Consider the following 57,671-nt stretch of genomic DNA (forward strand, 5'->3'; position numbering starts at 1 on the left):
CTGAAGTCTGAAGTCTGAAGTCTGAAGTCTGAAGTCTGAAGTCTGAAGTCTGAAGTCTGAAAGGCGGGCAAAAAAAGAGGGGCTAAAATAGCCCCACAATGAAACAAGGAAAGTTCGATAGAACTACAACCTCAAAGAGTCATCCCTTACGAAACGAATTATGAATTCCTCCCGCCTTCGTGTCTGTTAGAGAAGTGTCGCCTTATGTAACAAATGGTAAGCAAAAAGGCCTAACTCCTTATTTTTACATCACCTAAACCCACCCTCTCTAAAACCCAAATTTTTACGCCCTCAAAAATCCTGACCAAGTAGACAAACTAAAGTAAGCCATTAGTCCAACGCCCATTTGCACGATTGAGGCGTCGGCGCCATTTGGCTAAATTTTCGGACCGCCCGGTAAGATCGCTCGTTTATGGATGAATGTGAGCGGAATGTTAACTGTTCTATTCCAAACACAGTCAGAAAGGAACGCAAATGAAGAAGCCACTGATCCTGGGCGCAGCCGGTCTGGTCGCCTTGGCGTCGGTCGTGGGAATACTTCGTTATTCCGACGGCCCCAAGCCAAGCCCCGACACGCCAGCCGCTTCCAATGAAGCACAACCTGGAGGCGCGGCCCCCGCTGCCGCATTCAGCTCTCCGGCGCCGCTTGACGCCCAATCTCAGACCACCACGTCACAGCCGCCCGCCAGCACGGCGACGCAGGCTGATGCGGATTTTTCCGCCGACGGACCTCCACCTGAACCGGTAAATGATGAGCTGGACGCTAACGACTCCAACGAAGTCATGTCCATGTGGAGCGCTCCAGGAGACGCTGAAGATGTTGTTGTGAACGGCATCCCCGCCAAAAGGATGCACGCCAATATGGAAGCGCTGGATAAGCTGCGCGTGGGACGGCAGTTGGAACTGCCTATCCCGCAAAGAAATGAGTCGCTGCTTGCGGAAATCACTTCCACACACAATCAGCTAGACACCATAGAAGTCTGGAAAGGCCCGCTGGTCGGCGGAGCCCCGACAGATAACGTCATCATCACCCGCGGAGAGATGGACACGCATGTGGTCATCGCCACCCGCACCGGCACTTATTCCGCTGTTATTAATAACGACACCGGACAGGTCACCCTCACCGACGAAGGCGAAATAAACAGCCGGATCACCCCAACTGACGACGGCGTGCCGATTCCACCTCTGGATCTGCCAACGCCCGAGCAGCCTCAAAGCAACTCATAAAATATAAATGAAAAAAGGAAAACTATAATGAATTTTAGTAAAGCCGCCGCCCTTATGTTCGCCGCCAGCGTCGGAGCCGGCTCCGCGCATGCGAAGAACACCGTAGACGTACTGGTTCTGTACATTGACCAAGCGACACAGACCTCCAACGGTCGCGATATCGACGCCCGTATTGCGTCTTATATCGAGTACAGCAACCAAGCCTACGAGAACAGTAATGTTGATATGCGTCTGCGCCTTGTAGGCGCGGAAAAGATCAATTCAAACTATGTTTATGTAAACAGCTCCAACCTGGATTCCTTCAGCCGCAACAACACTGTCGCCTCACTGCGCCAGAAGTACGGCGCTGACCTTGTAACCCTGATCAACCTGCGCGAGCCTATGAATGGCGGCTATGTGTGCGGTATCGGTTATGTTCCACCGGGTAACTCCAGCTCAGGTCAGCTTTACAGCAACGCCGCTTCAGCCGGCTTCAGCCTGGTCGGCGTAGATTGCGGATACAGCACTTTCACTCACGAACTCGGCCATAACATGAGTCTTGGCCACTCTGCCGTTCAAAACTCGCAAGGCGGCATCTGGTCTTGGGCCCGCGGCCACGGCGTGTACGGCTCATTCAGCACCATCATGGCCTATCCACAGGCCTACAACACTCGTAACCAGCTGCAAATGATGTCCAACCCGGACCTCAACAAATGTGAAGGCCAGGCTTGTGGCGTCAGCGCGGGACAGAGCAACGGCGCCGATGCGGCGCAGAACCTGCGCAAGATTGGCGACCAAATCGCAGCTTTCTTCCCCACGAAGATCGACGACGGTGGAGATGGCAACGATAACGGAGACGACAACGGCGGCGATGACAATGGTGGAGATGACGGCGGCGATAATGGAGATAACGGCGACGACACCACCGTATGCAGCAAGCCAGAGTTGAACGACAACCTGGTGGAAGACGGCGACTTCAATGAGCTGTCCAGCTGGACCAGCTACAGCAACGCTGGCGACCTGGGGCAGGCTTACTTCAAGAAAGACTGCGGCCGTGATTATATTCTGGAAATCACTAATCGCTCAGCCTACTACGCTGGCGCTTACCAGAAGCTGACCGGCAAACTGAAAGCTGGCGTTGAGTATAAGTTAACCGCCAAACTCGGCCTGGGTGAAAATGGCAGTCGCGAGAATATGCGCGTCGTATTCAAAGTTTCCGACGACAGCGGCACTCACTATCAATACCTCTCCCGCGCGTCTTTCACCAACAGCGAAATGTCCAAGTATGAACGCACCTTTACGCTGGACGCCAAAGGCTCCATCCGTGAGGTAGGCATGTTGATTTACGGCGCCAGCGCTGGCGTAGACATGCTGGTTGACGAAGTGAAGATTGCTCCTCTCAACCGCGACGGAGACGATGGCGATGACAACGGCGGCGACACCAGCAATCCCGGCGGCAAAGAAATCATCAATGAAGGCTTTGAAAATGGGACTCGCGGCTGGAGCAACTACTTCGGAACCAAACTTTACCTGAGCGACACAGCCGCTTCCGGTAAGTACAGCCTGCTCAGCAACTATCGCTACCGCTGGTACTCCGGCCCTGGATTCAACGCACACGGCCTGTTGGAAGCCGGTAAGTCCTATCAGGTCAGCGCCGACGTTTATCTGACCAGCAGCCGTCGCTCATCCGATAAGGCAGAACTGTGGGTCTACTACGTTGATAACTCCGGTGGTCATTGGAAGAAGCTGGGCGGCCAGGATATCGCCACCTCACAATGGCAGAATATCAGCGGTGAGTTGAACCTTTCTCCGAACGGGACCATCTCTCAGCTGCGTCTGCATGTGATTGGCGCACAGCCTTCCACCAGCATGTACATCGACAACCTGAAAGTAATCAGCAAATAAGGGAAGAGAGATAGACTTTAAAAGCGCAGCTCAAGCTGCGCTTTTTTTATGCCCCCTGTTTACGGGGCCAGACCAGACTGAACTTGGCGCCGCCAAGGTTTTCGCTGCGACCGACAAAGGCTTGTCCGCCGTGCCAATATAGAATTCGTCGAACAATGGAAAGCCCCAGACCGTATCCGCCGGAGCTACGGGTGCGACTATCATCGAGCCTTGCGAAGGCCGTAAATACGCGCTCCCAATCCGCCTCAGGAATACCTGGCCCATCATCTTCAACATCAATACGGCAGGTTTCCTGGCCGAAGTTACAATGCACAACCACTTTCGACTTAGCATAGCGCGTTGCATTGCCCACCAAATTCTGCACTGAGCGATGGATGTAGCGGGGCTCGACTTCAGACACTTTCCAGCGATCCGAACCTCGTACGAAGTCCGCGCTGATTTCCAGGTTTGGTTTAACAGAACTCTGCTCTCCCACCACCTGATTGACGATGTCTTTAACGTTCGCTTCCTGGAAGTCCAGGATAGGTCCACCTTGCTCCAAACGAGCGTAGGTGAGGATTTCATCGATCAGCTCGTTGAGTTCCTGTATGTCCGAATCAATCCCTGACAACTGCTTGTGCAGGAATTGGTCTTCCGTGCTGTCCTCAATCATCTGCACGCCAAAACGAATACGGGCGACAGGCGTACGCAATTCGTGTGACACCGCATGAATCATTTCCCGCTGCACCGCAACCAGCCGCTGAATATGCTCCGCCATTCGATTAAATACCGTCCCCAGGCGTCCAACGGCGTCAAAGCGGTTGTCATCCACCCTGGCGTCCAACTCTCCTCGCGCAATACGACTGGCCACGGTTTCCAGCTTACGCAAGCGGCGCTCCAGTTTTTCCAGCAACAGATAAAGTGTGGCGCCGATACATACCAGCCCGGCGACAATCAGCGTCGTCAACACCGGCCAGGCCCAAGGATTAAACGTCGGCACCGGGTCAATCTGCAAGATGAACTGTTTGTCGAACGACACCGCCAGCGCATCGCCTTTACGACCCTGAGACGGCAACGAAGTCCACCCTTCCTTCAGAAAACGTCCCTGAATATTGGCGGGCCACTCCGCAATCACGCTAAGCGGAACCAAGCTCGCTGACAGGTTAAAGGTCTTGCCCAATTCCAGCAGCGTGTCCTCACGGGACTCTTTAGCCACGGCGCGGGTTTGCAGAGAGATCAAACGCGCTGCCCACAGAGCGCTTTCCAATGGCAGGTCGGCGAAATAGGCGCCCAGCATTTTATCTGGACCAGCCTGGGCGAAAGCATGTATGCCGGCGTTATTGGAAAGAACGATGGTTTGCCCGTAGGCCAGGCGCTCCCGCTCCAACCGACTGAACTCAAACTCCGCCGGAGCGAGCAAATCAAATGTCAGATCAGCGGTGGTGATGGATTTGAGGAATTCCAGCCGCTCTTCCGGCTGTTCTATGACCCAGTTGAATAGCGGCGCCACGCGTTGCTCTCGGTACTGCAGGTAGCGCACGGCGTTTATGGAGTGAAAAAGGCCCAGTGCTATAACTGCATATACGAGCAACGATAACGCTACGCCGCTGTATACGCGCAGAAAGACGTTATTCACAGTGAGCCCTGTTGTCCCGGTTAGGCTTCTTTGACGAAGAGATATCCTTTGCTACGCACCGTTTTGATTCGTCTGGGATGCACCGGATCGTCCCCAATCTTGGGTCGGATGCGGGAAACTCTGACGTCGATGGAGCGATCCTGTCCATCATATTCAATACCGCGCAGTGCGGTAAAAATCTCTTCCCGGCTGAGCACTCTGCCGGCGCTGCTGGCCAGCAACCACAACAAATCGAATTCCGCACTGGTCAAGTCGATACTTTGGTCTTCCAACCAGGCTTCGCGCATAGAGCGATCGATCACCAGGTTGTTGAACACCAGACGCACCGGACCGTCTCCAGACTGCTCGGCGACCGGCGATTCTGCGGCCGCTTCGCCCTGCTCCTTCACCCTGCGCAGCAACGCGCGGATTCTCGCCAGCAACACCCGCGGGCGCACCGGCTTACACATATAATCATCCGCACCCATTTCCAAGCCCAATACCTGGTCCAGGTCATCTGTACGCGCGGTCAGCATCAGAATGGGGCCGTTATAACTCGGCCGTACTTTGCGGCAAATGGAAAGACCGTCTTCGCCCGGCAGCATCAAGTCTAATACGACCAGATCGGGTTGCTCATTCTGAATTCGCTCAACAGCCTTACTGCCATTGGGCTCAACGGAGACCATCAAGCCATTCGATTCAAGATACTCTTTGGTAAGATCGGCCAAACGTTCATCATCTTCAACGATCAATATGCGCCAAGCTTCATTAGTATCCACGGTATCCGTATCTCTCACATTATAGATTTTGAGTCCCGTCCCTGCCCCTGTCGCCATCCTTTCCTGAATGGCCCCCAATAAAATTTAGAATTATTCGTGACTTATAGAAAAATAGCACTTTTATCCACATAAGTATAACCAGTCTTACAAAAATTACCCCTTTCTCAGTCAAGTGACTTAGCAAGTACACCAACGCTTACTTAAAAACAATTGTCATAAACCAGTAACTGCAACGTCACCCCCCTGTCACGTAATCGCCATAGTATCCGCCAAAACACTATAAAGAGAATTACTATGCACACATCAGGTCAGCGAGTCGTCTTAGCCAAGGCGGAATCAAAGAAAGCGGAGCTCTTCGTTCGCGTGGCGCAGCGTAGTGAAGAGGTGATCATGGCGCAGCAACTGCGCTACCGGATATTTACGGAAGAGTTCGGCGCCAATCTCCACAGCCCGGTTCCAGGACTGGACTGTGATAGTTTCGATCCTTTTTGCGATCACCTTTTGGTGAAAGACAACATCAGCGGACAAGTGGTCGCCACCACCCGCTTGCTTGCCGATGACAAAGCAAAACTGGCGGGCAGTTTCTATTCTGAAAGCGAGTTCGACCTTAGCGCTATTTGTCAGCTACCGGGGCGAAAACTGGAAATCGGCCGCACCTGCGTGCACCCCGCCTTCCGCAACGGAGCCACCCTGGCGTTGTTATGGTCCGGCATCGCCAAGTACGTCATTGACAATGAATTCGACTACTTATTGGGATGCGGCTCAATCAGCGTCATAGAGGGCACGGCGGAAGCCTGGTCTATCACGCGCCAGTTACAGGAACGCTGCCTTACAGCGGAAAACGCCAGGGTCATTCCCAAGCGGACCTTACCCCAGCCTGTCGGCCCGGTTCCCAGCAAGTCAGCAGTTCCCCCGTTGATCCGCGCTTATATGCGCCTGGGCGCCCAGATCGGCGGTGATCCATGCTGGGACCCTGACTTCCAGTGCGCTGATTTGTTCATCCTGTTGCACATCGACGCACTGGCGGCGCGCTACGCGAAGCATTTCATGAAAGAACCACAAGCCTGATCACTGCGCCTGACGCCCGGAGGAAGGACGCCATGAATTCAGTTCGCCTGTTTCTGAGAGCCTCGATTCTGATCCCTTATCTGATGTGGGGCGCTGTGCTCGCCGCAATTGTGGCGGTTATAGACGCCATCAAGCCCGGCAGGTTGCGGCGCGCGCCAATCGCTCGCTTCTGGCTGGCGGGTTTATGTCGGGTGCTGAACCTGCGCATTCACGCTTCAGGTGAGCTCCATGACGGGCCGGTGATGGTGATCAGTAACCATATTTCCTGGCTGGATATTCCGGTCCTCGGCGCTATCAAGCCATTACACTTTCTGTCTAAAGCGGAGGTCAGAAGCTGGCCTTTCATTGGCTGGCTGGCGGCGCAGGCCGGCACCCTATTCATTACCCGGGGCGGCGGCAAAGCGCGGCAAGTGATGACGGAGCTGGAGTCCAGCATGCGTGACGGAGCCACAACCCTGATTTTCCCAGAAGGCACGACGACAGATGGCCAGCGGGTAAAAAAATTCCATGGCCGCCTATTGAATGCCGCCATTCGGGCGCAAGTTCCGATACAGCCCATTACCCTGCATTACAGACGGGACAATGTGCCAGATGCTTACGCGCCCTTTATCGGTGACGACGAATTCGTGTCGCATTTGGTAAGACTGATGAAAGCCACGCCGACAGATGTCTACGTGGCGATTCACCCGGTCATGGAAGTCGCAATGGATACGCCTGCGGAAAGCGTCGCCAGGACAGCTCAACAGCAGGTGGAGACATCGTTGCAGCAAATGTACTGGAGCAACGACCCCAAACCTGACTGGGCGTTAGCCGACGGCGTAGCCTGATTTGATTTCGTCATCGGTCGCTTCCCGCACCGATCTGACGTGAACTTCGAAGTACAGGGTTAGTCCCGCCAGAGGATGGTTGGCGTCCACAAGCACTTTGTCTCCGTGGATGCTGACCACCTTGATTACTTTGCGCTCGGCTCCGGACTCAGTTTGAAACAGCATGCCCGGCTTTAACTCATCAACGCCTTCAAACTGATTGACCGGCACTAATTGCACCAGCTCTTCCTTCAGAGGGCCATAAGCCAGCTCGGGGGGTATCGTCAGCGACACGACATCGCCTGCGGTATGCTCCGCCAGCCCTTGTTCAAACCCTGGGGTCACCTGCCCCGCGCCTTGCATAAACACCAGAGGCTCACCGCCGAACGAGGTGTCCACCACCTCTCCTTCGGCGTTTTTCAGGTTGTAATCCACGGTAAAAACTTTCGGTCGCATAATTCTGTTCCGCAAAAAGGCGGGATTCTATCACGAAGCGCCTCGCCTGTTTTACGTGAGGCCGCTAATTTATGGCGAGGCGCTGCTTTAAACGCACCTCCCGCTTCAGCCAGCCATTTCCGCAATCAACAGCTTTTGCTCCATGCGCCCTCTGATTTCCTGAGGCTGATCCAGCTTCATACGCTTGAGTATCGGCGCAAGCTCCAATGGCGTCTCCCGCACATGGATGGCCCGCCACAGCGCCTGCGCCAAACCTAGTTTGGTTGAGGTTTTCGCTTTCAATGCTTTCAGCGCTTTGCCTATCTTCAACTCTTCCTCGGTAAACTCACACCCGAACGGAAAAGCGGGGAACAAGCCCTTGGCGCTGTACTTTTGGTGCAATACGCGGAGTTTTTCCGGCGTATTGCTGCGATAGGCCTCCGGCAGAATGTAGTCCGCCGGCACTTTGCCCGCATGCTTCGCCTGCTGTAGCAACTCGTCCTGAAAGCGTGAATCCGCAACTTTGATCAGCTCGATATACACATCTTTATCCGGCTTTCCGCGCACGTCGGCGATACCGTATTCCGTTACGAAAATATCCCGCAAATGACGGGGGATCGTCATATGCCCATAGTTGAAAATAATATTGGAGAGACTGCGTCCGCCGGAGTTGCGAGTGGATTTCAGCTTGATGATGGAGCGCGCCTGTGGGATCTCATGCGCCATAGCGACAAAGTTATATTGCCCGCCAACGCCGCTCACCACCTTCCCGTTGCATAACCCATCCGAGATCACCGCGCCGTTCAGCGTCACCATCATCGCCGAGTTGATAAAACGGGACTCGGCGCGCTGCGCCACCTTCAACGCCTGTACGCCAAACTTATGGTCATAAAGATGGTTAATGAAGTTGACGCTGGTCATGCAAAACTTTTGATGCTCTTCGTCACTGAGTCCATGAAGCATGTCATAAAAGCGCTGTGGGCCAAGGAAAAAGCCGCCATGCATGACGACCCCGCCTTTCAAACTCTCGCCCAGGCAGACCGCTTCGATTTTCGTACGCGCTTCCTGAGAGCTTAAATCCGGTTCGATCGGTTCTCCTTGCCATACCAGCGCGCCGCCTTTGAACTCGACCTGGGGTTTGAAAATGCCGTACTTAATCAAATACTGCACATCCCGGGCGCGCAACTTGGCATGAATGACGTCCGCATCGACCAGCGCATCAAGGATGCGCAAATCCACCCTGGTGGAGATATCCCCCTGATTCAGCAGCTTTTGCAGAACCAGATCATCAAAGACTTCACGAGTGAGAATGCCAGCCTTGTAGAGATACATAAAACCATCGACCATCATCTCACTGCATCCATACAGTCCTTGGGACAAAGAATCATCGCCGCCAATAGCGTCAACGACTGGGAACTTGTCGCGCAAGTCCAGGTCTCGCATTAATTCGCGGTAAACCTGATTCTGCTCCCTGCGCAGGATCGTGCTGTAAACCAGCGCGCTTCCCAATGATCCGATCCCCACCTGCAGCGTGCCGCCGTCACGAATCAGCGTACTGGCGTTGAAACCAATAAAGTGATCGGCGGGGGATATAGCCATGTTAGGCGTCGCAAACAAGGGATGGTCGAAGTCCCGGCTGTCCACCACGAAGTCAACCCGCTCCGGTTCCAGCACCGCATGATTGTGCATGAAAGGCAGACGACGATTGACCATACCTACAATGGCGATTGGCGCCCCCTGGGCGGCGAGTTCGTGCAGCATGGGCTCCAGATCGATGGACAGATCCGGATTACAACTAAAGCTGTAGTAAGGCTTACCATTGATTTCGCGATAAGCCAACATCTGCAGCACCACATTAACGCCGTTAGCAATGAGATCTCTGGCGGCGTGGGTGTAATTGCTGCTCATGTAATTCTGTTGTTGCCGGGCATTGTTCAAATAGCTGCCGGCTTTGAAGAAGAACTCCGCCACCTCTACATTACGAGGCAGACTGTTGTTACGAAGGTCAAGCACGTAGTCCAGGTCCGGGACGCCGGCGAATTGCCGTTCGACGAAAGGCTCCAGGAAGTTGCGTTCTAATTTACTGCGGCCAACCGGCTTCTCCAGAGACAGCGCAGTCACGATCTTTAAACTAAGACTGGCGTCATCTTTGGCCCGCTGGTAGATCGCATTCACCAGAGGAACAGGCTTGCCCAGACCAAGCGGCAGGCCAAGCACGATCTTATTCCCCACTCTTTCAATAATAGCGTCGACGCAATCGGACAACTTCCTGAAGGTCCGTGGACGTTCTTGACTCATAATCGCTGGTTCCTTTTGTTATTTTTCGCCAACCACAGTACGGCCGCATACAATCCAACCCACCCCGCGGTCAGACGTCATAGACTTGACGTAGAAGACTATCGCTCTGGGAACGCTACATGGCGTCAGGGATCGCCGCCGTGACTCACGCGCCCAGTATGTGAATGAACACTAGGAAATGACTTGACGATCGTCAATAGAGAATCAAACCGACCATAGGATAAATCCTAGCGCATAAAAAAAGCGGCGCTGTTGCGCCGCTTAGCGTAGCAATGTCGCATCCATGCGCGGTTATGAAAGTTAAATCTTGAATTGGCGCACCAGGTCGCGCAGACGTTTGGCGTCTGCGGAAGACTTCTTGTTCGCTTCGACGGTTTCTCCCGCCCGGACAACGGAGTCATCCGCCACTTTGGCGATATTGACCACGTTTTCGTTGATCTCTGATACCACCAGACTCTGTTCGTGGGCGGCTTCTGCAATGAACGTACTCATCTCCGTAATCTTGTCCACCGCCCCGGCGATGATCTCAATTGACTTGCCCGCCTCCTGAACCTGGGTGACGCCATGTTGCGCCTGGTCTTTCACCAGTCCCATGCCGGCTTTGACCTCCTCTGTGGAGTGCTGCAATCGCGCGATGATCTGCTGAATCTCGTCGGTGGACTCATGAGTACGTTGCGCCAGGGTGCGCACTTCGTCCGCCACTACGGCGAAGCCCCTTCCCTGTTCGCCAGCCCGCGCCGCCTCGATCGCCGCGTTAAGCGCCAGCAGGTTTGTCTGCTCGGAAACGCTTTTGATAACGTCCAAAACCGTACCGATGTTCTGGCCTTCTACCGCCAGTTTCTCTGTCACGTCCGTCGCATGATCCACTTCTTTGGCCAGGCTTTGAATAACCGTGATGGCCTGCTGCACAACTTTCTCGCCCTGCTGCGCCGTTTCATCCGCCTTCTGCGTAGCCTCTGAAGCCTGCGCCGCGCTCTTGGCGACGCCATCGATCGCGGATGACATTTCCGTACTGGCGGTGGCCACCATATCTATTTGCTGCTGCTGGTTACTCATCTCCCTGGAGATTTCCTCCACCTTGTCGCTGGACTCGGTGAAGCTGTGCAGCAGTTGATCCGATGTCTCCACCACCTGCCCGATAATGCCCTGTAGCTTTTCTATAAATATGTTGAACTGCTCGCCCAACGCTGCAAACTCGTCTTTACGCTTGAACTTCAGACGTTGCGTCAAATCTCCGTCGCCCTGCGCGATATCGCTGATAGCGTGGGTGACATTGCTCAAAGGCGTCAGCACTGTGGTTTTCAGCAGTAAAATCATGACCGCCGCCAAAATAGCGTCGAGCACAATAATCTGCACCACGGTTTTCATAAAGACCCGGTCCAACGCGACTTTCACCGGCGTCTGGTCGATATAAAGCTCCACCTTGCCGACTTTGTTCTCTGCGCCGCTTTCCACGTAAATCAGGTCACGGGTCAGCACCATATCCTGACTCAGGTCAGGCAGATCCGCCCCTTCTTCAACTTTCTGGATTTCGCCTTCGCCACTTTCCTTATATTGGGCGGCCAACCTGTTTTCTTCGTTACTAACGACGATGCCGGCCACAATGGCGTCCTGCATTTCTGATTCGATGTTGCGGTTCAGGAATTCCGTTTCGTAGTTCCATATCGGAGCCGGCAGGCTCAGCGACAACCGTCCAAGTATGTTGTTCGCACTTTTTTCAAGTCTCGCCTGTACTTCGCTTTTCGTCGTCGAGTAATCGAAGTATCCGAAACCGATCAACATAAGCGTCGCCAGACTTAGAAACAGCAACGGCAAACGGACACTGATACTTGATAAATTCATCACACAGCCTCAAACCGGATCACATGACAGAAATTGGAGCGTGCGGAAAGATGTTTCAGGGTTATTCCAAGCTATCTCAGATAACGGCCTGATATATGTTGGGAAAGTTTTCCGCACGTACTTAATGAATAAGTCTATACCATGCTGTGTAATTCGCCATTTTACGCAGGACAAACAAGGCGCAGGCGAAGGAAAAAATTGTAAAAGGTCAAAAAACAGATAAGGAAGGAAAGAGAGTTTACTGAGAAGTCCGCGATGACAAGGATTAACGGAGGGATTTAGCGCCGGATTCGCGCCCTGACAAAGCCAGGAGCGCCCATTCGCAAGCAGTTACTCAGAAGTTCCAGGAAACAGAAACGCTTACGCCTTCTTCGATGGCGTCAAAATTATATTGAGGATGGGAAAGTACTTGACCGAAAGTTTGAGGGCGATGGCCCTGGGGTTCGACGTCTACAGCGCCTTTCAGAAACTGGTTCGCCAGTATCACCAGCGCCCGGCGTACGCAATCGCCAGCTCCGCCTTCACTGACTGCGCCCTGAGCGGTGTAGTTTTGATCCGCTGGCCATACTGCTTGAGCGGGCTCTGCAGCATCTACTCGGGAGACCTGACCGGCAACATTCAGAACCAGAAGGAGGGCGAATAGTCTTAACATCATGGCGCTGGTCTCCGGAAAACTACTTACAACTTACGGGTTCGTTTCTATGGTTCCAATACTACTGTATAAAATTTACCCGCGGCGTGACTAAGTTATCAAAAGCCATACTTTCGTCTGATTTTAGCCATAATTATGACAAAAAGTAGTCTTTGTCACGTTTTTTACGCCTGTGACGCTTTTTCGCCAGACCTTTGCGCCAGCCAGTCGGCGCTTATAGCCCATACGTTTTGAGGCGCTTTCCCCCCTGCGAACACGCCGGCATGGCCGCCGGGAGCAACACAGAACTCCTTGTCTTCCGTAGAAACAATGTCCAGCACTTTATGAGCGGCTTTGATGCTGACCAATTTATCCGCGTCGCCTGCAAACGCCAGAATCGAGCATTTGATAGCGGAGAACTCCGCAGACGTCGCCCCCATCTTCATGCGCCCCTTCGCCATCTGGTTCTGCAGACCCATCTTCACCAGCATCTCTTTGATGGTCTGCCCTGGGTAGTCCACCATATCGTTGAACCACTGGCTCATGGTGGTGTGATTTTTGACGAACTCCCGATCCCACAGGTTCACCAGCAGCTCCAATGAACTGATCAGGCTGCCCATTGGGTTGGTGAGCTTGAACGCCAGGGAGTTCACCCATCCGGGGATATGCAGAAAACGCGCAGGTAAATCCATCAGAGAGAAATTTAATACCCGGGAAATAATATTGGCGGGCCGATAGACCAATGACAGCACCCTTCCCGCCATACCACTCTGATGCATGTCCACCGGGCTCGCCACGGTCACCAGATTGCGAATATTAGGATCTTGGCTCGCCGCTGCGTACATAAGCGTCAGCAGCCCGCCCATGCAGTAGGAGAAAAAGGAGACGTCTTCGCGGCCGCTATGCAGACGGATTTGCCGCAAAGCGTCGGGCATCCACTGCGTTACATAGGTTTCCAGAGACAGGTGAGAATGATCTTCGGTCACTTCACCCCAATCGATCAGATAAACGTCAAAGCCTTTGGCCAAAAAGTAACGGACAATGCTGCGTTGCGGCAAAATATCGAAAATCATCGACGTCGCCGCCAGGGGCGGAACCAGCACCAACGGCGTGTGTTGCTTCACTCTTTCGACAGGGATAGTTTCATCGCCGACCTGAATTTCGTCCTCTTCCAGCGGGAGATAGTGACGCACCGACATAATGCCGTCGCGGTAGATCTCCTCATACGGACTCAGATTCGCAATGAAAAAGTTCTCGGAAAACAGATAGCGCTCAAGGGCGTTAAGAGCGCCCCACATTAGTTTTTCCGACCAGGCTGGGGCTTCCGCCTTTACATCCGCGACCATATTTTAGTGCTCTGTGCTGTTGTTATTGTATTTTCACCCGCTCATTCAGGCGGTTACGCCAACCTGAATGAGCGCAGCATACCTGTTAAGGGCATGGGAAAGTATAACGCTGATGCGCCTCTTCCAGATCCTGCAACACCTCGTTACTGAGCGTCAGGTTAGCGCTGTCGATATTAGAACGCAGCTGGTCCATGCTGGTGGCGCCAATAATGTTGCTGGTGACGAAGGGTCGAGAAGTCACGAACGCCAGCGCCATTTGCGCCGGGTCCAGCCCATGCTTTTCCGCTACTTCCACGTAAGTTTGCGTCGCCAGTTCGGCTTGCGCTCCCAAGTAGCGGCTGAAACGGCTGAATAACGTAATACGCGCATTGGCGGGACGCTGACCGCCCAGATATTTACCACTGAGAATGCCAAAGGCCAGTGGTGAGTACGCCAACAACCCGACGCTCTCGCGGTGCGCCACTTCCGCCAGTCCGACTTCAAAGGTGCGATTCAATAAATTGTAGGGGTTTTGAATGCTCACCGCTCTGGGCAATCCAAGGGATTCAGCATAGTTGAGATACTTCATCGCCCCCCAGGGCGTCTCGTTGGACAGCCCGATGTGCCGAACTTTGCCGCTTTTCACCAGCTCCGCCAGCGCTTCAAGGGTTTCAAGAATGGGGGTGGCGTCCTCTTCTTCCTTGTGCTCATAACCCAGCTTGCCAAAGAAGTTCGTGTTGCGGTCCGGCCAATGCACCTGATACAGATCCACGTAGTCGGTTTGCAAACGTTTAAGGCTGGCGTCGATGGCTTCGCTGATATGGGCGGCGGTCAGGCGCGGCCCGCCGCGCAGATAACTGAATGAGGCCGCGGGACCGGTAACCTTGGTGGCGATAAGCAATTTGTTGCGGTCACTGCGATTTTTCAGCCAGGAACCAAGATAGGCCTCCGTGCGTCCTTGCGTATCCGCCTGAGGCGGCACCGGATACATCTCCGCCGTATCAATGAAGTTAATACCCTGGCCTACAGCGTAATCCAGCTGCTCGTGCGCTTCCGCTTCCGTATTCTGTTGCCCCCAGGTCATCGTACCCAGACAAATGGTGCTGACGTTCAGGTCCGTTTTTCCTAACTGACGGTATTGCATGGCATCCCCTTCTGAGTAATCACATTAGCGGCGAACAGGCTCACAGCCTGCAAAATATGGCGGTTGACCGCAAACCATAACGGTCGACTACAAAAATGGCAATCGTCACAAATCTGCAATCTCCGATTAGTTTTTCTGTAACTTTGCGGGAGGAAGGTAGTCCTAGCCAAGCCATATTTGTGAGATGCATGATTTTAAAGCACAGCTTGCAGGACATTCAGGGACGAGCCGCTGAAGCGGAACGGGAACGTCCGCGCCCCAAAATAGCCATTGTGACCGAAACTTTCTTCCCCGAAATCAATGGCGTCGCCAATACGCTGCGCTACGTCAGCGAAGGATTATCCCGCCAATACCGGGTGCAGGTGGTGCGCCCCAATCAGCCTCTCGGAGAGAGGCGCGAGCTGATTGACGCCATGGAGCATATTCTGGTGCGCGGCCGTCCGATTCCCGGATATGGCGAGCTGAAGTTCGGCCTGCCCTGTCGCCGACGCTTATTGAAAGCCTGGCGTCAGGACACGCCAAGCGCCGTTTATGTAGCGACTCAGGGGCCTTTGGGCTGGAGCGCGGTGAGCGCGGCTACTGAGTTGGGCGTGCCGGTGGTCAGCGGTTTTCACACCAACTTTCACAGCTACAGCGCCTTTTACGGATTCGGCTGGTTAACCAAACTCATCACCCGCTACCTGACCTGGTTTCATCACCGCACGCTGCTGACGCTGACGCCGACCCGGCAAACCGCCGAGGCAGTCTCCCAGATGGGAGTGCGCAACACCCGGGTCTGGAGCCGCGGCGTGGATTGCAGTCAGTTCAATCCCTCGCTTCGCTGTCAGCATCTGCGTGAGGAATGGGGAGTGCGCGAGGAAAGCCCTGTATTCATTTATGTGGGGCGTCTCGCCAGCGAGAAAAATATTCATCTCGCGATCGCCGCCTTCCGACGCGCCCAGCAACAGGTCAGCAAGGCGCGCATGGTGATGGTGGGCGGCGGCCCCTTGCGGGAACGCATCGCCGCCAAACATCCGGACATCATTCTGGCGGGCGTAAAACGCGGCGACGACCTGGCGCGCCACTACGCCAGCGCAGACATTTTTCTGTTTCCCAGCCTCACCGACACCTTCGGCAATGTCGTCCTGGAGGCGATGGCCAGCGGACTGGGAATCGTCAGTTTCGACGACGCCGCCGCCCGAGAACACCTGGAGCACGAAGTCAGCGGCATGTTGGCGCCACAACAGGACTGCGACGCGTTCTGCCGTCACGCCCTGACGTTGGCGCTGCGTCCGAGCCATCTCAAGCGCCTTCGCGCCGCGGCGCGCGGTCGCGCATTACCGTTGGATTGGAGTCAGATTGTCGATCGTTTCGCACACATTCTTTTGTCCGGAGAAGCTAAAGGGGAGCAACAACATGAATCAGCCAAGAGCCTCAGAGCTGTTTCGCCGAGCTGACGAGCTTGAGCAAAGCATCTGCCGCACCGCCATCGCCTGGGCCAGACGCCGTCGTCTTGCGCCGTTTTTCCGCACAGTAAGTCGCCTCGGCGACGGAGTGTTCTGGTACGCCCTGATCGGCGTCGTATGCATGATTGAAGGCTGGGAAACCGGGCGCTTCATGATTGTCACCGCCCTCATCTGCACCGCGATCTATAAGCTACTCAAGCTATGGCTCGTGCGTGAACGTCCCTTCATCACCCATAACGACATTACTTGCGACGCCAAAGTGCTGGACAAATACAGCTTCCCCAGCGGCCACACCCTGCACGCGGTATGCTTCACTCTGCTGACGGCGGAAATCAGTCCCGTTCTGGCGTTGTGCGTGCTGCCTTTTACGCTTTGTGTCGCATTGTCTAGAGTCGTGCTTGGCCTGCATTATCCCAGTGACGTGCTGGTGGGCGCCGCCATCGGCTTTTCCATTGGGGCCACGGCATTGTCCGTATAGGCCTATAGAGCTAGAGAACAGGCTGTACAAAAACAAGCCTAGAGGGCATATGACAAATAATTAACCCGCTCTCCTACGGGAACGCGCTGGAATCGGCTTCCGCACGCGTTTATACCATGGACCCTGAGCGAACGATTAAAGTACAATCCCGGCAACGACAAAAAAACGATAGGGATTAACTTTTATTATGCCGCAGGCGACTGCCGACCTATTTTCGTCACCTTGCTTGCAGTTCAAGGGTAGCATGGTTCCCCTAACCACCCTGGAGCTGTTGTATTTCGAACCGGATAAATTCTCCGAAGAATTACGGGAAAAGGTGAAGCAAGCTCCCAACCTGTTTCATAACCTGCCTATCGTCGTTGGACTCGAAAAACTGGCTGAAGCCCACTCTCCTCTCGATTTCTCCTTGATTCAAACGCTTTGCGAACAAGAAGGCATTCGCCTGATCGGGGTGAGGACAGATGCGCCGGAACAGACTTCCGCCGCACAGACTGCCGGGCTGGCGGTGTTTCAACCGTCCCGAGGAACCCGAAACGCAGAGGCGGAAACGCCTGTGCAGGAGCCAACGCCCAGCGCCGCCACTGAGACCGGGCGAGATGAAGCGCCGCCTCAGCGTGTCGCCAATCGCGTCATCACCACGCCCGTCCGCTCAGGGCAACAGGTGTACGCCCCCGGCGGCGATCTGATCGTGTTGGCGCCGGTCAGCGCCGGCGCAGAAATTCTGGCCGACGGCAATATTCACGTCTACGCTCCATTACGTGGACGCGCGCTGGCTGGAGTGCAAGGGGACGCCAGCGCCCGCATATTCTGCCAGAGCCTGGAGGCTGAGCTTGTATCAGTAGCGGGGCAGTATAAAATCAGTGAAGACTTACAGGGCGAGCATTGGAAACAAGCGGCGCAAATATGCCTGGATGGGGAAAAGCTGACAATAAAGGCCATGTAGCGGCTGCAAAACAGGATCGACGGGTTGCTTTGGGAAAGAGCTTTATAATTTTCAACTTACAGAGATTGAGTGGAAAGGGTTACCAAATTGAGCAAAATTATCGTAATTACCTCAGGTAAAGGCGGTGTAGGCAAAACAACCACCAGCGCGTCGATTGCTTCAGGTTTGTCGAAGCTGGGCCATAAAACGGTAGTCATTGATTTTGATGTAGGCCTGCGCAACCTCGATCTGATTCTCAACTGCGAGCGCCGTGTTGTTTATGACTTCGTCAACGTCATCAACAATGAAGCCAGCCTTAATCAGGCGCTTATCAAAGATAAATACACAGAGAACATGAGCATTCTGCCAGCGTCGCAGACCCGCGATAAAGAAGCCCTCTCGAAGGAAGGGGTGGAGCGGGTGCTGAACGAGCTGTCCGAAACCTTTGAATACATTATCTGCGACTCCCCGGCGGGCATTGAGCACGGCGCCATGATGGCGTTGTATTACGCCGACGAAGCCGTTGTCGTCACCAACCCGGAAGTATCCTCGGTGCGTGACTCCGACCGTATTCTGGGTATCCTGCACAGCAAATCCCGTCGCGCGGAAATGGGCCTCGATCCGGTGAAAGAGCACCTGTTGCTGACTCGCTACAATCCTGAGCGCGTGCAAAACGGTGAAATGCTGAGCGTACAGGACGTAGAAGAAATTCTGGCGGTGCCGTTGCTGGGCGTTATTCCAGAGTCAAAATCCGTTCTGACCGCCTCCAACCAGGGCGTTCCCGTCATTCACGACCAACAGAGCGACGCAGGCCAAGCCTATGCGGACGCTGTCGCCCGTCTTTTGGGTGAAGATCGCGAGCACCGTTTCCTGGACGTACAGAAAAAAGGCTTCTTCCAGCGCGTGTTTGGAGGTAAGGCATGAGCTTCTGGGATTATTTCCGCAGCAACAAACAGGCGACCGCTTCCGTAGCGAAAGAGCGTCTGCAGATCATCGTTGCCCACGAACGATCCCAGCGCAATCAACCGGATTACCTGCCGCAACTGCAACAGGAAATCCTGGAAGTGATCGGTAAGTACGTCAAAATCAACCGGGAAGATATCCAGGTGCAGATTGACCGCAATGATGACTGCGCCGTACTGGAGCTGAACATCACCCTCCCCGAATGAGTTCTCAGCCCGCGCGTCACTCGGCTTGACGCGCGGGCTTGCATCTTGCCTTTCGTTTATACGCTTATTTCCTTTATATATCATTTCCATATATATATCGTTTCCATATCCCGCACCTCACCCGGCGCCCTGAACTCGATTCAGTCGCCACCTGTAAATGGGCGTTTCTTATCATTTTGACGCTGTCTCAAGTGCTAACATAACAGCCCCAAAGCGGCCACCACCGCTCAGGCTTCTTATGGAGAAACAACTATAACAATGCGGCGCTCACACCTGACACACACTTCCCAAAAACATATATTCGTCGGCTTTCTGTTCAGCATCTCTTTATTGTTCACATCGATTTCCACTCAAGCAGAGATCCCAATGGATTCTGAGCAGTGGCGACTTGAGTTTGATAAAAACGGGGTAAAAATCTTCACCATGGATTTTCCCGGGTCCGATTTCAAAGCGTTCAAAGCAGAAACGGTGCTGAATACGCCGTTGCGTTCTATTCTCGCGGTTATGGCTGACCCTACATCCTGTATGAAATGGGTGCATGGCTGCATCGCCTCAGAGGAGGTGGAGCGCGACAACTTCACCAAGCGTTACGCCTATTCCGTGAATGATTTGCCCTGGCCGGTGCGGGATCGGGACTATGTGCTGGAAATCAGCACTCAGCGCGATCCCGCCACTCAGGCAGTGACCATGGATATGTACGCCGTAGACGGTAAAGTGCCGGAAAAAGATAAGTATGTGCGCGTGCATCAACAAGAGACGCACTACCTGTTTCAACCACAGGGGGAATCGCAGACGCGCATGACCTGGCTGCAGCATACCGAACCCGCTGGCGCCATCCCCAGTTGGCTGGTGAACTCGCTGATTGTCGATATCCCCTACAAGTCCATGCGCGCGCTGGAGAAGCTGGCCAATAGCGCCCCCTATCGCAATGCCCACGTGCGCTACGATGACGCAGGAAATGTCGTCGCCGTGGAAACCAAAGCCGAGCAATAACCTTATTCGTTCAGGCTTTCTTTCAACACTTTCAGCATGTCGTAGGTGGTGATGATTCCCACCACCTTTTTATCGCGCATGACGAAAATCCGGTGCAGGTGCTCTTTCATCATCAGCTCAGCCACTTCCGACAAGGGCGTGCTTTCAGTGACATACAGCAGGATGGGAGACATGATGTCGCCCACCTCCACCGGCACTTTCACCATTTCCTCAAAAATGAACTGACGCAGACGGCGAGCTTCTTTTTGCTCCTCCGGCGTCATTTGCGCGTCGTAATTAGTGTCGACATGGTTGAGATGGAAGTCCGCGATATCGGACAACGTGGCGATGCCGACCACTTCATTGCGGTCATTCACCACAGGACTGCCGGAAATGCCATTCTGGGCCAGAAACGCGCCGAACTTTTGCATCGTCCAGCTGGCGGGTACGGATTTAATGTGGGGCGTCATGATGTCGCTTGCGACCAGAGTCATCGTCCAAAATCCTCTTCAGGTCGGCGGAATTATTATCGTTGCGCGAAACATTCTACTCTTCCCCCATAGCCATGCCTAGTTCACAACACTTGAAGAGTGCTTCAATGCTAGAATAACGACGTCTATCGTTTAACGATGTAGTACTAAGCAGGTAAACGTCTCAGTGAAACACCCAACCCGGCGCAGCCGCGCTATTGATGAGCAAGAAAAGGCCGCGCGCCGACTCAGCATACTGGAAGCCGCTCGCGCGCTTTACTTACTGCAGCCCACACAGCTGCCGTCAGTAATCAGCATCGCCCAGCAGGCTGGCCTGGCCAAAGGAACCGTATATCTCTACTTCAAAACCAAAGAAGAAATCTTTCTCGATCTGCTTGGCGCGTTATATCAGCAGCTACTGCAAGAACTGGCGGAGGTCGCTGAGGACAGAGAGAAATCTAACGAAGACCTAATCGGCGGACTGATCGATCAAACGACCCAGTTTGTTCAGGAGCACCCTCATTTTATGCCGCTGGCCTCCATGACCAGCTCCATTCTAGAACGCAATGTGGAAGCAGAGCGCGTCGCCGACTTTAAAGCGGAATTGATGGGACGCATCCAAATACTGGCCGTCGGCTTACGGCGTCATTTACCCCAACTTACCGAAACCCAGTGTCTCAACCTGCTGCTTCACACCAATGCATTGCTGTTGGGACTGTGGCAGATGCAAAGCGTTCCCGCCCAGGTGAAAGAAGTCTTAACGCAACGCAACCTGGACGCACTGGTTCCAGCATTTGAACCCGCGTTGAGAGAATCCATGACCTTGCTATGGCGCGGAGTCCTGCAACCAGCCTAATCCGTTTTTTATTATTCCAAATACTTCCAAAATTACATGCGTAGGTTATTATGCAAGTGAGGGACGTTAAATGACTGCTCGGTTACCGCAGAGAAACCAAGTCCTTTAACGTCGAACAATAACCAGACATCAATGGCAGGGAGTGGGTTGTTGATTCAAACCTACATATTCCTCACACATCCTCGCATTCGACCATCAGGCGCGACCTGCGCCAACCACTCCCAGACACGTTGCTGCTCATCAACCGGCAAAGGAAATAAAGCATGGCGCGATCCCGTTCGCAATTGAAGACCTATGTGCTTGACACCAACGTCCTTATCCACGATCCAAACGCCATTCTCAACTTCGAAGAACACCAAGTCGTTATTCCCATTACTGTGCTGGAGGAGTTAGACCGTCTGAAGACCGGCAAATCATCCATTGCCGCTGACTGCCGTCAGGCGATTCGCCTGATCGATAAATTACTGGGGGACGCCACGCCCAAAGAAATAGAGAAAGGCGTCCCTATCGTACGCGTAGCCAAAGGCCAGCCTCTGGGAACCATTTCCATCCTGATGGACCTGGAAGGCACTCACCAGGTGCAGTTGCCTGAAACGCTGAACGACAACAAGATTATCAACGCCCTGGTGACACTCCAGAGCAAGCACAAATCCCGCCCCACCATTCTGGTGAGCAAAGACATCAACATGCGCCTGAAGGCGAGAGCCTGCGGCGTGGAGGCGGAGGACTATCACACCGACCAGTTGATCGACGATATTGATCTGCTACCCAAAGGCTACCAGGAGTTCAACCACAGCTTCTGGGATAACATCAACAAAGTAGAGACGCTACAGAAAGACGGACTCACCGAGCACGTTATTCCGCGCCTGCCGGAGTTGAAGGATCTGAATCGCAATGATTTCATCATTGACGAGCAAGGGTTCGTGGGACGCGTTTCCGAGTTCCGCGACGATCACATGGTGGTGCGCGACCTGTCTCGCGATAAATTGCTGCAGCAGGAAGCCTGGGGATTAACGCCTCGCGATATCTATCAGGCGGTAGCGCTGCAACTGTTGCTGGACCCGGATATTCATCTGGTCAATCTGACCGGCGCCGCCGGCTCGGGCAAGACCATTCTGGCACTGGCCGCAGCAATCGAAATGACGGTAGCGAGCAAGCGCTACAAGCGCATTATCGTCACTCGCAGCACCCAGGGGCTCGACGAAGACATCGGCTTTCTGCCCGGCACTGAGGCGGAAAAAATGGAGCCCTGGCTGGGCGCCATCACCGATAACCTGGAGGCGCTACATCACGATGATGAAAATATGTCCGCCAGCGTGGAGTATATCCTGCAGAAAGTGCCGATACAGTTCAAATCACTGAACTACATCCGCGGCCGCAGCTTCCAGCACAGTCTGATCGTTATCGACGAGTGCCAGAACCTCACGCCGCATCAAGTAAAAACCATCATCACCCGAGCCGGCAACGGCAGTAAGGTGGTCTGCCTTGGCAACCTGGCGCAGATCGACACCCCTTACTTGAACGCGCCCAGCTCAGGTTTGACGTATATGACCGAACGCTTCCGCGGCTTTAAGCACGGCGCGCATGTTCACCTGCGCGGCGTGCCCAGATCCGCTCTGGCGGAGTTTGCGGAAGCCAACTTATGATCTCTTGATTTTGCCCATCAGATAGGAGGCGGCCGGATTCACTTGTATCCGGCCCGCCATAGCGGTGCGTCCCAGCAGCATACGAAAGCGCATGCTGTCGCGATTGGTAAGCGTCATCTCCACGGGCCAGGCATGGCCGCCCACCTGAAGCAGAGTGCTGATCACAAAACGCATTTCCCGATGGCCGCCGGAATCCGACACCATTCGCTGATCAATGACCGCTGCGTCGCACTCAATCACTTTCTCACTATCCCCCTGAACCGGGTGAATAGCGAAGCGCACACGGGTTCCCGTCGGCGACTCGTAAGACTCCAATTCAAACGCATGCAACGCGGAAGTTCTCGCTCCGGTATCCACCTTCGCCTTGATTCTTGAGATGCCCAACTCCGGCAGCGCCAACCACTCCCGCCAGCCGACCACCAACTGCTCCTGCTCGCTCTGAGGAGCGTTTTTCACCGCCTCTTCAAGCTTGTTCACTGCGCCTTCAGTCATTCTCACATCCACTCAACATGCTTCACAGCCACTCCACTATTATTACGCGCCAGGAATTTTTCTTTCGAGGCGTCCATTCATAAACTTTATGCGTAAATAAAATAACCCGAGATACGCAAATCGCAAACAAATAATCCCTGAAGGAGACCACATGCCGCGAACCCTGCACTGGTTCCGCAATGATCTGCGCACCCGCGACAACCCGGCATTATACGCCGCCGCCCAACGCGCCAGAGAACAAAACTCTGAGCTGATCGCCTGCTTCATGATGAGCCCTGAGCAGTGGCGCGACCATGACATGGCGGACATCAAACTGGACTTCATGCTACGCAATCTCAAAGCGCTGCAAGTTGAGCTGTCCAACATAAATATTCCACTGTTTATTCTAGACGCTTCCCGCTTTGATGAGGCGCCGGACAAACTTATTTCCTTTATGCAACAGCATCAATGCAGCGCATTAACCTTTAATGAAGAGTTCGGCGTCAATGAGAGGCGCAGAGACAAAGCCGTCAAGGCGGCATTGAACGGGGAAGGATTGGAAGCCCTCAAGTTTCGTGATCAAAGCATTCTTCCCGCAGGCTCCATCCGCACCGGCCAGGGAACTCCCTACGCCGTTTTTACCCCCTATAAACGCGCCTGGTTTTCACAATGCCCGGAGCACATTGAACTGTGGCCGACGCCAGAGAAGCAGCCATCGTCAACGCACTCACCCAAAGACGACATACCTGAATCCGTCTCAGGCTTTGACAAAGTTTCCTCAAAAGCTTACACCGCTGGTGAAGACGCAGCCCTGCAGAAGCTGGACGACTTTCTGGAGCAAAAGGTTGACCGTTATCATGAGCAACGGGACTTTCCAGCCATTGACGGCGTCAGCCAACTGTCTCCTTACCTCGCCCTGGGCGTGCTCTCCGGTCGGCAATGTTTTCACGCCGCGCAGCGGCATCGCCATGCATCGCCAAATGCAGGCGAAGGCGTGGGCACCTGGATAAATGAGTTGATCTGGCGGGATTTCTACATTCATATTCTGTATGACTTTCCCCACATCAGCATGACGAAAGCGTTCAAAGAGGAAACGGAAAACCTGCAATGGCGACATTCTGAAAAAGACTTTCTGGCATGGTGCGAAGGGAAAACGGGAATCCCCATCGTCGACGCCGCCATGCGGCAGTTGAATCAAACGGGCTGGATGCACAATCGGCTGCGCATGATCTGCGCCATGTTTCTAAGCAAAAACCTGCTGCTGGATTGGCGCCAGGGCGAGCGCTACTTTATGCGCAAATTGATAGACGGGCACCTCGCAGCTAATAACGGAGGCTGGCAATGGAGCGCCTCCACCGGCGTCGACGCTGCGCCCTACTTCCGCATGTTCAATCCGGTAGCGCAAAGTGAAAGGTTCGATCCAAACGGAGACTTTATTCGTCACTATGTGCCCGAGCTGGCCGAGCTTTCGACCAAACTCATCCACCAGCCCCCGGCGGACGCCAGGAACCGGTTGGGTTACCCTGCTCCAATTGTGGATTTGAAAGCCAGCCGCGAACGGGCGCTGCAGGCGTTTCGGGAGCTTAAAGACTCGGCCTCACCCGCACACAGCGCATGATGGGTCTTTGCGTACCTTGAATTCGCGCCACTGCATGGTTTTTCCGTCGAACAACAACAGTCTGCCGGCGCAGACGTCGCCAAATCCGCTAAGGATTTTTACTGCCTCCAGCGCCTGCAGACTGCCTATGACGCCCACCAGAGGCGCAATGACGCCCGCCTCGGAGCAAGTCAGCTGCTGTTCAGACAACATACCGTAAAGACAGTGATAACAGGGAGTGTCGTCTCTGCGCGGATCAAACACCGCCAGTTGTCCTTCGGAACGAATCGCCGCCCCTGACACCAAAGGCTTGCCGTGGCGTACGCAAGCCTCGTTAACCGCTGACCGGGTAGCGAAGTTATCAGTACAATCCAGCACGACATCCACATCCACAATCGCTGCGGACAATGACTCATCCTGCAGAGGCTGAGTAATGGTCTCTACTCTGACATCCGGATTGATATCAGCAAGCGCGCGTCGCACGGACTCAGCCTTGTTGACGCCAACGTCCTGCTCTCTATGAGCGATCTGGCGCTGTAAATTGGACAGATCCACCGCATCGAAATCCGCAAGCACCATACGTCCACAACCGGCTGCGCCCAGATACATTGCGGCGGGACACCCAAGGCCGCCCAACCCGATAACCAGCGCGGAGCTGTTTCGCAACGCTTCCTGACCCGCGATATCGAAATCCGGCATCATGATTTGCCGGTTGTAGCGCATCAGCAGCGTATCGTTCATTTCATCCCGCATAGCATCCTCCATACCTTGGCGCGCCAGCGCTATACAGGCAAGCGCCCCAGGGTGATTCGGTCATGTCCCGCCAAGTCTTGATGAGTCCGCACGCCAACGTAACCGGCATCGCAAAAAATTTCGCGCACCGCAGCGCCTTGATCGTAGCCATGCTCCACCGCCAGCAAACCGCCCGCCAGCAAGCGTCGCTCGCCGCCAGCGGCGATCACGCGTATATCCGCCAACCCATGATCTGCAGCCACCAGCGCGGAGGCAGGTTCAAAGCGCACATCCCCTTGCTTCAGGTGGACATCCAGAACATCAATGTAGGGAGGGTTACTGACAATGGCATGGAACTGCTCGTCCGCTATTGCCTCGTACCAATTGGAACGCAGGCATTGTACGTTCGCCAGCCCAAGCGACTGAACATTGGCCGTCGCCAATTCAACCGCATCCTGACTCAAATCCACCGCGGTCAAACGCCAGTCAGGACGTTCATGAGCCAGCGCGCAAGCAATAGCGCCGGTCCCAGTTCCTAAATCCAACAGCTTGGCTCCGGCGGGCAAGGCTTCTTCAAGGACCAGCTCAACCAGCAGTTCGGTTTCCGGTCGAGGGATCAGCGTGGCGGGACTGACTTGAAACTCCAGCGACCAAAACTCCCGCGTCCCAATCAGGTGAGCCACCGGTCGGCCTGTTTCACGCTCGGCGATAAGCCGCTGATACGCCTGCAAGGCAGGCTCATCCAACAGGCTGTCGTTATGGCTGATCAAATAAGTCCGGCCTTTCCCCAATACATGAGCAAGCAGCACCTCCGCGTCCAGCTTGGGACTGTCTGTCTCAAGCCGGCTTTTCGCCCAGGCCAGGGCTTCGTCTATGCGCATAAGTCCGGTCCCGGTTTATCGCTTATTCGCTGATGCTGGCCAGCATCTCCGCCTGATACTCTTGCAACAAAGGCTGGATTACCGGATCAAGATCGCCCTGCACCACTTCCTCCAGTTTGTACAAAGTCAGATTGATGCGGTGATCTGTGATGCGCCCTTGTGGATAATTGTAGGTGCGGATACGTTCGGAGCGGTCGCCGCTGCCCACCAGCGATTTACGCGTCTGAGCCTGTTCCTTCGCTTGTTTTTCCTGCGCGGAGGAAAGCAGCTTGGCTTTCAGCAATGACATGGCTTTAGCGCGGTTTTTGTGCTGCGAACGCTCGTCCTGACATTCCACGACAATGCCTGACGGCAAGTGGGTGATACGAATAGCGGAGTCGGTTTTGTTAACGTGCTGACCACCCGCCCCGGAGGCGCGGTAAGTATCTACGCGCAAATCTGCGGGATTAATGTCAACGTCCCCTACTTCCTCAACTTCTGGAAGTATCGCCACCGTGCAGGCGGAAGTGTGAATGCGGCCTTGCGATTCCGTCTCGGGCACCCGCTGCACGCGATGAGCGCCGGATTCGAATTTCAGCAAACTGAAGACATTATCGCCGGCAACGCGACTGATCACTTCTTTATAGCCGCCATGTTCGCCAGGACTTTCGCTGACGATCTCCACTTTCCACTTTTTCAGTTCGGCGTAGCGGGAATACATACGGAACAGATCGCCTGCGAAAATAGCCGCCTCATCGCCGCCGGTGCCTGCGCGAATTTCAAGAAACACGTTGGAGCCATCACGCGGGTCGCGGGGCAACAACAGAATCTGCAGATCTTTCTCTAACTGCTCGCTGGACTCTTCCGCCGCTGCCAGTTCTTCTTTCGCCATTTCCCGCATGTCCGCATCACTGTCGTTAAGCAACAGTTTGGACTCTTCAATGGCGTTTAACGCGTTCTGGTATTCCTGATAGCACTGCACCACCGGCTCCAGCTCCGCGTACTCTTTCGACAATTCTTTAAACTTTTCCTGGACGCTGATGATGTCCGGGTCGGAGAGCAACGCCCCTACTTCCTCATAACGATCTTTCAAAAGATCGAGCTTTAACTTAATCGATTCTTTCATAAACCAATAACCATAGTGAAATTACGCAGTCGACCGAAACGGGGATAGAGGTTGGCCGGATTCCGGCCTCAACGGACGCTAATCGTTCTTAACTTTTTCATCCGGAAGCTGAAACAGATCCCGCAACCAGCCAGTCACTTCCTGACGCCCTTCCGCGGAAGCGCGACGAACCTGAACGGTAGGATGGTGTATCAGCTTATTGGTGAGTCCATGAGCCAGCATGCGCAGGACGGATTCGGGGTCGTCCCCCCGGTTAAGCAGTCTGATGGCTTTCTGCAGCTCTCCGTCGCGGACGCCTTCCGCCTGATCGCGAAAGCGCCGCAAAACCGACACCGAATCAAGAGCGCGCAGATGATACATGAAATCCGCAGCGCCTGCCGCAATCAAACGCTCAGCTTCTTCAGCGGCGCCTTCTCGCGACTTCATGTTGTCTTCGATGACTTGACGCAGATCGTCGACGGTATAGAGGTATACATCGGCGAGTTCGCTGACTTCTTCTTCTATATCTCTGGGAACCGCGATATCCACCATAAACATGGGTTTATGCTTGCGGCGCTTGAGCGCCTTCTCCACCGCTCCCTTACCAAGAATAGGCAGCGGGCTGGCGGTGGAAGCAATAACGATATCCGCACGGTGCAGATATTCCGGGATATCGGAGAGACCTATAGCGCTGCCGTGAAATTCGGCGGCCAGATCTCTGGCCCGGGAGAGCGTACGATTGGCGACAATCAGTGAACGCACCCCAGCGCGGTACAAATGACGCGCCACCAGCTCGATTGTCTCGCCAGCGCCAATCAACAGAGCGGTATTTTGCCCCATATTAGAAAAAATATGCGACGCCATGCTCACCGCAGCATAGGCAACGGAGACAGGGTTTTCGCCGATCGCGGTTTCAGTCCGCACCCGCTTCGCCACAGCGAAAGCATGCTGAAACAGGCGATCCAAAGGGCCGCCCAACGAACCAGCGGCTCGACCGGAAGCATGCGCTTCCTTCATTTGCCCAAGAATCTGAGGCTCGCCCAACACCATGGAATCAATGCCGCTGGCGACGCGCATCATATGCTGCGCAGCATCTTCATCATTATATATATTGCAACAGGCTTTCAGTTCGGTGAGGCTAACTTGATGGTACTGCCCAAGCCACTCTATCAGGCTTATCTCATCCGGCTCTCCCGGCGTGGAGCAGTACAACTCCGTGCGATTGCACGTAGAAAGGATAGTGACTTCGTCGATATCAGGGCGGCAGCGCAGGTGCGCCAATGCATCGGCCATCTTTTCCGGGCCGAACGCCACCTTCTCCCGGATCGCAACCGGGGCGGTTTTATGATTAATACTTATAACAAAAAGCGCCATAACAACCAGGACATCTCCCAAGCCGGCGACCATTTTAACGCGCTGGCCGCTGCGCACAATGACTTATCTTAAAAAATATACCGAAATCGCGGCGACGAAGTTTTAATCTAAAACAAATTATAGGCGGCCATTCCTGAATTTTCCGCTTCCGCCGCCCATCCTCAGCGCAGTTGAAAACCATTGCAAAATAAACTGCAAAGAGAAGGATTTACCTCTCGCCAATAAAGGCTTCGAGCGGTTAACAAGCTTTAATGAATAGAGCTATGCTAAGTAGGAGGTATATGCTAGCTTGTCAGCGAACCTCTCGATAAAACGTCATAAGACCGGTAATAAGATAGTATCAATGAAATATTTGCATCGAGCGCTGCTCAGCGCGGTGGTTTGTGTTGTTTTCCCCGGTTGCAGTCAGATCGCCGGCCTGCAAAAAACACAAGAAGTGACGGACCCCGTCACACAACGCCCCATCCCGGTGCTCCAAGCCTACGATGACTCCGAGCTTGCCCCCGCCCCGGATGAACAATCTCCCTATCCGCAACAATTCAGCCGCTCCACACTGTTGGACTTGCTTACCGCCGAAGTCGCGGGGCAGCGCGGCCAAGTTGACATGTTGTTGCAGAACTATTTGAAAGTCGCCCGCGAGACTCGCGACATCGGCGTTATACGCCGGGCGCTCAATGCCGCGCAGTATATAAAGGATGACGCGGCCATGACCGAAATGACGCTGCTGTGGACCGAAGTGGAGCCGGAGAACGTAGACGCTCACCAATTGGCCGCCTTCCAGCTCATTAAGCAAAAGCAGTATCCAGAAGCGCTGTCTCACATGGAGCAGGTGCTGGAGCTTGAAGGACCGACAACGTTCGACCGCCTCGCTGTCCACGCCAAAAACCTGACCGACGAAGAGAAGAAAGAGCTGCTCAATCTGTACAAAAAGATCCTGGAGCGTCACCCGGAGAACGGCGAATTAATGTATGGCTACGCCGTGCTGCAGGAAATCAATGGCATGGAAGAAGCCGCTCTCACCAGCACCGACCCGCTGCTAAAGACCTCACCAGATAATCCAGCGGTGATCGCCTTACGCGCTCGCCTGCTGAAAAGCGTCAAAGGCGTTGATGTCTCTCTCGCCTATTTGAAAAAGCAGTACGCCAAGCATCCTGATGAAGTGCAAGTCGGCGCGCTATACGCCCGCACACAGATTGAAGCGCACAATTTCGACGCCGCACAGTCTATATATAAGGAGCTGATGAATCGCTTCCCAAATACGCCGCACCTCAAGCTCTCTTATGCGCTGGTCTCCCTTGAAAACCAACATACACAAGAAGCCCGCAAACATTTAGAGGATCTGGTCAAGCAAGGGCAGCATCTCAATGAAGCTCATTTTTATCTGGCGCGCATCGCCGACCAGGAAGACCGAGTCGAAGACGCTATCCAGCATTACCAGAATGTGACCCGTGGCGGCCATTACTTCAACGCCCTTGCGCGCTCCGCCTATCTCCTGATCCGATCAGGCCGCCAAAGCGAAGCGGAAGCCGCATTCACCGAAGCTCGGGAAAGTTTGCCCTCCCAGGCCAGCCAGCTATGGGAACTGCAAATCAACCTTATGCTGGAGTTGGACGACCTCGACGCCGCGTTGAAACTTTCAGACCAGGCCGTAGAAGAATACCCTGAAGATCTGCAGCTGCTTTACGCCAGAGCCATGCTGAAAGACCGCATGGGATTGCTGGAAGGCATGGAAGACGATCTGCGCCACATCATTGCGCTTGATCCCGATAACGCCGTCGCACTGAACGCACTGGGCTATACCCTTGCCGACCGCACTGACCGCACCCAAGAAGCGTACAATCTGATCAACAAGGCGTTGGAGTTGGACCCAGGCAATCCCGCCATACTTGATAGCATGGGTTGGGTGCTGTTCCGTTTAGGTAAATCTGGCGAAGCTGTCGGCTTCCTCCAGGAAGCCTACTCCAAGTTTCCCGACCCCGAGGTCGCCTCTCATTTAGGCGAAGTACTCTGGTCTCTCGGCAAACAGGACGACGCCAAAAATATTTGGCGTGAAGCGCTGAACACAAAACCCGATCACCGGCTTCTGAATGAAACCCTGAAACGCCTGAACGTAGACCTTTAACTCCCTCATAACTCATTTTCGGGCGGGAGCATCAATCCCGCCCGAAAATCAATTCAGACAAGCCATCCATATAAACGGACGCGATAGATGTCAAAAACATTTTCTGGCGGACGCCTTTTCGCCGCACTGCTTACAACACTGGTCGCTTTAAGCGGATGCCAGCTGACGCCCCCCAAAGAAACCACCCTGAATGCGCCGGGCGACTGGTCACAACGCAAAAGCTCCCTGCTGGCGTTCGACCACTGGCGACTGCAAGGCAAACTGAGCGTGCGTAGAGGAGACCGCCTGGATAGCGCCCTCATCAACGAATGGAACCAACAGGGCGATCACTTCGCCATTCACGTTTCTTCTTCTTTATTAGGGTTAGGCGCAACACAAATAGAAGGCTCCCCCAAAGGCATCCGCCTTTCACAGCCTGATAACGAACCATTATTCTCCGAACACCCACAGCAACTACTGGAGCGCGCCCTTGGATGGTCAATTCCAATTGAATCACTCCCCTACTGGGTGCGCGGCGTGCCTGACGCGAACGAGGCCAACAAACTGACATTCAGCGTTGATGGCGAGCTGGTCAGCATTGAACAGAATGGCTGGCTGATTGAGTATGGCCGCTTCACCCAGGTCGGCGACCTCTCGCTACCGGAGAAAATCACGCTTACCAGCGATGACGCCCGCGTCAAACTGGCCATAACGGAGTGGCGCCCCTGAGCGCCACAACCTCAATCCAGTAATCACCCGTTTTAACCCGCTCACACTCCCTATGCGCAACGAAACCCTGACACTAAGCTCTCCAGCGAAACTGAATCTTTTTCTACACATCACAGGCAGACGTCCTGATGGCTACCACGAACTGCAGACTCTGTTTCAATTACTGGATTACGGCGACAGCCTGAGCTTCACTCCCCGAGATGATCAAAGCATCACGCTGGAGCCAAATCTCCCCGGCGTGCCGGAAGCAGACAACCTCATCATCAAAGCCGCCCACCTACTAAAAGAACATGTGGCGGCCACAAGCCCAAATAAGGTTAAGCAAATCAGCGGAGTCTCCATCTATATAGATAAGAGGCTGCCAATGGGCGGCGGTATCGGCGGCGGCAGCTCCAACGCAGCGACGACATTGTTAGCGCTAAATACATTGTGGAATACAGATCTCGATACAGAAACTCTGGCCGAACTGGGATTAAAACTCGGGGCGGACGTACCCGTATTCGTCCGCGGCGCGACGGCTTTCGCTGAAGGCGTGGGAGACATCCTCCATCCCGTCGACACTCAGGAAAAATGGTATTTAGTCATCCACCCAAACCTCCATATCTCCACCGCTAAAATTTTTTCAGATAAGTGGTTGACAAGAGACACACCAAAAAGCACAATAGCGCCCGCTCTTGAGGGAGATCTCGAAAACCTCCGAAACGACTGTGAAACAGTAGTTTGCAGGATGTACCCAGAGATTCGCGAGGCGATAAATTGGCTAGATCAATTTTCGCCAGCTAGATTAACCGGAACAGGGGCCTGCATCTTTGCAAGCTTCTCCGAAAAAAAGCGAGCGGAATATGTTCTCTCCCAAATGCCGACAAAATATCACGGCTTTGTCGCCAAGAGCATTAATGAGTCGCCAGTTCAGTCAGAACTCAAAAAATGGCGTCATCATTAAAACTGATAGCAGAAATGCGACTCCACTGGGGTGTAGCCAAGCGGTAAGGCAGCGGGTTTTGATCCCGTCATGCGTAGGTTCGAATCCTACCACCCCAGCCAACTTCCAAACCCACTCCTTTAAAAATTCATTATTTGCCTAGACGCTATTATGAAGGTACGTCCCGTGTCCAAGTTAATGGTTTTTACCGGCCAAGCAAACCCCGAACTAGCCAAGAACGTCGTTGATACGCTCCATATCCCTATGGGCGCCGCAGCCGTCACCCGCTTCAGCGATGGCGAAGTATCGGTGGAGATCAATGAAAACGTGCGCGGTCGGGACGTTTTCATTATTCAGCCTACTTGTGCGCCCACCAATGATAATTTGATGGAGCTGGTGGTTATGGCTGATGCGCTCAGAAGAGCTTCGGCAGGTAGAATCACTGCAGTAATCCCTTATTACGGTTATGCTCGCCAGGATCGCAGACCCCGCTCTTCCCGTGTCCCTATCAGCGCAAAAGTCGTTGCGGACATACTTACCGGCGTCGGCATCAATCGCGTACTGACCGTGGATCTTCACGCAGACCAGATCCAGGGCTTCTTCCACATTCCAGTGGACAACGCCTACGCCACTCCGGTCATGCTTGACGATATCGAGCGTCGCAATTTTGAAAACTTCGTTGTCGTTTCCCCAGATGTTGGCGGCGTTGTGCGCGCCCGCGCATTCGCCAAGCGACTTGACGACGCAGATCTGGCGATCATAGACAAACGTCGCCCACGCGCCAACGAAGCTCAGGTCATGCACATTATCGGCGAAGTGCAAGATAAGGTTTGTATCCTGGTCGACGACATCGTGGACACAGCAGGAACCCTTTGCAAAGCCGCCAACGCTCTAAAAGAGCACGGCGCCAGCAAAGTTATCGCTTACATCACTCACCCTGTGCTCTCCGGCCCGGCTATCGAAAACATCGAAAACTCCGTACTGGACGAGCTTGTGGTTACCGACACAATTCCATTGAGTGACAAAGCCCAGAAATGTGATAAAATCCGCCAGCTTTCTTTGGCGGGCCTATTGGCCGAATCGATTCGTCGCGTTTGCAACGAAGAGTCAATCAGCGCCATGTTTGGATAATTATCCCGCTATATATCGGGATAAAGCGACAAAGCTTCCTTGATGGAAGCTTTGTTTGTTTAAGACACCGGTGATTTCAACCGGTAACCACAATGCCCTTCAGATCTGGTCGCGGATCTGCCGGGTTTAAAACTGAGGAAATAATCATGAGTAATGAATTTAGCTTAGACGCTGAAAAGCGTGACGTTCAGGGGAAAGGTGCGAGCCGCCGCCTACGTCGCATTGACGGCAAAGTTCCTGGAATCATCTACGGCGGCGAAACCGCTCCTGTAGCCATTTCCGTCAGCCACAACCAGCTGAGCCACGCCCTGCAGAATGAAGCGTTCTACTCTCACATTCTGACCCTGGACGTTGAAGGAACTACTGAGTCCGTCATCCTGAAAGATCTGCAACGCCACCCATACAAGCCGATCATCATGCACGCTGACTTCCTGCGCGTACAAAAAGATCAGAAACTGCACGTAAATGTTCCTCTGCACTTCATCAACGAAGAAAAGTGCGAAGGCGTACGTCAAGGCGGCGGCAGCATCTCTCACCAGCAAACAGAAGTTGAAGTAGTATGTTTGCCTGCCAACCTGCCTGAGTTCATCGAAGTCGACATGACTTCCGTACAGGTTGAGCAAATCCTGCACCTTTCCGACCTGAAACTGCCTGAAGGCGTTGAGCTGGCTGAGCTGGTAAAAGGCGCAGACCACGACCTGCCTGTTGTTTCAGTACACAAGCCGAAAGGTGCCAAGGCTGACGAAGCTGAAGGCGAAGCTGAGGCTGAATAAGGCTCCATGTCGAAGCCTGTTCGCGCCATTGTCGGGCTAGGAAATCCTGGCCCCGACTATGCCCAGACCCGGCATAACGCCGGGGCTCTCTGGTTAGAGCACCTAGCCAGAAAGAAGGGCCAATTCTTAAGACCGGACAAAAAGCTTCACGGCGACTATTGCAAAATATCCATCGCTGGCGAAGACATCCACCTGCTTTTTCCCACCACTTTCATGAACCGCAGCGGTCAATCCGTTCTGAGCCTCAGCCAGTTCTACAAAATTGAACTGGAAAATATACTGGTGGCGCACGATGAACTGGACATTGACGCCGGAACGCTTCGCCTCAAATTTGGCGGCGGACATGGAGGACACAACGGCCTGCGCGATATCATTCGCTGCTTTGGAGGAAATAAAGACTTCCCCCGCATGCGACTCGGTATCGGCCATCCCGGGGACAAAAGCAAAGTGACAGGCCATGTCCTTGGCAGAATCAACAAAGAGGATATGGACAAGCTGGAATCTGCGTTTTATCAGCTGGACACCCACCTGGAGGCAATCGTTTCCGGTCAGTGGGACACCGCGATGAACCGCCTGCACAGCTTTCGCGCCTGACGCATTTCCTCCCCAGCCAACTGGCTCACACCTCTCCGAATGCGTATAATTTGCGCCCACTAACGCGCCTAAAGCGCACCGGTTTCAAGATTACCACCCGCAGCCCTCAAAGCTTGAGCCTGCGGCTTAGTTTTCCGCCCTTCAAATCAGACAGCAAATTTATTGCATCGTCTGCACAGGATGGGCAGCCGAGACTTTATAGAGACTTTATTACTTAAATTTCCGAGCTTTGAGGACATATCATGGGATTTAATTGCGGCATAGTCGGACTCCCTAACGTAGGCAAATCAACTCTATTCAACGCACTCACCCAAGCGGGCATCGACGCCGAAAACTTCCCTTTTTGCACCATTGAGCCCAACTCAGGCATCGTCGCCATGCCCGACCCTCGTTTGCAAAAGCTGGCGGAAATCGTCAAGCCGCAGAAAGTCATCCCCACCACCATGGAATTTGTCGATATCGCAGGCTTAGTTGCCGGCGCATCCAAGGGCGAAGGCCTGGGCAACCAGTTTCTGGCAAACATTAGACAGACCGACGCCATTGCACACGTAGTGCGCTGCTTTGCTGACGAGAATGTGGTTCACGTGGCGAATAAAGTCGATCCAGCCGCCGATATTGACGTCATCAATACAGAGCTGGCCCTCGCCGACCTGGACACCGTAGAAAAAGGCATCAAGCGGATCTCGCGCATCGCCAAAGGCGGAGACAAATTCGCCAAACAGCAAATTGAGGTGATGGAAAAGTTACTGCCACACCTGAACGAGGCCAAGCCTGTACGCGCCCTGAATCTCAGCGCAGATGAAATGCTGGCGATCAGAGAGCTTTGCCTACTTACCGTAAAGCCAACCATGTACATCGCCAACGTTGCCGAAGACGGTTTCGAGAACAACCCTCACCTTGACGTAGTGCAAGCCATCGCCGAAAAAGAAGGCGCTATCGTCGTCCCCATCTGCAACAAGCTGGAATCCGAAATCGCAGAACTGGAAGACGAAGAGAAAGCCGAATTCCTGGCCGACCTGGGCATGGAAGAACCCGGGCTTGATCGCGTCATTCGGGCCGGCTACAAACTGCTGGGCCTGCAGACTTATTTTACCGCTGGCGTAAAAGAAGTCCGCGCATGGACCGTTAAGATCGGCGCAACGGCGCCTCAGGCGGCGGGCGTCATCCACTCCGATTTCGAGCGCGGATTCATTCGGGCGGAAATCGTCAGCTATGACGACTTCACCTCCTTCAATGGAGAACAAGGAGCCAAAGAAGCCGGAAAATGGCGCCTGGAAGGCAAGGATTACATCGTTCAAGACGGCGACGTAATTCATTTCAGGTTTAACGTATAAACTGATGATTTTTAGGGTTGACAAGCCCACCAAAAAACAACAGAATACGCGCCTCAAATGAGACGGCAAGGTAGCTCAGTTGGTTAGAGCACAGCACTCATAATGCTGGGGTCGGCGGTTCAAATCCGCCCCTTGCTACCAAGTTTCGAAAGCCCGCTTTTAAAGCGGGCTTTTTTGTTTCTACTCCCCTCTTTCCTGCACCACCGCCACGCACCCAACGACCAAAGCGCATAAAAATAAAGCACATCCACTTTCAGTGTGTACTTTTGTTAATAAAATCAACAAAATAACAAAAAAAATTCTCGGCATACCGTGGATTTTTCGGATAGACGGACTATCCTTAATGGGGTAGCTACATTCGAGGTTAAGACATGTATTATTTTCGCTCCCTTCTCTTGGCGTTATGCGCCACTCTCTGCTTATCAGCAAATGCGGAAGAGGTAACTTTCAATCTGGTTACCGAGAACTTCCCTCCCTACAACATGAGCGTTAATGATGCTGAGTACGAACACAGACCCGAGGATATTACCGGTCTGATTACTGATGTTGTTAAACAGATTTTTACCAAGGCGAAAATCGGTTACACCATGAAGCTGCGTAATTGGAGCTACGCATACAACTACGCTCAGCGCAAAGAGTTCCGGGGAGTATTTGGAACCACTCTCACCGACGCTCGCAAACCGCTTTTCAAATGGGTTGGCCCTATCGCCTCTGACGGCTGGGTACTGTACGCCAAGGCTGGCTCTACGATTAAAATCAATTCTGTTGAAGACGCCAAGAAGTACAAGATAGGCGCTTATAAAGGGGATGTTAGAGAACAGTGGCTACTTTCCAATGGCTTTGAGACTTCCAGCTTGGACGACGACGCCCTGAACCCCAAAAGACTGCAAAACGGCCAGATCGATCTCTGGATATCCGGCCCCGTCTCCGGCCCATATTATGCTGCCAAGAATGGCGTCACCAACATCAAGCCTGTCTTCACAGTTAAAGAGACGCAGCTCTTTTTGGCGGTAAACAAGGAAACGCCAGATGAGTATGTGAATAAACTGAACGAAGCCCTGGAAAAAATGCGTTCCAGCGGCGAATTGGACAAAATTACCGCCCGATACAGATAAACAACAGAGCCTTACAAATCCTGCGAAGCCCGAATCCACGGGCCTCGCAGGGGCTTTCCCACCCTTTTTTCTTCGCTTATCCGGAAAACTACTTATTCGGAAGTCACCTACACCAGCTGTTTAATAAGCAGCCAGACTAATCGTTAGTCAGAACACTATCCGCCCAGCCGTTTGAGGTGATTTAATGATCGCTAAGAAGCTATTGTTGGTTTCTGTTCTCTTTCTGTCCGCCATTGCTCGTGGCGAAACCTTTAACCTGGTCACGGAAAATTTCCCGCCTTTTAACATGGGCGAGGAAGACCACAAGTACGAACACAAAGCTGACGCTATCAGCGGCATCAACGTAGACATTGTAAAAGAGCTCTTCAAACGCTCAGGTTACGACTACCGCATGAAGCTCAGAAACTGGAATTACGCTTACAACTTTGCACAACGCAAGGAATTCCGTGGCGTATTCGGCACTACACTGACTGACGCACGCAAACCACTGTTCAAGTGGGTCGGCCCCCTCGCCAAGAATGACTGGGTCTTCTTCGCAAGGAATGACACAACTATCAAAATAAACTCTGTAGAAGACGCCAAGCCCTATCTGATTGGCTGCTACAAGGATGACTCCAGAGCGCAATTTTTGAAGAACAACGGCTTCAACGCTTCAGAGCTGGAAGATGACAGCCTGAACCCAAAGAGACTGCAGCAAAGACAGGTGGATCTTTGGATCTCCAGCACCGCATCAGGCTACTACTACGCCAAGCTGGCTGGAGTTTCCGACATCAAACCTATCTTTACTATAAGAGACACCAGTTTATATCTGGCGATGAACAAGGACACACCTGACGAAAGCATTGAGCACCTCAACAAAGTGCTCGATAAGATGCGTACTGAAGGCTATTTGGACAAAGTGTACTCAAACTACAAATAGAGAGTTCTTACGCTTGGCTTAAGGCGGCTGAAGTCCGCCTTATCCACTCTTCCATTTCCTTGTGAACTTCGTCAGTAGCTCGGCCGCTGGTTTCAATTGGCGCGCCGACTTTCACCTTTATCAAACCTGGACGCTTGCTAATACTGCCGGCAGGCCAGCAATCTCCAGCGTTGTGCGCTATAGGCAGCAAAGGAACGCCAGCACTGACGGCCAACAAAGCGCCGCCCTTGTTGTATTTACCAACCTGCCCAGGGCGAACGCGTGTCCCCTCAGGATAAATTACAACCCAATACCCTGAGGTCAGACGCTCCTTTCCCTGCTTAAGCAATTGCTTAAGCGCCGCTGACGGCTTACTCCGATCAATGGCGATGGGTTTCAATCTCTTTAGCGCCCAACCAAAAAATGGCACTTTCATCAACTCTTGCTTAAGCACAGTACACTGAGGACGAAATATAACGCCTAGCAAATAAGTCTCCCAGGCGCTCTGATGATTGCTGACAACCACACAGCTCGTCTTTGGAATGTTCTCCAGCCCTTCGATCTCATAACGTATGCCACAGACAACACGCGCCCACCAAAGTGCGAACACATTAAACCGGGAGACGATGTAGTAACGCTTTTCAAAATTGACGTAAGGACCAATCAGCATCCCAACCAAAGATGTGATGATGACGCCCCAAGCATACCCAATGTAAAAAACGAAAGACCGAAATAGCTGAAATGCCTGCACTTTTGCCCGCCTTTTTTCAATGCCCGCAAAGGATATCAACTCCCCGCCCAAAGCTGCAATGAATGTTACCCCTCAACGCCCCAGAAACCCATTGTTTGAGGGATATTGCGACTAAAGTACACCCTCTCAGACAGCCACCCGCTCACCCCTTGATCAATATCAAGACTCCCTTTCGGGAGCTGGATACACTGAGCATGGAGAGAGGGGGGATCCACTTGCCAACAAGTGTGACAGCAGGCGCGCGCGCAAAATCGCTGACAATGATGGTCAAACGCGCGCAGATGTTTTCTTACCTGGTTGGAGACCCAATATGCCAGTTGGAAAGGTTGTCGAACAAGCGAAACAAAATGGGGGTAATGATAGCTGGGTTTATTTGCTCAACTCCCCCCCTAAAGAGTTCTCCAGTGAGAACTGGAGCGCCTTGGACGAGGGAGCCTATGAGGCGGATTATCGCAACAGCTCCCTGGCTCGATATTATGAGGGCGGGTTCGCATTGAGCGTTCAAGCGCCTTGCTTTAATACACTTGTCAGTGCGGAAAATTACGCCCGCCGACTCCCATCCATGAATGCTAATTTGCAGAAGTACATCGACTATGTCGTGAAAGAAGTGAGACTACTCAAGCAAAGCCTCCCCGTCGGCAGTCAGGTTAAGTACCTGCACTGGTTCGGCGATCTGGTCCGCCAGCTCACTCCCGCGGCGCAGACACAGGTGATGTACTATTTGGGCCGGGAGTTCAAACTAAACTTCGATACTGACGCCCGCCATGTCATCGAGCTGGACGCTCGCCCTGACTCTGAGGAAGCACTAGCCCTGATCAAAGGACTGGGCTTTAACATTGTCTGCATCAATGACCCTGGCGAATACGCACAGTCCTTCCCCATTGAGAGCCTTAAGAATTGGCTGCAGACCATTCGGGCGTTCGACTTCAAAGCCGTTTATCTGCGCCTGAAAGCGACTCCTGCGACCGTCAATGCACTATCGGAGCATCTTGAGGAAATTCTGACAGAGAGGCCCCAAGGCATCCTACTCTCCGGCCATAAAACGGAATCCGCCGGCACATCAGGTTTGGAGGCGGCGTTAAAAGATTTCAAGCGACGCATTAAGTCCGCATCGTTTATTCCGATCACGCAGGACTTTTTCGCACTACCCTGGACAGGCTTGATTAGTCAGGGAGTCAGTTGCTTACATGGCGTTGGGTTGGGCTCATTTTCTTACACCCCCCATTACCAGTTGCGCAACGCCACACAGTTGGACGACTACTACAAAACCCTGGACAACAACGAACTTCCTGCAAGAGCGATTCGTTACACTCAGACCCAGTTGTAACAAAAGGTGAAAACTATGTAAAAACAAAGGCGAGCGTAGGTTTTCCCTGTAAATTTCCCGTTGTAGGGATTTGCTTTTAAATAGCTATTGGCTATCCTAGAAGCCTCTTTAAGCAGTTTCACTCATCCAGCCACGAGGCAACCGATGGAAAGCAAGCATATAGCAACCTCCTCTCCTTTTAGCTTACACAGAGGCTGCCACGAATGTAATTTGAGCAAGCTTTGCATTCCTATAGCGGTCGGGGCTGAAGATATTGATCGTCTGGAAGAAATCATTCGCCAGGGCAAAATGCTCAATCGCGGCGAATATATCTTTGAGCAACACACCCCATTCCGCTCGTGCTTCGCAGTTCGTAGCGGCGCGATCAAAACATTCACTGTATCCGAGGAAGGCGAGGAACAGGTCACCGGTTTCTATCTGCCTGGCGAGATTATCGGTCTGGACAGCGTTAGCATGGAAAAATATTCCTGCTCCGCCGTCGCCCTTGAACGCACCAGCGTTTGCGAAATTCCTCTGGAAAAGTTTGAAGACCTTGCTTCAGACATCCCCAGCCTGCAGCACCACTTTTTCTCATTAATGAGCAAAGAGATTCAGGAGAGCAGGCAGCTTACCATGCTGCTAAGCAAAAACTCGGCTGAAGAACGCATTGCCTCGCTTCTACTGTCCCTGTCGACTCGCTTTAGTCGTCGTCGCCTGTCCGGCACAAACTTCAGACTCCCTATGCCTCGCAGCGATATAGGCAACTATTTAGGCCTGGCCGTCGAAACTGTCAGCAGGGTCATTACCCGCTTCCAGAACAATGGCATTATTAAGGTCCAAGGAAGGGAAGTTCAGATATTGCAATTGGACGAACTGCAGAAAATTCTTCGCCACGACACCAAGTGCATGGAGCACCAGAAGGAATCAGCCCTTAACGCTCGTTAACGGGTCTCTTCCAGGCAGTTTTCAGTCGGTTTTACGCCGCCACGCTGCTGACATTGCTCAATCAACGCCGGCAGATAACGACGCCAGGGAAGCTGCTTGACGCCAAAAGTGTTGCGCAGCTTGATACAACCTAACGCGCCATTCGCCGGAAGCGCCACCCCTGGCAATACATCAGCGCCCTTTTTCTCGATCAGGGCCTGCAACATTTCTTCCTGTCCAAATGCCTGCAGCACAATCGCTTTCAACAGTTCATAGTGGGTGACAGCTTCAGCGCCAGCATAATGGTAAACGCCCCATACCGAGATATTACAACTCAGCTGCTTGATAACAGCGTCTACGACTCTCGCCACATCATCCACCGCGACGGGAGTCAGCTGCATATCGGTGCTGGCGTTTAGGCGCTTCCCTGAAGACAGCGCGGAAAGCATGGTCTGCAGCCAGCCTTGAGCGCCAGCCTCCAGCAACCAACCCACCCTCAAGATCAGATGCTTGCTATAGTTTTCCTGGAGCCATTGTTCGCTCTGCAGCTTTGTCCGCCCAAACACGGAAAGAGGACGTCCTTTGTTGGCGGATATATAAGGGTTCTTTTTGACGCCATCGAAAACAAGATGACTGGAGAGATGAATAATCGGAGCCTTCCATAAAGCCGCCACCTCCGCTACCGCCTCACAAGCGGACACATTAACCTGATAGGCCAAATCCGGATGCTGCTCCGCCTTGAACAAGTCGGCCATCTCCGCAGCATGAACCACGAAATCCGCAGACGGCATCGCCCTCATTGCTCGCACGATCGCATCATTGGTCATGAGAAACTGCTCGTAGGGAACGCCTTCCACCGCTATGCCGCTCTGCTGCAAACGCTGAGCTATAGCCTTGCCTAATGGCGAATCGATTCCCGTCACGCAAACAATCACTCATGTACCCCTTAAATGTATCTCGTGGCCTTTAGCGCCCCTAGAATGCGGGCCGCCTGAAGATATTATGTTAACAATATTGGCTGCTTGACGGGATTTTCGCAAACCCGATCCCCAGGCTTTATCCCCATCATCCAGCTTAACGCTGCGCTTTAAACCCCTTCCGAGCGATTAAGGTATACCCTGGGTACACGAGAGGTCATGCCCGTAAATAAAGTATAGGAGATTGTTGACGCATATCCTGCAACCTCATCAGCGGAAACCGCCCCGCCCCACAGCTCTACCTCCGACCCAATACGCGCTTCTGGAATGTGAGAGATATCCACCGTCAACATATCCATGGACACCCGCCCAATAATCTTTGTCCGCTTACCGCACACGGCGACAGGCGCACCATTTTGCATTTGTCTTGGATATCCGTCGCCATACCCTACCGCAACCACTCCCATTCTTGTTGGGCCGTTCGCAGTCCAAGCGGCGCCATAGCCAATAGAGTCTCCAGCTTGCAGCTCCCGAGTAGCAATCAAGCGCGACTCAAAGGTCATTACCGGCTTCAAGCCAAATTCCGCCCCGGTCTTATCCGCCATGGGGGAGGCGCCGTACATCGCAATGCCCGGGCGCACCCAATCCAGGTGAGTCTCCGGATATTGCAACAAAGCAGCCGAGTTAGCCGAGGAGTAACTCCAGCCACCCGATCCCGCCGCCTGCATACCAGCCTGAAACGCCCGCCACTGCTTCTGCTGCAACAAGCTATTCAGCTCGTCAGCGCACGCGAAGTGGGTCATCAACCCAATGACAGAAAGCCCGGGAAACTGTCGCAGCATCTCAGCGACGCCAGCCAGTTTATTTAACGGCAGACCCAACCGGTTCATACCTGTATTCAACTTGATCCAGGTTTGCATCCGGGCGGAACCAGGACCTACTTTGCGCAAAGGGGCCACCTCGGACAGCATGTCCAATTGCTCCATATCATGCACGACCCACTCTATATCCCGCCAACGGGTAGAGTCAGCCAACTCCTCTGAGCTATAAAACCCTTCCAGCACCAATAGCGGCGTCGTAATACCCGCTTCACGCAGACTCACCGCCTCATCATAGCAGGCCACCGCCAGCTTGGGAGCCTCCCCTTTCAGGGCGCGGGCGATTTCCACTGCGCCATGGCCGTATGCATCAGCTTTAATTACCGCCGCACAACGGGCGTTTTTAGCAATGGAATTCAGCAAACGAACATTGTGACGCAATGCGTCCAGATCAATAAGAGCGCGGGATGGACGCATTACTCGTAGTCTCCCCCGCCATAATCGTGAGCCAAATCTTCAAACCTTGTGAATTTACCCATGAACGCCAAGCGCACCGTTCCGATAGGGCCGTTACGCTGCTTGCCGATAATAATTTCCGCAATACCTTTGTCCGGGCTGTCTTCGTGATAGACCTCATCCCGGTAGATGAACATGATCAAGTCAGCGTCCTGCTCAATCGCTCCAGATTCCCGCAAGTCAGAGTTAACTGGCCGCTTATTGGGTCGCTGCTCCAAACTACGGTTAAGCTGGGACAAGGCGACCACAGGACAGTTCAGCTCCTTCGCCAACGCTTTCAAGCCTCGCGAGATTTCTGAAATTTCGGCCGTACGACCTTCCGTCATTCCCGGCACCCTCATCAACTGAAGGTAATCCACCATGATCAAGCCAATTTCACCATTATGATCCCGCGCCACCCTTCTCGCCCGGGAGCGCATTTCCGTCGGACTTAACGCCGCGGTATCGTCGATGTATAACGGCTTGTCTTTCAACATGTTAACGGCTGATGTAAGACGCGGCCAGTCGTCCTCATCCAGCTTTCCACTTCTTACTTTGGTCTGATCAATTCGCCCCAGAGATGACAGCATACGCATAACGATAGAGTCGGAAGGCATCTCCATACTGAATACCAGGACAGGCTTACCCCCCAGTATCAGCGCGTTCTCAACCAGGTTCATCGCAAATGTGGTCTTACCCATGGAAGGTCGGCCGGCAACGATGATCAGGTCTGAAGACTGCATCCCCGAGGTGCGATCATCCAGGTCACGAAATCCAGTTGTAACACCTGTAATGGCCCCGTCTGAGTGGAACAACTCATCAATTTTCTTAAGGGTCTTAGTCAGAATCGGATTAACCGATTCAGGCCCGCCCTGATTGGGCCGGGATTCCGCTATCTGAAAAACTCGCCGCTCTGCGTCATCCAACACCTCTGTGCTGGTGCGCCCTTCCGTCTGGTAGGCCTCATCGGCGATTTCATTAGCGACTGTAATCAACTGACGCAATACGGAACGTTCGCGAATGATTTCCGCATAGGCGCGAATATTGGCGGCGCTGGGAGTGTTTTTAGCCAGCTCACTCAGATAAGCCAACCCACCCGCAGAGTTCAACTCGTTGCGATTATCCAGCTCCTCCGAGACAGTGATGGCGTCCAGTGGACTGCCAAGATTCGCCAATCGGGAAATTGAGCCAAATATCAGGCGATGGTCCAGACGATAAAAGTCTTTTGCTGTAATGATGTCGGAAATCTTGTCCCAGCTGGCGTTATCCAGCATCAGACCGCCCAGAACAGACTGCTCCGCCTCAATCGAATGGGGCGGAGCCTTTACCACAGAGGAACCAACCAGGGCGGCGCTTGGGCCCTGCCCTTCCGAAGACTTGGCCGAATCTTTACGTATTACTGACTCATTCATAATGACTTGCAGAGCTTTTAAGAGTAGCGCTTATTATCGCTAATTTGCGGGCATGGACAACACGACTATGGTGAAGTCTTGAGAACATAAAAAAAGGCAGTGCGCATGGAGCGGACTGCCTTTTCTTGTATGACCGGAGATTACTCGCCGACTACGATTACCTTAACGGTAGCAGTAACGTCGGTGTGCATCTGTACGTCTACTTCGTACTCGCCTGTGTTGCGCAGAGCGCCTTCAGGCAAGCGAACTTCGCTTTTCTCAACTTCAACGCCCAAAGCAGTCACTGCGTCAGCAATGTCTTTAGTACCAACAGAGCCGAACAACTTACCTTCGTCGCCAGATTTGGCAACGATGGTCACTTCTTTACCGTTGATAGCTTCTGCACGAGTCTGAGCTTCGGACAGCTTCTCGGCAGCCGCTTTTTCAAGCTCTGCGCGACGAGCTTCGAACTGCTCTACATTCGCTTTAGTTGCAGGAACAGCTTTGCCGTAAGGCACCAGAAAGTTACGGCCATAACCAGCGCGAACCTTAACTTTATCGCCAAGGTTTCCGAGGTTGGCTACTTTTTCGAGAAGAATAACTTCCATCTTGTTTACCTCAAATCTTGTAACAATCGGAAGCCTCTTAGCTTCCGATTGGCAAACCTTTAAGAACCTGATTGCTCTACGCCACTTCACTAACAATGAGAAAATGGCGGGAATTTTTCAGGCGCTTAGTCGTCGTGGCGATCAGTGTAAGGCAGCAGAGCCAGGTAACGCGCACGCTTGATAGCAGTGGCGAGCTGACGCTGGTAACGCGCCTTGGTGCCGGTGATGCGGCTTGGCACGATTTTGCCAGTTTCAGTGATGTAGCCTTTCAACACTTCTACATCTTTGTAATCAATCTCTTTTACGCCTTCGGCAGTAAAACGGCAGAACTTTCTTCTGCGAAAGAAACGAGCCATGATAGCCTCCTATACCTTATTCTTCGTTGCTGTCTTCGTCGTCAGTATCGTCGTCAGAGTCGTCAACGTCGTCAGCAACGACGCGGGCGGGACGATCTTCGCCACGAGGAGCGCGCTGTTCGCGGGACTCAGCTGCTTTGATTGGCGACACTTCGGTCACAGCATCCTTACGACGAATAACCAGGTCACGGAGGATGGCGTCGTTAAAACGGAAGTTGTGCATCAGTTCGTCGATGACTTCTTGAGAACACTCAATATTCATCAACACATAGTGCGCTTTGTGAATTTTGTTGATGGGATAAGCCATGTGGCGGCGCCCCCAGTCTTCCAGACGGTGAACTTTACCGCCGCCAGCGTTTACGCTGGAGGTGTAACGCTCAACCATTGCAGGCACCTGCTCGCTTTGATCAGGATGAACCATGATCACGATTTCGTAGTGACGCATTGTAGCTCCCTTCGGTTTAACAGCCTTACGTTGCGTTTTCGTAAAGCAAGGAGTTGATGGTGGTTTTAAGAGGGCAGCATTCTATGCCTGTTCAGCAAGACTTGCAAGCCCGAAAGCGAACACAAACTAACCAAACTGACGCTGTCGCACTGCCTCAAACAAGCATACGCCTGTGGCGACGGACACATTCAGGCTGCTGACCTCGCCCAGCATGGGAATATTGACGAGACTGTCGCAGTTTTCGCGAGTAAGGCGGCGCATCCCTTTATCTTCAGCTCCCATTACGATGGCGACCGAACCCTTGAAGTCCGCCTGATACAGACTTTGCTCCGCCTCGCCGGCTGCGCCAACCAGCCAAACGCCATAAGTTTGGATGTGCTTTAAGGTACGAGCCAGATTCGTGACGCGAATCAGAGGGGTCACTTCCGCAGCGCCGCACGCCACTTTCCTAGCCGCCGCATTCAACGGAGCGGACTTATCCTTGGGCACGATGACGGCGTGCACGCCCGCCGCATTGGCGGAGCGCAAACAAGCTCCAAGGTTATGAGGATCGGTGACACCATCCAGGACGAGCAACAGCGCTGGCTCTTCCAACTTCTCCAGCAACTCCTCCAAATCGGTCTCATTGCTCATTCGGTCCGCCTTCAGATAGGCCACAACCCCCTGATGCGCGCCATCAGCAGCCTTATCCAGCGCTGACTTACCCACTTGAGTAAAGGGCACCCGGCGCTCTTGAGCCAGCTGCGCTATCTCTTGCAAGCGATGGTCATGGCGCTGCTCCGACAGCAGCAAACGATCAATTTTACCCGGATGCTTCTGCAGCAGTGCTCTTACCGCATGCATTCCAAACACAATGTTTGACTCAGACACAGTTAAACTCGTTCCGTACGTTAAAAAACCGGCATTCTACCGGTTTAGTGTTTGCTTTACGCCAGCTTTTTCATACTGCTAAGAGCGTTTGCGGCGTCCTTTTTTTTGCGGCTTACGCAAAGGACCACTCGCCTCGGAACCCTTACCGCCCTTGGAGCCTTTCGCAGGTTGTCCGCTACCCGCTTTCTTTTCCTTTTTCCACTCTTCATTCCATTGCGCCAGAATTTCCTTGCGCTTGTTCTTTTTACCCGGCGCTGAGCGCTTGGGTTCGCCAATCATTTCCAAGTCGATCTTACGATCTTCTAGCCCGACTCGAACCACTTGCACCCTCACCTCATCGCCCAGGCGATGCGTAACGCCTGTACGCTCACCGACAAGACGATGCTTCACCGCGTCGAATTGATAGTAATCGCTCTTCAGGGAGGAAACATGGACAAGCCCTTCGACATATAAATCTTTAAGCTCGACAAAAAGCCCGAACGCGGTGACAGCGGCCACAATTCCATCAAACTTCTCGCCCACATGCTGAGTCAGATACTCGCACTTAAGCCAGCTCATCACGTCACGAGTGGCTTCATCCGCGCGACGCTCAGTCATCGAGCATTGCTCTCCAAGAACAAGTAGCGCCTGCATGTCATAGTTATAACGTGCGCTTTTAGGTAAGGCTGGCGCGCCCTCCACCCGCTGTACATTCTTGCAGGGCCGCTCACTTCGAATCAGATCTCTGATTGCCCTATGCACCAGCAAGTCCGGAAAGCGGCGAATCGGCGAAGTAAAATGCGTATACGCCTCATACCCCAAACCAAAGTGGCCCTTGTTCTCTGGCTGATATACCGCCTGGCTCAACGAACGCAACATGACCGTCTGCAGTGTGGCGCTATCCGGCCGACCACGGATACTCTCCGTCAGCGCCTGATAGTCTGACGGCTTCGGAGTAGAGCCGCCCCCAAGACTTAAACTCAACTCGCCAAGAAACGCGCGCAGATTCTCCAACCTCTCCGCCGTAGGCCCTTCATGCACACGAAACAGCGAAGGAATTTCATACTTCTCCAGCAGCTTCGCCGTCGCGACATTAGCGCACAACATGCATTCTTCTATAAGTTTGTGGGCGTCATTGCGCACCACTGGTACGATCTTGTCTATCTTGCGGTCCGAATCGAAAAGAATCCGGGTTTCAACGGTTTCGAAATCAATAGCGCCGCGCTCTTCCCGAGCCTGTCTCAACGCCATATACAACTTATGCAGCTCGCGAATATGCGGCGCCAGATCCGCATATCTTTCCGCAAAGGCCCTTCCCTCTGCAGACTCTGGGTCGTCGATGTAGGCGCCCACCTTGGTGTAGGTCAGCCGCGCCTTGGAAAGCATCAGCCCTTCATAAAACTTATAGCCGCTCAGCTTACCCTTCTGGCTGATGGTCATTTCACAGACCATACACAACCGCTCGACATCGGGATTGAGCGAGCACAGTCCATTGGATAGCACCTCAGGCAACATGGGAACCACCCGGTTAGGGAAGTAAACTGAGTTCCCGCGCTGAAAGGCCTCTTTATCCAGAGCCGTCTGCGGCTTCACATAATGCGAAACGTCGGCGATCGCCACATACAAACGCCAGCCGCCAGACTTCTTCGCCTCACAATAGACCGCGTCATCAAAATCCCGCGCATCCTCGCCATCGATTGTCACTAACGGCAGGTGTCGAATATCAACTCTGTGCGCTTTGTCACGCGCACTCAATTTGGACTTGAACTTGGCCGCCTCCGCATCAACCTCTTCCGGCCAGCGGAATGGGATAGAGTAAGTGCGCAGAGCGACATCGATTTCCATGCCCGGCGCCATGTGCTCACCCAGCACTTCCTTGACATGTCCCATCGGATTAACACGCACATCGGGCTGACGCACAATCTCCAATGTCACATATTGTCCGTGCTTGGCGCCATTAAGAGCATGCTCCGGCACCAGGATGTCCTGGGTAATACGAGGATTGTCTGGAACAACGAAGGCGACTCCACTCTCCATATATATGCGCCCAACAGCTTCGAATGTTCGCCGCTCGACCACCTCAACGATCACGCCTTCACGCTTGCCTTTAAATTCTCGGCCTTCCGCACGCACCAACACAATGTCGCCATCAAAGACCCGCTTCATCTGACGCGATGACAGGTATAAATCCGAGCCGCCCTCTTCAGGAATAACAAAGCCGTAGCCATCTTTATGACCCTGCACCCGACCGCGAATCAGATTCATCTTTTTCGGCAAGCCATAGGCGCCCCTACGATTGCACACCAACTGACCGTCCCGACACATGGCGATCAATCGACGACGCAACCCTTCATAGGGCTCAGGCTGCACTACATTAAAAGAGGAAGCTATTTCTTCGATGGTCGCGGGAGCGCCGCGCTCTTCAAGAAAGGTAAGAATAAATTCGCGACTTGCGGTGGGGTGTTCATAACGGGCTGCTTCGCGCTCCGCAAAAGGATCCAAACTACTCTTTTTCTTTTTTCCCATTAAAAGGACCTTAAATCTACAAAATTCATCAACATAGCGGAACCTGCGACCGATATGGTTGGTTTTCCGTCACATTAACATAATTCCCGCATTTAAAAACCATTCGCAGATGCGCCCGCCCCATGTATAAATTTAGAACAATTTGAGCACTCAGAGCACTTTAACGTTTGCTTTTTATTCAACTTTTTCAATTTAGGCGCGGTTTTAAAAAAAGTTAAAACCCAACTCAAAAAAAGCGTTGACAAAGATCCAAGTGACGCGTAAAGTTCGCGCCATCCTGAAGTGCCGAGGTGGTGAAATTGGTAGACACGCTAGCTTCAGGTGCTAGTGGGGGCAACCCCGTGGAGGTTCAAGTCCTCTCCTCGGCACCATTTAATTTAAGGATAAAGACAACGAAGTGTTATTCGAACCATAAGATTGCACTATGTGCAGTTTTATTTTGCAGAATTACAACACGCCCAATTAGAAACACAAAACTGTTTCACCCCATTTTTAAAAAAATCCAATACATATCAGTTAGATACCAATTCTGTATAAAGCGTCAGTACAACCATACCCCTCAGAAGGGCAGTGAAATTTCCGCCAATTAGTGCAGTTTTATTGTTCAGAACTACAGCTTACTCCTCACGCTTAGCTATTGCCTCACTAGCCAGTTTCTGCGGATGAGCACTAATCGCCCTAGCACGTGAATCACTGAGCTCCGCAAAGGAAAAGCGCTTAATAGCTTTGGCAGGCATGATCTCTACAACAGCCCTCCAGGAAGGCGCCCTCCCCGCACGAATACAATCATCCACAGCATCACGCATAAGCCCATCCAACACCGAACGCCGCCCCATTTCGCATTGCTTGTTGTGGATACGATATAGCCGAGTGATTTCTCTAACCGTCTTACCGAAACTAAACTCAAGAAATCCAGCTGATACCCCTAACTCTATAGCTATTGCCTTGCGCGACTGAGGAGGCCTAGCTCCTTGTAGAATTTCATTCAAATAGACTTTCACCTTTCTCATGATTTTTGCTGAGTCTAGAGCCTCCGGCTTTGGGCTGGCCAGTGCAACCAAACGCCCATCTGATATTTTGGCAGGCTCATAGGGACCAATAACGAAACGCTTCCTGTGTTGGGTACGCTTCAAATTCGGTAACCGCCCCTTAATGCACAGGCCATAGATGCTCTCTTGCCCCGAAAGTACTTCCGACAATGGAATATCGTACATCTCGAAAAGTTGCATCAAGCTAAGAGCAGTAGGTCTCGCCTCCCCCTTTATCCACTTTTCAATCACGCGCCGATCAAATCCGACCTCCTTTGCAAACGCCACCAAAGAGCCGTCAGCCCTCACGCTTATCAGGTACTTTAATTCCTCGATGAGCCGCCGGTGGGAGTACATCCTCCCGTCAACCGATTCTTGCTGAAACACCAAATCTGAAAACCCTTTATCTGACTCCAACCAGCTCTGTGTCACTTTATCGACCAAGCGATCACCCAACGGTTTACGACAATGGTGACAGTAGCCAAGGGAGACATTCGATGACACATAAGGCTGCTCCATCAAGCAATGAAGGCAGACCTTCCTGAGCTTGCAATCATGGATAGAACACACCTCAACGCCCTCAAGCGACCAAGCTAAGCGCTCATAAAAGAGGCCACTCTTTCTGTCATCAAGAAAGCAAAGGGGACACCAATGCTTGGTTTTCCGTATCAGCCCGTGCGCAGAAGGGTCCAGAGCGTCGCTCCAATGCAGCAAAGTCATCGGCATAACGGCCGCCATCGAAAGCCCTACAAGCTGAGACACCCTCTCAGCCAAGTGAGCTGTCTTTCTTGTCATTGAATTAAAGCACGTAGCCACTTCGCGCACGAGAAAGCCGGAAGACTTCCCTGGATCAATGATAGAACCGAATAAAACCGCAGGCTTTAATGAGTGATGCCAAGCAAGCCTCCAACAATAGGAAGTCAAAGACTCTTTCTGAAGCTCCTTCCCTAAGGGCTTCAAGGAACGTAATAACGTTCTTGGGCATTTAGCCAAATACGCTTCATGATACATAGGCAGGATCTCTAACAGGGTTCCTATAGCCCGGCTTACCGCCCTTTTTCTTCACTTTAGCGTTCGGCTGCGGAACTGAGCCCGCCTTCATTTTCCCTGTTGCATGCCCAAGAGCCTCTTGCTTGATTTCTTCATAATCAGGTTGCCTAAAGGACTCTTCCCCTTCGCGTATCTCCTCAAGAATGCGCTTCAAGGCCTTGGGGGACAGCATCGTAATCTCAAAATGTTCCAAGGTCATCACAGGAGAGGCCATTGCAAGAGCTCGAGACAGTGCTCTATATACCCAGTCCTTTAGAATTCCCACACACCCACAACTCCCAACATAGAAAAAAGTGAGGTCAGGCTGCATAAGACCTGCGTCCAAATCAATTGGCGTATGTGCAAGCAAGCCATTGTAAGCGTTAAAAAATGTTTGCTGATCTTCTTGTGTGGCAAATTTGTATTGAGGAAACTGTACATAACTCGCAATCCGGTTAATCTGGCCAGACCAATCAATCATTCCGGAAAGTTCATAGGTTCCTAACCCTATGATGGTACAGCCAGTTTTTGAAGACAGAGATTTAAGCACTTCGTAGTGCTGCTCGGACCTCCCACCGTGCTTAAAGAGGTGTTGGAGCTCATCAATCACTATCACTTGAGTTTCACGGTCTTTAAGGGCCCTCTTCATCTGATTTCGTAACGCTGCCGCTCCTGCAGACTTCCCCGTCAATACCCTTCCACCACGTTCATTAGAGATTCTCTCAACATGGCATTTTCGATCAATCAAAGGCTCTTCTAACTCCTCCAATACTTGCCGATACAGCTCCTTCCAATCAAAGACAATCCCTGCCTCCATATTAAGCTCCACGCAAATAGCAGGAATACAGTGGGGGGCAGCAGCCCAGTCTGGGACTATATCTTGGTAGACATGATCGACAAGCCGGCTCGCCAAAGTCGTCTTTCCCACGCCAGTAGGCCCTGCAACAACAATAATATGCTTACCTGTATGCTCCTGAAGAGATAACTTTACCTCCTCAAATACCCGGGCGAGACTACTGTGCTTTAGAACAAATCCACGGTGAAAATAGCTCTTTTTCGCCGCGGCTGTGGCGACAAATAGCTCCTCAGAAACACGGGTCTGGGGATGTATCATCAAAAATCCTCCGGGATAAGCGCCGAGTAATCGACTTTGATTTCATTCCTTGAATTAGACTCAACAGCTATCTCGCTGGAGGATGTATTGAAAGCATTTTCCTCCTCTAAGGGGGCTTCGACGGTTATGAGTAGCCGCTCACTGTCCTTGGCTTGTTGACGCTGAGAAAGTGTTGCTTCCCGCTCCTCAAATAGGTCAAACAATCGGGCAAGCTCCCGCATAGTCAACGTTCTTTGCTTTCTTGCAAGCCCTTTTCTCTGGCGATGCTCACTAAGTAGAACATTTAGCTCGCGCTCAGACCGTCCACGAAACACATCGTAATAACTGCCAGCTTGGCATTTCTGCCAGCCCCCTCTTATGTATGCATACACAAACCCAATATCGTATGGATCATAGCGAACTTGAACACACTTATTCCGCACATCACTGGCACGAAATGAACTATGCCAATAATCAATATGATTAACTCGGACGCCTGTTCTAGAGTTGACCTTGGCAGTGCCTTTACGGGTCGTGGGAAGCGTGGAAATAATAAACTTTTGATCATACAGAACCTGGCGATTGCGCCTTACCCCCAGTGTTCGCTCACTTCTGGCGTACTTCTCTAGCGGCGACTCCAGTTCGCTGCTTTGAGCATGCGCGCGTAAGTGCTCCAACAAATCGCTTAATGCCTTATCGAACTCATGGAGGGTCCATATCGCATTGAGTCGCGGGTTGACCTTCCTAGTCAACTCCCTAACATTGCCGCTGGTTGCCTGAGTATTTCCTTTTAGGCGGTGAATTAGCTGCGTCTGCACAGAACCAAAAAATCGTTCGATAATAGCCCCGTGCCGAGGCTTCCCATCTCGTCTCAGAATAGATCCGCCATACTTTGCCACCAAGGACTCAAAGTAAACACTACGAAACTCCGCCCCACCATCGGCCCAAATATTACTCGGCATGTACCCAAAACGCTGCACCATGCTTCTGATTGCGATCATGATGCTTCGATAACTGGGCGGATCATAAAGTACGGCATACCCGAGCGGCATACCGCTGAAGCAATCGATCAACAGTGTCAGCCATGGCCTTCCCAAATTGGCCCCAGAGCGACTGCAAACCAACTCCAGTTCCAGCTCGGTATGATCTGCATGAATCACATCCATTGCATACTGCCCAGAAAAGTCTACCGGCATTGACTGCCCCTGGTTCATACCACTTTCTAGTTGGTAAGCTGCTTTATCGCCCTGACGAGCTCGGGTAGTCTCAACATGATCACGATTGTTCGCACGCAGATAGAATGTTCGCTCGGAGGGCGGCACTAATTTTCTTTCATCGCATAACGACAACAACCGGCCATATGCATGCGTTACGGGAGGCCTTTCTTTGACAGCAAAATGTGTTTCAAGTACGTCTTGAACAAGCTTTTCTAGCTCACCAGGTAAGCGGGGCCCCCGATTTCCTCGCCCCCGGGTATTAGGAAGCAAGCCTACGTACCCATCACCCAACTCATGTAGACCTGCTAGATATCGTTTTTTCCAGACCAGAAGCGTTCGCCGAGAAACCTTCAGTTCCTTAGCAACCTCACTCACCGCCTCTCCAGCATTGAGCCGTGTTACTGCCTTTATACGCCGGTTCGCCTCCTCAAGCTCATCTCGGCCCGCTCGGTTGAGTTGATCTAGAACGGGATCTGCATCCTTACCCTGTAAGGTAATTAGGCCTCGATTAATTTGCTCATCCAACACAAAACGCGGGATAACTTCCTTTACCCCAGCTACTCCAATCAATGAGACAGAATCAACAGAAGCTTCTTCAACATGTAGTTCCTTTCCATTTCTTGTTAGCTTCACGCCAACCTGAAGATCCCCGCTTACCGGGTAAACTGAAAGCCTCTTGGCGATCATCATGTCTTCTTCAGAACGAAAAACTCTGCAAAATTCTGGAAAGCTCAGTCGGTCTGACTCCAGATCCACACAAAGCCCGTTTGACAATACAAGATTATAAACTCGGTCAGCTGGTAGCAGCTCTTGGTCTATCAAATCTTTCAACAGACACCATCGCTGCCCCCTATAACGCGCATCCAGATAGGCCATTTCAGCAGAAGTGAGCTCATCCGCAACACCTTGGGACAAAAAATCTAGCAAAAAGCGAAAGTTTTCAACCAACCGGTAAGAGAGGTCTAACTCAGACCTAATTCGAAACCCAAGCCCCATGCGAGCCGCATACTGCTCTGCCGGCGGTGACCGGAATACTTTGCCTTGAGTGTCACAGAGAAAACGCCCTGGCTTTTCTGCACTCAACTTAAGCAGATCAGGGGAGTTCTTCCATTCTTCCCAGCCAATAAAGTCGTCACTTATAACAAACAAGTCTGCTGTGCTATTAGCCCACGTTCGACGCCCCGACTTATTACGATAAGGAAAGCGAAGCTTGGCGCTAGGCTGGTCATAAAACTCATGAATATTTGGCGAAAACTCGCACAAGTATAGGGCTGCAGCCTCAATGGATAAGCTCTCTGCCTGTATTGTCAGCCTCATCTTTCGGCTTGCAAACCTAAAGCATATCGACAGATTCTTACCGGGGCCGCCAACCCTACGAGCTGGCGGAGAACTTCTGATAGCTAAAACTGTTTCAATTCCCTCGTCAGTCACACCCTTAGCGCGACACCTATCGACCACATCTCCCTCTGTGAGCATTGACCGCCCTCCAATTAGCGTCGAAAATGTAACTTATAAGTTACATTACGTAAGATGCTGCGCAGGTGATCGAATGTCAACCAATGCAGAAAAATTTCTGGTCGAATTTGGTCAGAAAATGAGAGACCTAAGAAAACAGAAAGGCTTAACCCAAGAAGACGTTGCCAAAGCCTGCGGATTCAAACGCCCTTATCTAAGCGATATAGAAAGAGGAAAACGGAACATTTCCGCTCGAAGCTTAGTTATGCTTGCGAGCTTTTTGGGGGCAAAGCTGCATTTCTCATTGGAACTCGACAGACCTAAAAAAGCGAGCCGGCAGACCTAAACAACGTTATCATGTAATGACGTTAAGCCAATGCCAGAGCCTCCATATTGCAACGACCTATAAAGCGCTGATTCTACTGAGGGGGGGGGGGCAATGCCTTATTCCCGTCGAAAGGGGCATGGCGCTTTGGCGGAAAAGCGACCCAGAAAAAGAAGGGAGTAATCATTGAACAGACCAGCGCCGCACACAACCAACCAGCCCTGAAATGCAGTACTTAGATTTCCATTCTACTAGTATGTTAGTACGTGCAGAATACTTTCTAAAGACACACCTCAAACATAAGCAGATCAAAAAACCTCAATCGCATTTACTATCAAACTTTAAGAATCACCACTACCGGTTACATATCAAGTTAGCATCAAGTATAACTGCATATATCATATATCCGAACACTTCACATGCAGGGATGTTAGAAAAAATTCTTAGCACACTTGACTACGCACAAAAAAAACAGTTGAATTAGGCAGCCATTCAATTAGGCCAACCTAAAGGATTTTACGATTCACGATCAAAGGACGAGATTATATGACGGACAACGGATATTCCTACGAATCCTTTATCTTCTATCTAAACTACGCTACCTCAAATGGATTAATAAGCCATTACACCGCTAAAGGTCAGCGATATGCCGTCAAAAGAGTCCTAAGCACTTATTCTCCTGAAGCCTTACAAGACCTAAGAAAACTGAACGTTAAGGATGCCTGTGAGAAGTTTGCAAACGAACAATGCGACAATGTAAACACTAAGGCCAAGCAGGTATATTTAAGCAGATTCAGAAGCTCTATGAGAAGCTTCTTCGCCTACAAAAAAAACAACTCCACCCCATCTTCGTTGATAGAGAAAGATAATGAGTCCACCCCGCCAAATAAAGAGTTGGAGAAAAAAGTGGCAACTAAAGCCCCCCCTTCAGAAAAAGCCGACATGCACGTTGAAGATACAATAAGTCTAAACTTTCCACTAGGGAACAACCAGTTTATTCAAATTCTCGGAATACCCCTAACGCTAACGAAAAAGAAGGCAGATAAGTTATGCGACTTAATTCAAACAATACCAGAAAAAGAATGAAGAAAGAGGACTGGAGACCAGCCCTCTAAGCAGTAGAGAAATGGACTCCCACTCTCATTTTAGAGGAATGGGAAGCGCACTCCTATACAGCACGCAACTATATAGTAGTGGATTCTGATTTCAAGTTCAATCGCTGGAGTGAGCTTCCCACTCCAGCCCAGGAATCTTCTATGAAAAATAGAATATATTTTTATCTGAGCAGAGCAACAGAGCCCCCCCGTAAATATAAAAATATTCAACAGATAAAAGGGGGGCAAAAACCATGAAAATAGCAAGTATCTTCCCTCTTTCAATTGTAGTATTGCTAATGATATTAGCATTACTA

Annotated in this window: 52 protein-coding genes and 3 tRNA genes; 29 read left to right on the top strand and 26 right to left on the bottom strand. The window is 52.5% G+C overall.

The window, feature by feature from the left end; all coding sequences use genetic code 11:
* The first annotated feature begins 474 nt into the window (after positions 1–474).
* Both ONV78_RS17440 and ONV78_RS17445 read left to right on the top strand, forming a co-directional pair.
* On the top strand, positions 475–1,227 hold the full coding sequence (locus tag ONV78_RS17440; RefSeq protein ID WP_279505031.1) for a hypothetical protein: 753 nt from the start codon (positions 475–477) through the stop codon (positions 1,225–1,227).
* A 27-nt stretch (positions 1,228–1,254) separates the two neighbouring features.
* Positions 1,255–3,111 (top strand): carbohydrate binding domain-containing protein, encoded by a 1,857-nt coding sequence (locus tag ONV78_RS17445; RefSeq protein ID WP_279505032.1) that lies wholly within the window; start codon positions 1,255–1,257, stop codon positions 3,109–3,111.
* A gap of 46 nt (positions 3,112–3,157) precedes the next feature.
* Here ONV78_RS17445 and ONV78_RS17450 read toward each other — a convergent pair whose 3' ends face one another.
* Both ONV78_RS17450 and ONV78_RS17455 read right to left on the bottom strand, forming a co-directional pair.
* Positions 3,158–4,726 (bottom strand): ATP-binding protein, encoded by a 1,569-nt coding sequence (locus ONV78_RS17450; protein ID WP_216739581.1) that lies wholly within the window; start codon positions 4,724–4,726, stop codon positions 3,158–3,160.
* Positions 4,727–4,746: 20 nt separating this feature from the next.
* Positions 4,747–5,541 (bottom strand): response regulator, encoded by a 795-nt coding sequence (locus ONV78_RS17455; RefSeq protein WP_253938648.1) that lies wholly within the window; start codon positions 5,539–5,541, stop codon positions 4,747–4,749.
* 237 nt (positions 5,542–5,778) lie between these two features.
* Here ONV78_RS17455 and ONV78_RS17460 point away from each other — a divergent pair, with 237 nt between their 5' ends.
* Positions 5,779–6,552, top strand: coding sequence for a GNAT family N-acyltransferase (locus ONV78_RS17460; RefSeq protein WP_279505035.1), 774 nt, complete (start codon positions 5,779–5,781; stop codon positions 6,550–6,552).
* Between the two features lie 32 nt (positions 6,553–6,584).
* Positions 6,585–7,379 carry a lysophospholipid acyltransferase family protein gene (locus ONV78_RS17465; RefSeq protein WP_216739583.1) on the top strand — a complete coding sequence of 265 codons (795 nt, stop codon included), beginning with the start codon at positions 6,585–6,587 and terminating at the stop codon, positions 7,377–7,379.
* On the opposite strand, the gene ONV78_RS17470 is transcribed toward ONV78_RS17465, so the two are convergent.
* The 6 genes from ONV78_RS17470 to ONV78_RS17495 form a co-directional block, all read right to left on the bottom strand.
* Positions 7,359–7,814: a peptidylprolyl isomerase gene (locus ONV78_RS17470; RefSeq protein ID WP_279505037.1), complete on the bottom strand. Its 456-nt coding sequence runs from the start codon at positions 7,812–7,814 to the stop codon at positions 7,359–7,361. The genes ONV78_RS17465 and ONV78_RS17470 overlap by 21 nt on opposite strands.
* A gap of 105 nt (positions 7,815–7,919) precedes the next feature.
* Positions 7,920–10,091: an acetyl-CoA hydrolase/transferase C-terminal domain-containing protein gene (locus ONV78_RS17475; RefSeq protein ID WP_279505039.1), complete on the bottom strand. Its 2,172-nt coding sequence runs from the start codon at positions 10,089–10,091 to the stop codon at positions 7,920–7,922.
* 300 nt (positions 10,092–10,391) lie between these two features.
* Positions 10,392–11,933: a methyl-accepting chemotaxis protein gene (locus ONV78_RS17480; protein WP_279505041.1), complete on the bottom strand. Its 1,542-nt coding sequence runs from the start codon at positions 11,931–11,933 to the stop codon at positions 10,392–10,394.
* A gap of 334 nt (positions 11,934–12,267) precedes the next feature.
* On the bottom strand, positions 12,268–12,588 hold the full coding sequence (locus ONV78_RS17485; protein ID WP_216739587.1) for a hypothetical protein: 321 nt from the start codon (positions 12,586–12,588) through the stop codon (positions 12,268–12,270).
* Between the two features lie 161 nt (positions 12,589–12,749).
* On the bottom strand, positions 12,750–13,910 hold the full coding sequence (locus tag ONV78_RS17490) for an alpha/beta fold hydrolase (protein ID WP_279505044.1): 1,161 nt from the start codon (positions 13,908–13,910) through the stop codon (positions 12,750–12,752).
* Positions 13,911–13,995: 85 nt separating this feature from the next.
* Entirely contained in the window at positions 13,996–15,033 is a 1,038-nt protein-coding gene (locus tag ONV78_RS17495; RefSeq protein ID WP_279505045.1) for an NADP(H)-dependent aldo-keto reductase, read from the bottom strand.
* Positions 15,034–15,221: 188 nt separating this feature from the next.
* Here ONV78_RS17495 and ONV78_RS17500 point away from each other — a divergent pair, with 188 nt between their 5' ends.
* The 6 genes from ONV78_RS17500 to ONV78_RS17525 all read left to right on the top strand — a co-directional run bounded on the left by ONV78_RS17500 (position 15,222) and on the right by ONV78_RS17525 (position 20,040).
* The gene (locus ONV78_RS17500; RefSeq protein ID WP_279505046.1) at positions 15,222–16,469 is read left to right on the top strand and encodes a glycosyltransferase family 1 protein; all 1,248 of its coding nucleotides are present in this window, start codon (positions 15,222–15,224) and stop codon (positions 16,467–16,469) included.
* A complete protein-coding gene (locus ONV78_RS17505; protein ID WP_127972796.1) occupies positions 16,429–16,956 on the top strand; it encodes a phosphatase PAP2 family protein in 528 nt (175 codons plus the stop codon). The genes ONV78_RS17500 and ONV78_RS17505 overlap by 41 nt, the downstream gene beginning before the upstream one ends.
* Before the next feature lie 187 nt (positions 16,957–17,143).
* Positions 17,144–17,899 carry a septum site-determining protein MinC gene (minC, locus tag ONV78_RS17510; protein WP_279505066.1) on the top strand — a complete coding sequence of 252 codons (756 nt, stop codon included), beginning with the start codon at positions 17,144–17,146 and terminating at the stop codon, positions 17,897–17,899.
* 87 nt (positions 17,900–17,986) lie between these two features.
* The gene (gene minD, locus ONV78_RS17515; RefSeq protein WP_127972798.1) at positions 17,987–18,802 is read left to right on the top strand and encodes a septum site-determining protein MinD; all 816 of its coding nucleotides are present in this window, start codon (positions 17,987–17,989) and stop codon (positions 18,800–18,802) included.
* Positions 18,799–19,047: a cell division topological specificity factor MinE gene (minE, locus tag ONV78_RS17520; RefSeq protein ID WP_011395660.1), complete on the top strand. Its 249-nt coding sequence runs from the start codon at positions 18,799–18,801 to the stop codon at positions 19,045–19,047. The genes minD and minE overlap by 4 nt, the downstream gene beginning before the upstream one ends.
* Before the next feature lie 366 nt (positions 19,048–19,413).
* Positions 19,414–20,040, top strand: a complete 627-nt coding sequence (locus tag ONV78_RS17525; RefSeq protein WP_279505070.1) for an START domain-containing protein — start codon at positions 19,414–19,416, stop codon at positions 20,038–20,040.
* Positions 20,041–20,042: 2 nt separating this feature from the next.
* Here ONV78_RS17525 and ONV78_RS17530 read toward each other — a convergent pair whose 3' ends face one another.
* Complete coding sequence (locus ONV78_RS17530; RefSeq protein ID WP_216739594.1) at positions 20,043–20,513, bottom strand: CBS domain-containing protein; 471 nt, start codon at positions 20,511–20,513, stop codon at positions 20,043–20,045.
* Between the two features lie 163 nt (positions 20,514–20,676).
* Between ONV78_RS17530 and ONV78_RS17535 the strand changes: the two genes are divergently transcribed.
* Positions 20,677–21,345 (top strand): TetR family transcriptional regulator, encoded by a 669-nt coding sequence (locus tag ONV78_RS17535; protein ID WP_216739595.1) that lies wholly within the window; start codon positions 20,677–20,679, stop codon positions 21,343–21,345.
* Between the two features lie 263 nt (positions 21,346–21,608).
* On the top strand, positions 21,609–22,991 hold the full coding sequence (locus ONV78_RS17540; protein WP_216739596.1) for a PhoH family protein: 1,383 nt from the start codon (positions 21,609–21,611) through the stop codon (positions 22,989–22,991).
* Here the strand turns inward: ONV78_RS17540 and ONV78_RS17545 are convergent.
* Positions 22,986–23,483, bottom strand: a complete 498-nt coding sequence (locus ONV78_RS17545; protein WP_279505076.1) for a RimK/LysX family protein — start codon at positions 23,481–23,483, stop codon at positions 22,986–22,988. The genes ONV78_RS17540 and ONV78_RS17545 overlap by 6 nt on opposite strands.
* Positions 23,484–23,634: 151 nt before the next feature.
* Between ONV78_RS17545 and phrB the strand changes: the two genes are divergently transcribed.
* Positions 23,635–25,080 carry a deoxyribodipyrimidine photo-lyase gene (phrB, locus tag ONV78_RS17550; RefSeq protein WP_279505078.1) on the top strand — a complete coding sequence of 482 codons (1,446 nt, stop codon included), beginning with the start codon at positions 23,635–23,637 and terminating at the stop codon, positions 25,078–25,080.
* On the opposite strand, the gene ONV78_RS17555 is transcribed toward phrB, so the two are convergent.
* From ONV78_RS17555 to hemA, 4 genes are all read right to left on the bottom strand, one after another.
* Complete coding sequence (locus ONV78_RS17555) at positions 25,060–25,812, bottom strand: molybdopterin-synthase adenylyltransferase MoeB (protein ID WP_279505080.1); 753 nt, start codon at positions 25,810–25,812, stop codon at positions 25,060–25,062. The genes phrB and ONV78_RS17555 overlap by 21 nt on opposite strands.
* Positions 25,813–25,841: 29 nt before the next feature.
* Entirely contained in the window at positions 25,842–26,672 is an 831-nt protein-coding gene (gene prmC, locus ONV78_RS17560; RefSeq protein WP_279505082.1) for a peptide chain release factor N(5)-glutamine methyltransferase, read from the bottom strand.
* 22 nt (positions 26,673–26,694) lie between these two features.
* Positions 26,695–27,777 (bottom strand): peptide chain release factor 1, encoded by a 1,083-nt coding sequence (gene prfA, locus ONV78_RS17565; protein WP_216739601.1) that lies wholly within the window; start codon positions 27,775–27,777, stop codon positions 26,695–26,697.
* 78 nt (positions 27,778–27,855) lie between these two features.
* Positions 27,856–29,130 carry a glutamyl-tRNA reductase gene (hemA, locus tag ONV78_RS17570; RefSeq protein ID WP_216739602.1) on the bottom strand — a complete coding sequence of 425 codons (1,275 nt, stop codon included), beginning with the start codon at positions 29,128–29,130 and terminating at the stop codon, positions 27,856–27,858.
* 343 nt (positions 29,131–29,473) lie between these two features.
* Here hemA and ONV78_RS17575 point away from each other — a divergent pair, with 343 nt between their 5' ends.
* The 11 genes from ONV78_RS17575 (at position 29,474) to ONV78_RS17625 (ending at position 38,748) form a co-directional block, all read left to right on the top strand.
* A complete protein-coding gene (locus ONV78_RS17575) occupies positions 29,474–31,252 on the top strand; it encodes a tetratricopeptide repeat protein (protein WP_279505086.1) in 1,779 nt (592 codons plus the stop codon).
* Between the two features lie 87 nt (positions 31,253–31,339).
* Positions 31,340–31,960 (top strand): lipoprotein insertase outer membrane protein LolB, encoded by a 621-nt coding sequence (gene lolB / locus ONV78_RS17580; protein ID WP_279505088.1) that lies wholly within the window; start codon positions 31,340–31,342, stop codon positions 31,958–31,960.
* Between the two features lie 52 nt (positions 31,961–32,012).
* The gene (ispE, locus tag ONV78_RS17585; protein ID WP_279505090.1) at positions 32,013–32,903 is read left to right on the top strand and encodes a 4-(cytidine 5'-diphospho)-2-C-methyl-D-erythritol kinase; all 891 of its coding nucleotides are present in this window, start codon (positions 32,013–32,015) and stop codon (positions 32,901–32,903) included.
* 26 nt (positions 32,904–32,929) lie between these two features.
* Positions 32,930–33,004: transfer RNA gene (locus tag ONV78_RS17590), tRNA-Gln, on the top strand.
* 64 nt (positions 33,005–33,068) lie between these two features.
* A complete protein-coding gene (locus ONV78_RS17595) occupies positions 33,069–34,013 on the top strand; it encodes a ribose-phosphate diphosphokinase (RefSeq protein WP_011395645.1) in 945 nt (314 codons plus the stop codon).
* A gap of 146 nt (positions 34,014–34,159) precedes the next feature.
* Positions 34,160–34,786 (top strand): 50S ribosomal protein L25/general stress protein Ctc, encoded by a 627-nt coding sequence (locus tag ONV78_RS17600; protein ID WP_279505092.1) that lies wholly within the window; start codon positions 34,160–34,162, stop codon positions 34,784–34,786.
* 6 nt (positions 34,787–34,792) lie between these two features.
* Positions 34,793–35,380: an aminoacyl-tRNA hydrolase gene (pth, locus tag ONV78_RS17605; RefSeq protein ID WP_279505093.1), complete on the top strand. Its 588-nt coding sequence runs from the start codon at positions 34,793–34,795 to the stop codon at positions 35,378–35,380.
* A 242-nt stretch (positions 35,381–35,622) separates the two neighbouring features.
* Positions 35,623–36,714: a redox-regulated ATPase YchF gene (gene ychF, locus ONV78_RS17610; protein WP_279505095.1), complete on the top strand. Its 1,092-nt coding sequence runs from the start codon at positions 35,623–35,625 to the stop codon at positions 36,712–36,714.
* 64 nt (positions 36,715–36,778) lie between these two features.
* Positions 36,779–36,855 (top strand) — tRNA-Met (locus tag ONV78_RS17615).
* Positions 36,856–37,085: 230 nt separating this feature from the next.
* Positions 37,086–37,829 (top strand): transporter substrate-binding domain-containing protein, encoded by a 744-nt coding sequence (locus ONV78_RS17620; RefSeq protein WP_279505096.1) that lies wholly within the window; start codon positions 37,086–37,088, stop codon positions 37,827–37,829.
* Positions 37,830–38,013: 184 nt separating this feature from the next.
* Positions 38,014–38,748, top strand: coding sequence for a transporter substrate-binding domain-containing protein (locus ONV78_RS17625; RefSeq protein WP_279505098.1), 735 nt, complete (start codon positions 38,014–38,016; stop codon positions 38,746–38,748).
* A 7-nt stretch (positions 38,749–38,755) separates the two neighbouring features.
* On the opposite strand, the gene ONV78_RS17630 is transcribed toward ONV78_RS17625, so the two are convergent.
* Positions 38,756–39,478: a lysophospholipid acyltransferase family protein gene (locus ONV78_RS17630; RefSeq protein ID WP_279505100.1), complete on the bottom strand. Its 723-nt coding sequence runs from the start codon at positions 39,476–39,478 to the stop codon at positions 38,756–38,758.
* 310 nt (positions 39,479–39,788) lie between these two features.
* On the opposite strand from ONV78_RS17630, the gene ONV78_RS17635 reads away from it, so the two are divergent.
* Together ONV78_RS17635 and fnr are read left to right on the top strand one after the other, a co-directional pair.
* The gene (locus tag ONV78_RS17635) at positions 39,789–40,805 is read left to right on the top strand and encodes a hypothetical protein (RefSeq protein WP_279505103.1); all 1,017 of its coding nucleotides are present in this window, start codon (positions 39,789–39,791) and stop codon (positions 40,803–40,805) included.
* A 144-nt stretch (positions 40,806–40,949) separates the two neighbouring features.
* Entirely contained in the window at positions 40,950–41,729 is a 780-nt protein-coding gene (gene fnr / locus ONV78_RS17640) for a fumarate/nitrate reduction transcriptional regulator Fnr (RefSeq protein ID WP_279505105.1), read from the top strand.
* Here fnr and ONV78_RS17645 read toward each other — a convergent pair.
* The 8 genes from ONV78_RS17645 to rnr all read right to left on the bottom strand — a co-directional run bounded on the left by ONV78_RS17645 (position 41,726) and on the right by rnr (position 50,113).
* Positions 41,726–42,643: a sugar nucleotide-binding protein gene (locus tag ONV78_RS17645; protein WP_279505110.1), complete on the bottom strand. Its 918-nt coding sequence runs from the start codon at positions 42,641–42,643 to the stop codon at positions 41,726–41,728. The two genes, fnr and ONV78_RS17645, sit on opposite strands and share 4 nt — an antisense overlap.
* 152 nt (positions 42,644–42,795) lie before the next feature.
* On the bottom strand, positions 42,796–43,920 hold the full coding sequence (gene alr, locus ONV78_RS17650; RefSeq protein ID WP_279505111.1) for an alanine racemase: 1,125 nt from the start codon (positions 43,918–43,920) through the stop codon (positions 42,796–42,798).
* A complete protein-coding gene (dnaB, locus tag ONV78_RS17655) occupies positions 43,920–45,350 on the bottom strand; it encodes a replicative DNA helicase (protein ID WP_253938651.1) in 1,431 nt (476 codons plus the stop codon). Before dnaB ends, alr begins: the two co-directional genes overlap by 1 nt.
* 140 nt (positions 45,351–45,490) lie before the next feature.
* On the bottom strand, positions 45,491–45,937 hold the full coding sequence (gene rplI, locus ONV78_RS17660; RefSeq protein WP_279505112.1) for a 50S ribosomal protein L9: 447 nt from the start codon (positions 45,935–45,937) through the stop codon (positions 45,491–45,493).
* A gap of 125 nt (positions 45,938–46,062) precedes the next feature.
* Positions 46,063–46,293, bottom strand: coding sequence for a 30S ribosomal protein S18 (gene rpsR, locus ONV78_RS17665; protein WP_011395632.1), 231 nt, complete (start codon positions 46,291–46,293; stop codon positions 46,063–46,065).
* Between the two features lie 16 nt (positions 46,294–46,309).
* Positions 46,310–46,738 carry a 30S ribosomal protein S6 gene (rpsF, locus tag ONV78_RS17670; RefSeq protein WP_216739614.1) on the bottom strand — a complete coding sequence of 143 codons (429 nt, stop codon included), beginning with the start codon at positions 46,736–46,738 and terminating at the stop codon, positions 46,310–46,312.
* A 126-nt stretch (positions 46,739–46,864) separates the two neighbouring features.
* The gene (rlmB, locus tag ONV78_RS17675) at positions 46,865–47,608 is read right to left on the bottom strand and encodes a 23S rRNA (guanosine(2251)-2'-O)-methyltransferase RlmB (protein WP_216739615.1); all 744 of its coding nucleotides are present in this window, start codon (positions 47,606–47,608) and stop codon (positions 46,865–46,867) included.
* A gap of 78 nt (positions 47,609–47,686) precedes the next feature.
* The gene (gene rnr / locus ONV78_RS17680; RefSeq protein ID WP_279505115.1) at positions 47,687–50,113 is read right to left on the bottom strand and encodes a ribonuclease R; all 2,427 of its coding nucleotides are present in this window, start codon (positions 50,111–50,113) and stop codon (positions 47,687–47,689) included.
* Between the two features lie 284 nt (positions 50,114–50,397).
* Between rnr and ONV78_RS17685 the strand changes: the two genes are divergently transcribed.
* Positions 50,398–50,484 (top strand) — tRNA-Leu (locus ONV78_RS17685).
* 246 nt (positions 50,485–50,730) lie between these two features.
* Here the strand turns inward: ONV78_RS17685 and ONV78_RS17690 are convergent.
* Genes ONV78_RS17690 through ONV78_RS17700 form a run of 3 tightly spaced genes read right to left on the bottom strand, consistent with a single transcriptional unit; the run spans position 50,731 to position 55,797 of the window.
* Positions 50,731–52,152 carry a TniQ family protein gene (locus ONV78_RS17690; protein WP_279505116.1) on the bottom strand — a complete coding sequence of 474 codons (1,422 nt, stop codon included), beginning with the start codon at positions 52,150–52,152 and terminating at the stop codon, positions 50,731–50,733.
* Positions 52,142–53,284, bottom strand: a complete 1,143-nt coding sequence (locus ONV78_RS17695) for an ATP-binding protein (protein ID WP_279505117.1) — start codon at positions 53,282–53,284, stop codon at positions 52,142–52,144. Before ONV78_RS17695 ends, ONV78_RS17690 begins: the two co-directional genes overlap by 11 nt.
* Positions 53,284–55,797 (bottom strand): helix-turn-helix domain-containing protein, encoded by a 2,514-nt coding sequence (locus ONV78_RS17700; RefSeq protein WP_279505120.1) that lies wholly within the window; start codon positions 55,795–55,797, stop codon positions 53,284–53,286. The genes ONV78_RS17695 and ONV78_RS17700 overlap by 1 nt, the downstream gene beginning before the upstream one ends.
* 232 nt (positions 55,798–56,029) lie before the next feature.
* Here ONV78_RS17700 and ONV78_RS17705 point away from each other — a divergent pair, with 232 nt between their 5' ends.
* On the top strand, positions 56,030–56,281 hold the full coding sequence (locus ONV78_RS17705) for a helix-turn-helix transcriptional regulator (RefSeq protein WP_279505122.1): 252 nt from the start codon (positions 56,030–56,032) through the stop codon (positions 56,279–56,281).
* A 525-nt stretch (positions 56,282–56,806) separates the two neighbouring features.
* Entirely contained in the window at positions 56,807–57,346 is a 540-nt protein-coding gene (locus ONV78_RS17710; RefSeq protein WP_279505124.1) for a hypothetical protein, read from the top strand.
* Positions 57,347–57,671 lie beyond the last annotated feature (325 nt).

It is taken from the genome of Hahella sp. CR1 (genome assembly GCF_029813005.1).
Lineage (GTDB): Bacteria > Pseudomonadota > Gammaproteobacteria > Pseudomonadales > Oleiphilaceae > Hahella.

Coding starts and splice junctions, on each gene's coding strand:
- ONV78_RS17440 (WP_279505031.1), top strand. CDS start 475: ATGAAGAAGCCACTGATCCTGGGCGCAGCCGGTCTGGTCGCCTTGGCG.
- ONV78_RS17445 (WP_279505032.1), top strand. CDS start 1,255: ATGAATTTTAGTAAAGCCGCCGCCCTTATGTTCGCCGCCAGCGTCGGA.
- ONV78_RS17455 (WP_253938648.1), bottom strand. CDS start 5,541: ATGGCGACAGGGGCAGGGACGGGACTCAAAATCTATAATGTGAGAGAT.
- ONV78_RS17460 (WP_279505035.1), top strand. CDS start 5,779: ATGCACACATCAGGTCAGCGAGTCGTCTTAGCCAAGGCGGAATCAAAG.
- ONV78_RS17465 (WP_216739583.1), top strand. CDS start 6,585: ATGAATTCAGTTCGCCTGTTTCTGAGAGCCTCGATTCTGATCCCTTAT.
- ONV78_RS17470 (WP_279505037.1), bottom strand. CDS start 7,814: ATGCGACCGAAAGTTTTTACCGTGGATTACAACCTGAAAAACGCCGAA.
- ONV78_RS17475 (WP_279505039.1), bottom strand. CDS start 10,091: ATGAGTCAAGAACGTCCACGGACCTTCAGGAAGTTGTCCGATTGCGTC.
- ONV78_RS17480 (WP_279505041.1), bottom strand. CDS start 11,933: ATGAATTTATCAAGTATCAGTGTCCGTTTGCCGTTGCTGTTTCTAAGT.
- ONV78_RS17485 (WP_216739587.1), bottom strand. CDS start 12,588: ATGATGTTAAGACTATTCGCCCTCCTTCTGGTTCTGAATGTTGCCGGT.
- ONV78_RS17490 (WP_279505044.1), bottom strand. CDS start 13,910: ATGGTCGCGGATGTAAAGGCGGAAGCCCCAGCCTGGTCGGAAAAACTA.
- ONV78_RS17495 (WP_279505045.1), bottom strand. CDS start 15,033: ATGCAATACCGTCAGTTAGGAAAAACGGACCTGAACGTCAGCACCATT.
- ONV78_RS17500 (WP_279505046.1), top strand. CDS start 15,222: ATGATTTTAAAGCACAGCTTGCAGGACATTCAGGGACGAGCCGCTGAA.
- ONV78_RS17505 (WP_127972796.1), top strand. CDS start 16,429: ATGAATCAGCCAAGAGCCTCAGAGCTGTTTCGCCGAGCTGACGAGCTT.
- minC (WP_279505066.1), top strand. CDS start 17,144: ATGCCGCAGGCGACTGCCGACCTATTTTCGTCACCTTGCTTGCAGTTC.
- minE (WP_011395660.1), top strand. CDS start 18,799: ATGAGCTTCTGGGATTATTTCCGCAGCAACAAACAGGCGACCGCTTCC.
- ONV78_RS17525 (WP_279505070.1), top strand. CDS start 19,414: ATGGATTCTGAGCAGTGGCGACTTGAGTTTGATAAAAACGGGGTAAAA.
- ONV78_RS17530 (WP_216739594.1), bottom strand. CDS start 20,513: ATGACTCTGGTCGCAAGCGACATCATGACGCCCCACATTAAATCCGTA.
- ONV78_RS17540 (WP_216739596.1), top strand. CDS start 21,609: ATGGCGCGATCCCGTTCGCAATTGAAGACCTATGTGCTTGACACCAAC.
- ONV78_RS17545 (WP_279505076.1), bottom strand. CDS start 23,483: ATGACTGAAGGCGCAGTGAACAAGCTTGAAGAGGCGGTGAAAAACGCT.
- phrB (WP_279505078.1), top strand. CDS start 23,635: ATGCCGCGAACCCTGCACTGGTTCCGCAATGATCTGCGCACCCGCGAC.
- ONV78_RS17555 (WP_279505080.1), bottom strand. CDS start 25,812: ATGCGGGATGAAATGAACGATACGCTGCTGATGCGCTACAACCGGCAA.
- prmC (WP_279505082.1), bottom strand. CDS start 26,672: ATGCGCATAGACGAAGCCCTGGCCTGGGCGAAAAGCCGGCTTGAGACA.
- prfA (WP_216739601.1), bottom strand. CDS start 27,777: ATGAAAGAATCGATTAAGTTAAAGCTCGATCTTTTGAAAGATCGTTAT.
- hemA (WP_216739602.1), bottom strand. CDS start 29,130: ATGGCGCTTTTTGTTATAAGTATTAATCATAAAACCGCCCCGGTTGCG.
- ONV78_RS17575 (WP_279505086.1), top strand. CDS start 29,474: ATGAAATATTTGCATCGAGCGCTGCTCAGCGCGGTGGTTTGTGTTGTT.
- lolB (WP_279505088.1), top strand. CDS start 31,340: ATGTCAAAAACATTTTCTGGCGGACGCCTTTTCGCCGCACTGCTTACA.
- ispE (WP_279505090.1), top strand. CDS start 32,013: ATGCGCAACGAAACCCTGACACTAAGCTCTCCAGCGAAACTGAATCTT.
- ONV78_RS17600 (WP_279505092.1), top strand. CDS start 34,160: ATGAGTAATGAATTTAGCTTAGACGCTGAAAAGCGTGACGTTCAGGGG.
- pth (WP_279505093.1), top strand. CDS start 34,793: ATGTCGAAGCCTGTTCGCGCCATTGTCGGGCTAGGAAATCCTGGCCCC.
- ychF (WP_279505095.1), top strand. CDS start 35,623: ATGGGATTTAATTGCGGCATAGTCGGACTCCCTAACGTAGGCAAATCA.
- ONV78_RS17620 (WP_279505096.1), top strand. CDS start 37,086: ATGTATTATTTTCGCTCCCTTCTCTTGGCGTTATGCGCCACTCTCTGC.
- ONV78_RS17625 (WP_279505098.1), top strand. CDS start 38,014: ATGATCGCTAAGAAGCTATTGTTGGTTTCTGTTCTCTTTCTGTCCGCC.
- ONV78_RS17635 (WP_279505103.1), top strand. CDS start 39,789: ATGCCAGTTGGAAAGGTTGTCGAACAAGCGAAACAAAATGGGGGTAAT.
- fnr (WP_279505105.1), top strand. CDS start 40,950: ATGGAAAGCAAGCATATAGCAACCTCCTCTCCTTTTAGCTTACACAGA.
- alr (WP_279505111.1), bottom strand. CDS start 43,920: ATGCGTCCATCCCGCGCTCTTATTGATCTGGACGCATTGCGTCACAAT.
- dnaB (WP_253938651.1), bottom strand. CDS start 45,350: ATGAATGAGTCAGTAATACGTAAAGATTCGGCCAAGTCTTCGGAAGGG.
- rplI (WP_279505112.1), bottom strand. CDS start 45,937: ATGGAAGTTATTCTTCTCGAAAAAGTAGCCAACCTCGGAAACCTTGGC.
- rpsR (WP_011395632.1), bottom strand. CDS start 46,293: ATGGCTCGTTTCTTTCGCAGAAGAAAGTTCTGCCGTTTTACTGCCGAA.
- rpsF (WP_216739614.1), bottom strand. CDS start 46,738: ATGCGTCACTACGAAATCGTGATCATGGTTCATCCTGATCAAAGCGAG.
- rnr (WP_279505115.1), bottom strand. CDS start 50,113: ATGGGAAAAAAGAAAAAGAGTAGTTTGGATCCTTTTGCGGAGCGCGAA.
- ONV78_RS17690 (WP_279505116.1), bottom strand. CDS start 52,152: ATGTATCATGAAGCGTATTTGGCTAAATGCCCAAGAACGTTATTACGT.
- ONV78_RS17695 (WP_279505117.1), bottom strand. CDS start 53,284: ATGATACATCCCCAGACCCGTGTTTCTGAGGAGCTATTTGTCGCCACA.
- ONV78_RS17700 (WP_279505120.1), bottom strand. CDS start 55,797: ATGAGGCTGACAATACAGGCAGAGAGCTTATCCATTGAGGCTGCAGCC.
- ONV78_RS17705 (WP_279505122.1), top strand. CDS start 56,030: ATGTCAACCAATGCAGAAAAATTTCTGGTCGAATTTGGTCAGAAAATG.
- ONV78_RS17710 (WP_279505124.1), top strand. CDS start 56,807: ATGACGGACAACGGATATTCCTACGAATCCTTTATCTTCTATCTAAAC.